General features: G+C 34.4%; 37 protein-coding genes and 1 pseudogene (1 of these 38 running past the window's edge). 13 read left to right on the top strand and 25 right to left on the bottom strand.

Features of this window, described 5'->3' with window-relative positions; genetic code table 11:
* Positions 1-134: 134 nt before the first annotated feature.
* Positions 135-1,136: an OmpA family protein gene (locus J7574_RS16905; protein WP_290971131.1), complete on the top strand. Its 1,002-nt coding sequence runs from the start codon at positions 135-137 to the stop codon at positions 1,134-1,136.
* 97 nt (positions 1,137-1,233) lie between these two features.
* Here the strand turns inward: J7574_RS16905 and J7574_RS16900 are convergent, their stop codons facing one another.
* From J7574_RS16900 to J7574_RS16890, 3 genes are all read right to left on the bottom strand, one after another.
* A complete protein-coding gene (locus J7574_RS16900; protein ID WP_290971128.1) occupies positions 1,234-1,467 on the bottom strand; it encodes a hypothetical protein in 234 nt (77 codons plus the stop codon).
* Positions 1,468-1,902: 435 nt separating this feature from the next.
* Complete coding sequence (locus J7574_RS16895) at positions 1,903-2,079, bottom strand: hypothetical protein (RefSeq protein ID WP_290971125.1); 177 nt, start codon at positions 2,077-2,079, stop codon at positions 1,903-1,905.
* A gap of 533 nt (positions 2,080-2,612) precedes the next feature.
* On the bottom strand, positions 2,613-3,425 hold the full coding sequence (locus J7574_RS16890) for a mechanosensitive ion channel domain-containing protein (protein WP_290971122.1): 813 nt from the start codon (positions 3,423-3,425) through the stop codon (positions 2,613-2,615).
* A gap of 199 nt (positions 3,426-3,624) precedes the next feature.
* Here J7574_RS16890 and J7574_RS16885 point away from each other — a divergent pair, with 199 nt between their 5' ends.
* Positions 3,625-6,534 carry an FAD-binding and (Fe-S)-binding domain-containing protein gene (locus J7574_RS16885; RefSeq protein WP_290971119.1) on the top strand — a complete coding sequence of 970 codons (2,910 nt, stop codon included), beginning with the start codon at positions 3,625-3,627 and terminating at the stop codon, positions 6,532-6,534.
* Between the two features lie 134 nt (positions 6,535-6,668).
* Here J7574_RS16885 and J7574_RS16880 read toward each other — a convergent pair whose 3' ends face one another.
* Positions 6,669-7,829 (bottom strand): Gfo/Idh/MocA family oxidoreductase, encoded by a 1,161-nt coding sequence (locus J7574_RS16880; RefSeq protein ID WP_290971117.1) that lies wholly within the window; start codon positions 7,827-7,829, stop codon positions 6,669-6,671.
* A gap of 426 nt (positions 7,830-8,255) precedes the next feature.
* Here J7574_RS16880 and J7574_RS16875 point away from each other — a divergent pair, with 426 nt between their 5' ends.
* The gene (locus J7574_RS16875) at positions 8,256-10,190 is read left to right on the top strand and encodes an amino acid permease (RefSeq protein ID WP_290971114.1); all 1,935 of its coding nucleotides are present in this window, start codon (positions 8,256-8,258) and stop codon (positions 10,188-10,190) included.
* Between the two features lie 284 nt (positions 10,191-10,474).
* On the top strand, positions 10,475-11,569 hold the full coding sequence (locus tag J7574_RS16870) for a DUF695 domain-containing protein (RefSeq protein ID WP_290971111.1): 1,095 nt from the start codon (positions 10,475-10,477) through the stop codon (positions 11,567-11,569).
* Positions 11,570-11,678: 109 nt separating this feature from the next.
* On the opposite strand, the gene J7574_RS16865 is transcribed toward J7574_RS16870, so the two are convergent.
* The gene (locus J7574_RS16865; protein WP_290971109.1) at positions 11,679-12,905 is read right to left on the bottom strand and encodes an aminotransferase class I/II-fold pyridoxal phosphate-dependent enzyme; all 1,227 of its coding nucleotides are present in this window, start codon (positions 12,903-12,905) and stop codon (positions 11,679-11,681) included.
* Between the two features lie 416 nt (positions 12,906-13,321).
* On the opposite strand from J7574_RS16865, the gene J7574_RS16860 reads away from it, so the two are divergent.
* The 3 genes from J7574_RS16860 (at position 13,322) to J7574_RS16850 (ending at position 16,190) form a co-directional block, all read left to right on the top strand.
* Positions 13,322-13,780 (top strand): Lrp/AsnC family transcriptional regulator, encoded by a 459-nt coding sequence (locus tag J7574_RS16860; RefSeq protein WP_290971106.1) that lies wholly within the window; start codon positions 13,322-13,324, stop codon positions 13,778-13,780.
* A 305-nt stretch (positions 13,781-14,085) separates the two neighbouring features.
* Positions 14,086-15,489, top strand: coding sequence for a dihydrolipoyl dehydrogenase (gene lpdA, locus J7574_RS16855; RefSeq protein ID WP_198856781.1), 1,404 nt, complete (start codon positions 14,086-14,088; stop codon positions 15,487-15,489).
* A 158-nt stretch (positions 15,490-15,647) separates the two neighbouring features.
* The gene (locus J7574_RS16850; protein ID WP_290971101.1) at positions 15,648-16,190 is read left to right on the top strand and encodes a lipocalin family protein; all 543 of its coding nucleotides are present in this window, start codon (positions 15,648-15,650) and stop codon (positions 16,188-16,190) included.
* A gap of 54 nt (positions 16,191-16,244) precedes the next feature.
* On the opposite strand, the gene J7574_RS16845 is transcribed toward J7574_RS16850, so the two are convergent.
* Complete coding sequence (locus tag J7574_RS16845) at positions 16,245-16,619, bottom strand: DoxX family membrane protein (RefSeq protein WP_290971098.1); 375 nt, start codon at positions 16,617-16,619, stop codon at positions 16,245-16,247.
* Positions 16,620-16,918: 299 nt separating this feature from the next.
* On the opposite strand from J7574_RS16845, the gene J7574_RS16840 reads away from it, so the two are divergent.
* The 3 genes from J7574_RS16840 to J7574_RS16830 all read left to right on the top strand — a co-directional run bounded on the left by J7574_RS16840 (position 16,919) and on the right by J7574_RS16830 (position 21,813).
* Positions 16,919-18,205 (top strand): anthranilate synthase component I family protein, encoded by a 1,287-nt coding sequence (locus J7574_RS16840; RefSeq protein WP_290971095.1) that lies wholly within the window; start codon positions 16,919-16,921, stop codon positions 18,203-18,205.
* 216 nt (positions 18,206-18,421) lie between these two features.
* Positions 18,422-19,732, top strand: a complete 1,311-nt coding sequence (gene tilS / locus J7574_RS16835; RefSeq protein WP_290971092.1) for a tRNA lysidine(34) synthetase TilS — start codon at positions 18,422-18,424, stop codon at positions 19,730-19,732.
* Positions 19,732-21,813: a cytochrome c biogenesis protein CcdA gene (locus J7574_RS16830; RefSeq protein WP_290971089.1), complete on the top strand. Its 2,082-nt coding sequence runs from the start codon at positions 19,732-19,734 to the stop codon at positions 21,811-21,813. Before tilS ends, J7574_RS16830 begins: the two co-directional genes overlap by 1 nt.
* 256 nt (positions 21,814-22,069) lie before the next feature.
* Here J7574_RS16830 and J7574_RS16825 read toward each other — a convergent pair whose 3' ends face one another.
* Positions 22,070-23,386, bottom strand: coding sequence for an ammonium transporter (locus J7574_RS16825; protein WP_290971086.1), 1,317 nt, complete (start codon positions 23,384-23,386; stop codon positions 22,070-22,072).
* Between the two features lie 322 nt (positions 23,387-23,708).
* On the opposite strand from J7574_RS16825, the gene J7574_RS16820 reads away from it, so the two are divergent.
* Together J7574_RS16820 and J7574_RS16815 are read left to right on the top strand one after the other, a co-directional pair.
* Positions 23,709-24,683 (top strand): Gfo/Idh/MocA family oxidoreductase, encoded by a 975-nt coding sequence (locus tag J7574_RS16820; RefSeq protein ID WP_290971083.1) that lies wholly within the window; start codon positions 23,709-23,711, stop codon positions 24,681-24,683.
* 79 nt (positions 24,684-24,762) lie between these two features.
* Positions 24,763-26,298: a YifB family Mg chelatase-like AAA ATPase gene (locus J7574_RS16815; RefSeq protein WP_290971080.1), complete on the top strand. Its 1,536-nt coding sequence runs from the start codon at positions 24,763-24,765 to the stop codon at positions 26,296-26,298.
* 68 nt (positions 26,299-26,366) lie between these two features.
* On the opposite strand, the gene J7574_RS16810 is transcribed toward J7574_RS16815, so the two are convergent.
* The 16 genes and pseudogenes from J7574_RS16810 to lysA all read right to left on the bottom strand — a co-directional run bounded on the left by J7574_RS16810 (position 26,367) and on the right by lysA (position 38,468).
* Positions 26,367-27,593 carry an outer membrane beta-barrel protein gene (locus J7574_RS16810; protein WP_290971077.1) on the bottom strand — a complete coding sequence of 409 codons (1,227 nt, stop codon included), beginning with the start codon at positions 27,591-27,593 and terminating at the stop codon, positions 26,367-26,369.
* A 326-nt stretch (positions 27,594-27,919) separates the two neighbouring features.
* The gene (locus J7574_RS16805) at positions 27,920-28,789 is read right to left on the bottom strand and encodes an alpha/beta hydrolase-fold protein (protein WP_290971074.1); all 870 of its coding nucleotides are present in this window, start codon (positions 28,787-28,789) and stop codon (positions 27,920-27,922) included.
* A 19-nt stretch (positions 28,790-28,808) separates the two neighbouring features.
* Positions 28,809-29,180 (bottom strand): hypothetical protein, encoded by a 372-nt coding sequence (locus J7574_RS16800; protein WP_290971072.1) that lies wholly within the window; start codon positions 29,178-29,180, stop codon positions 28,809-28,811.
* Between the two features lie 123 nt (positions 29,181-29,303).
* Entirely contained in the window at positions 29,304-29,807 is a 504-nt protein-coding gene (locus J7574_RS16795) for an SRPBCC domain-containing protein (RefSeq protein ID WP_290971069.1), read from the bottom strand.
* A 51-nt stretch (positions 29,808-29,858) separates the two neighbouring features.
* On the bottom strand, positions 29,859-30,356 hold the full coding sequence (locus J7574_RS16790) for an SRPBCC domain-containing protein (protein ID WP_290971066.1): 498 nt from the start codon (positions 30,354-30,356) through the stop codon (positions 29,859-29,861).
* Positions 30,346-30,672: a helix-turn-helix transcriptional regulator gene (locus J7574_RS16785; protein WP_290971063.1), complete on the bottom strand. Its 327-nt coding sequence runs from the start codon at positions 30,670-30,672 to the stop codon at positions 30,346-30,348. Before J7574_RS16785 ends, J7574_RS16790 begins: the two co-directional genes overlap by 11 nt.
* A 153-nt stretch (positions 30,673-30,825) precedes the next feature.
* Complete coding sequence (locus J7574_RS16780; RefSeq protein ID WP_290971060.1) at positions 30,826-32,013, bottom strand: hypothetical protein; 1,188 nt, start codon at positions 32,011-32,013, stop codon at positions 30,826-30,828.
* 232 nt (positions 32,014-32,245) lie between these two features.
* Positions 32,246-32,692 (bottom strand): DUF2314 domain-containing protein, encoded by a 447-nt coding sequence (locus tag J7574_RS16775; RefSeq protein ID WP_290971057.1) that lies wholly within the window; start codon positions 32,690-32,692, stop codon positions 32,246-32,248.
* Between the two features lie 56 nt (positions 32,693-32,748).
* A complete protein-coding gene (locus J7574_RS16770) occupies positions 32,749-33,222 on the bottom strand; it encodes a DUF1572 domain-containing protein (RefSeq protein ID WP_290971055.1) in 474 nt (157 codons plus the stop codon).
* Between the two features lie 32 nt (positions 33,223-33,254).
* Positions 33,255-33,806, bottom strand: coding sequence for a hypothetical protein (locus J7574_RS16765; protein WP_290971053.1), 552 nt, complete (start codon positions 33,804-33,806; stop codon positions 33,255-33,257).
* Between the two features lie 232 nt (positions 33,807-34,038).
* Positions 34,039-34,404, bottom strand: a complete 366-nt coding sequence (locus tag J7574_RS16760) for a hypothetical protein (RefSeq protein ID WP_290971051.1) — start codon at positions 34,402-34,404, stop codon at positions 34,039-34,041.
* Between the two features lie 111 nt (positions 34,405-34,515).
* A complete protein-coding gene (locus J7574_RS16755) occupies positions 34,516-34,977 on the bottom strand; it encodes a DinB family protein (protein ID WP_290971049.1) in 462 nt (153 codons plus the stop codon).
* Between the two features lie 26 nt (positions 34,978-35,003).
* A complete protein-coding gene (locus tag J7574_RS16750; protein WP_290971047.1) occupies positions 35,004-35,456 on the bottom strand; it encodes a hypothetical protein in 453 nt (150 codons plus the stop codon).
* Between the two features lie 129 nt (positions 35,457-35,585).
* Positions 35,586-36,488, bottom strand: a complete 903-nt coding sequence (locus J7574_RS16745; RefSeq protein WP_290971045.1) for a pentapeptide repeat-containing protein — start codon at positions 36,486-36,488, stop codon at positions 35,586-35,588.
* A gap of 235 nt (positions 36,489-36,723) precedes the next feature.
* A pseudogene (locus tag J7574_RS16740) lies at positions 36,724-36,813 on the bottom strand (transcriptional regulator); the annotation flags it as partial.
* 431 nt (positions 36,814-37,244) lie between these two features.
* Entirely contained in the window at positions 37,245-38,468 is a 1,224-nt protein-coding gene (lysA, locus tag J7574_RS16735; protein ID WP_290971043.1) for a diaminopimelate decarboxylase, read from the bottom strand.
* A gap of 535 nt (positions 38,469-39,003) precedes the next feature.
* Here lysA and J7574_RS16730 point away from each other — a divergent pair.
* Positions 39,004-39,258, top strand: coding sequence for a hypothetical protein (locus J7574_RS16730; RefSeq protein ID WP_290971040.1), 255 nt, complete (start codon positions 39,004-39,006; stop codon positions 39,256-39,258).
* A gap of 27 nt (positions 39,259-39,285) precedes the next feature.
* On the opposite strand, the gene J7574_RS16725 is transcribed toward J7574_RS16730, so the two are convergent.
* On the bottom strand, positions 39,286-40,740 hold the full coding sequence (locus tag J7574_RS16725; RefSeq protein WP_290971037.1) for a glutamate synthase subunit beta: 1,455 nt from the start codon (positions 40,738-40,740) through the stop codon (positions 39,286-39,288).
* Positions 40,741-40,870: 130 nt separating this feature from the next.
* Positions 40,871-43,916 carry the 3' portion of a glutamate synthase large subunit gene (gene gltB, locus J7574_RS16720; protein ID WP_290971034.1) on the bottom strand. Its footprint extends 1,472 nt past the window's final position, so the window shows 3,046 of its 4,518 coding nt (coding positions 1,473-4,518); its start codon lies off the right edge, out of view; it ends in the stop codon at positions 40,871-40,873.

Genomic DNA, 43,916 nt, shown 5'->3' with positions numbered 1-43,916 from the left:
GGGCACGGATTGCAAATCCGCGCTATCGGTTTGAATTAATAAATTAATTGTTAAAAATTAAGTAAGAAAAGGATTAGATGTATATTTTTGAACTCAGCAATAAATTACTAAAATTTAACACAAAAAAATCTTACATGAAAAAGACACTTTTTTTACTTACTAGTATTTTGCTTTTTTTCTCATGCAATAAAAAAGTAAATGAAAATCAAAACGACAAACCTCAAAAAGAACAAACTACTACTGAGGTTGAAAAAAAAGATACCGTTTTAGCAAAAAAGTTTAATATTGAAGATATTCCTTATACAAATACTGATTTGGGTGAATTTCCATTTTTTTCACTTCCAAAAGGCTTAACAAACCAAAACAAACCTTTACAAAAGAATTTTGATGTTTGTTTTTTTCCTGTTAACGGTATTATGACTCCTTTCGAAGGAAAACTTTACAAAATAAATGTTGTTAGTGATGGAAAAGAGGAATTTTCGAAAAGATATTTTGAAAAAAGCTTTGAAGATTATTTAACTTCTGTTGGAGCTGTAAAAATTTATGATGGCGAAATAACTAGTGAAGAATATGACCGATATAACAAAGAAGACCCTAATAAAGGAGGAGAAGGAGATATTGGTTATGCAGATCAGCAAATTAAGTTTTATGTGATTCGAACAAAAGATAAAGGAAACATCTATGTTCAGTTTACAGCTAATAGTGCTTCTGGAAGTTTAAATATTTTACAAGAAGCAAATCTTAAACAGACTATCCAAAAAATTACAGCAGATGACATTGTAAAAGATCTTACTGAAAAAGGAAAATCAATTCTTTATATCAATTTTGAAGTTAATAAAGCAGATTTAACAAAAGATGGAAATATAACAATTGATGAAATAGTTTTAGCTCTTAAAAAAGATCCTTCTTTAAAAATTTCAATTGAAGGGCATACTGATAATACTGGTGATGCTTCAAAAAATAAGAAGCTTTCTATAGATCGTGCCAATTCTGTAATGAATGCATTAACTTTAAAAGGAATCGAAAAATCAAGATTATCGGCAAAAGGGTTTGGTTCTGAACGTCCTTTAGTTCCTAATGATTCTGAAGAGAACAAAGCAAAAAATAGACGTGTAGAATTAGTTAAAGCAAAATAATAAAATAGCTTAAATATAAAACAGAAAGGCTTTTGAATACTAGCTTTTATAAATAAAAACCTCGACTTAAAAAATCGAGGTTTTCTTTTTAAGCTTTTTACTCTACCTCCAAATAAGGATTTAAAGTCTCTGCTAGTTCATTGAGCCAGTAAAAGCTGTCTCTTAATTTGATGATTTCGCTTTGAAATGTTTCATGTTCGCTTAAAACACATAAAGCGAGTGTAAAATTTACTTGTCTTAATGTTTTAGCCATTTCTACAGGATCGATTCTGTCGTTGAAAAAATTAAGAAGTCTGTTTTCGATTTCTTTGGAAACATTGGTAGTACTCATAATCCTAAATTTGAGAATAAAACCCCTTGAAGGTTAATGATTTTAAGAAAAGATCATACCTAACTCCATCAGGGTAAGTTAATATTAGTTTATTCTTTGTGTTTAGGACTGTAAAGATATCAAAAAAATATTATAAGTAAGAAAAATATTATATTTATAGTTTTTCGGATTTGTTTAAAAAATCCTAAATTCTCAAGATATATTTTATTGATTGATTATGATTTGTAAAATATTCTAGACTCATTAAAAAACTTCTTATTCTCGATATTTGACTATCGATAGGATTAGTTTTTCCATACAAATAGTAAGTAGTGTTTTTCCATATAAAAGGATCGCTACTATATTGAAGTGGATAAAGTTTTCTTAGTCTTTCTTTAAAAGGATCAAAATTTACATCAGTAATTAATTCGTCTATTTTTTCTTCTAAAGCTGGTTTTATTTTTCTAATTCTGAAACACTTATTTCAAAATCAGATTCTTTATTTATTCTTTTTAAAATATGTTTTTTTAAATCGTTTTCAATATCTAATTGCATAAAAAACTCATATACAGAGTTTATGTTAGCTGAGAAAATATGTTTGTTATTTAAATTAAAAACTTGATAAAATTTCATTAGACTTTTTCTATTTCAAGCTAATATAAGAAATACTTTGTGATTGGAAATATAACCCCTAGATAGTGCATCATATTTTAAGAAAACATAAATTCAGTTAAATTTCCATGTAGTTTGTCATTTCGACGTAAGGAGAAATCACACTAGAAACTCGACAAAGATGGGTGATTCTCTTTGCGGAATCCCGCGTGAGATTTCTCCTCTCGTCGAAATGACAAGATTGAGGAGATTCGTTGTGGGAATTTTAGGCTTCATAAGCCTTCGACTACGCTCAGGGTGACAACCGTTTTTTTTGGTTTCATAATTTTCTTATGAAACAAAGTGCCCTAGCCCAGATGGAAGCGACATCCTTTTGCGCCGGGGTTCGGCGGAAAAGATATAGCGGACAGCTGGAAATAGCTCCAAATAATAAATTCTAATCTTTAAAATTCCAAAATCGCGAAGCTATTGGTTTTATAAGCCTTCTATTCCGCTCAGGGTCACAATCGAGAGAAAAAAACTCAGAACCTTAGCATCTCAGTACCTTAGAACCTTTATTTAAGCACAAACCCATTTTCTTTCAACTTATTCAAAACAGCAGCAATAATTTTAGAACGGCATTCTGAATTTTCGGTTGTTGATGCGGTTTTAACCCAATAGCGAATATTGAGCTGAATAATACCGCCAGCAATAACATCGGTAATGACGGCGGCGTTTTCGTGGTCTTTTTCGGTTACATTTTCGTCGTTACCGAGAACTTCTTTTACAAGTTCGATGGCGCGGGTGTAATCAGAGCCATATTCGAGTCCGACGGTGAAAGTCTGGAGCAGAAAACCTTCGCTGTTGTAGTTAATGAGTGTATTTTTTATAAGAAGCGCGTTTGGGATATATATGATTTTAGAATCGCTTTTGACTTCGGTATCGCGAAGGTTCAGGTTGATGACTTCGCCTTTTACGCCGTTGCTTTCGATAATGTCGCCAATAGAAAAAGGTCTTTTGAAAGCCAGCAAAATCCCGGCAAGGAAATTTTCGCCGATATCTTTCAGCGCAAAACCAATTACAAAAGCCGAGATTCCCGCGCCCGCAAGCATACTTTGCGCAACACCTTCGAGACCAATAATTCGGAACATAAACAAGATTCCGATAATGATTAAAACCGATTTAATTAAACGGGCAATAAAAATGGCAAGCAAGCGATCGTGCATTTTTGCTTTTAGTCGGTTTCCGGCAAAAATACCCACACGACTCGCGATAAACCATGAAACGAGAATGACCAAAATAGCCAGAATAAATTTTGGCGTAAGGTCGACAAGGCTATTATAATAGCTTTCGAGGTGGTTGATAACGTCTTGAAAGAAATTTTCCATAATAATTAGGCGTAAAAAAGTAAAATTTTAAAATTACTTTTTTAGTAAGTGGAATGCATTACAGGATTCGCTCCAAATTTTATAAAATATGACGGAGTTGTTAGATAAATTCCCAAAATAGAATCGTTTTGCCCTGCGATATTTTTATCTTTGTGGTCTGAGTTTTTTCAGGAAATATTTTTATAAAAAGCACATTTACATGTTGACCCAATCTCATTTAGAGCAATTAGCCGCTAGTCTCGAAGGCACACTTTTATTCGATGAGCTTCACAAAACGCTTTATTCTACAGATGCTTCGGTGTACCGAATTAAACCTAATGCGGTAGCAATTCCTAAAACGACTGAAGATATTGCCAAGCTGATCCAATTTGCGGCAGAACATAAGCTGTCGATTACGCCAAGAACTGCAGGAACTTCGTTGGCAGGACAAGCAGTTGGAGATGGATTGGTGGTTGATGTGTCGAAGCATTTTACAAAAATCATTTCTTACAATGCCGAAAAGAAAACCGTAACGGTTCAGCCAGGCGTAATTCGCGATGAGCTGAATTTATTCTTAAAGCCTCATGGCGTTTTTTTCGCTCCGATTACTTCAACTTCAAACCGAGCGATGATTGGCGGTATGGTGGGAAATAACTCTTCGGGAACAACTTCGATTCGATACGGCGTGACGCGTGATAAAATTGCGGAGGTAAAAGCACTTTTAAGCGACGGTTCTGAAGTCGTTTTTAAAGACCTGACTTCGGCTGAATTTATCGAAAAAACAAAAGGCGATTCTTTAGAAAATAAAATATACAAAACGATTTATGATGAGCTTTCGATAAAAGAAGCTCAAGAAGAAATCGTAAAAGAGTTTCCGAAACCAGAAATTCATAGAAGAAATACAGGTTATGCGGTTGATATTTTGCTAAAATCGGAATTATTTGGAGGAAGCGAACTAACCATAAATCTAGGAAAACTGCTTTGCGGAAGTGAAGGAACTTTGGCTTTTACAACCGAAGTTACTTTGAAGGTTGACGATTTGCCTCCGCCTCATAGCATTATGGTTGTTGGACATTATCATACGATTCAGGAATCTTTGGAATCGGTTGTGGTGGCGATGAAACATCATTTGTACACTTGCGAAATGATCGACGATACGATTTTGGATTGTACGAAAACCAATCGTGAACACATTAAAAACCGTTTCTTTTTAGTTGGAGAACCAAAAGCGATTATGCTGTTTGAAGTGGCGTCGCATACCTTAGAAGATGCCGAAAAACAAGCTGATGCTTTGATTGCCGATTTAGAGAAAAACAATTTTGGTTACGCTCGAGTAAAAATCTACGGAAATGATATTGACAAAGCCAACGAACTGAGAAAAGCAGGTCTTGGACTTTTAGGAAGTATTGTTGGCGATGATAAAGCAGCCGATTCTATTGAAGATACTGCGGTTGAATTGAGCGATTTGCCAAATTATATTGCAGAGTTTTCGGCGATGATGTTGCGTCACGGGCAAGAAGCGATTTATTACGCGCATGCTGGTGCGGGAGAATTGCACCTTCGTCCGGTTTTGAATTTGAAGAAAACATCCGATTTAAAATTGTTCAGAACCATTGCGACAGAGGTAGCGCATTTGGTGAAAAAATATAGAGGTTCGTTAAGCGGGGAACACGGTGACGGAATTGTGCGCGGAGAGTTTATTCCGTTTATGATTGGCGACAAAAATTACGAATTGCTGAAAAGAATCAAATTGGCATTTGATCCTAATTCGGTTTTGAATATTGGGAAGATTGTAAATGCTTTGAAAATGGACGAGAATCATCGTGTCGTTTCGGGAAGGGTTGAACCAGATATTAAAACTTTTCAGGATTTCTCAGATAGTTTAGGGATTTTGCGTGCTGCCGAAAAATGCAACGGTTCTGGCGATTGCCGAAAACTGCCGTCAGGCGGAGGTGCAATGTGTCCGAGTTATCGTGCGACTCGAAACGAAAAGGAAACTACTCGTGCGAGAGCAAACGCTTTGCGAGAATATTTAACGTATTCTGAAAAAGAAAATAAATTCGACCAAAAAGAATTATACGAAGTTTTTGAATTGTGTGTAAGCTGTAAAGCCTGTGCAAGCGAGTGCCCGAGTAATGTGGACGTTGCGACTTTAAAAGCGGAGTTTTTATACCAATATCAAAAAGCAAACGGATTTACAACCCGAAATAAGATTTTTGCCAACAATGCCAAATTGAACAAAATGGGAAGCAAATTTCCAGCGATTACGAATTTTATTTCGAATCAGTCTTTGGTCAAAAAAACGATGGGAATTGCACCTGAAAGACAAGTTCCGTTATTGGCGAAAAAGACTTTTAGAAAATGGCATACTAATAATAAACCATCACAAACAGATTTCCCGAATGGAAGATTGTATTTGTTTGTAGACGAATTCACGAATTATTATGACGTGAATATAGGAATCGATGCTTTCGAATTATTGACGAAATTAGGTTATCAGGTTTTAATTGTCGATCATGAAGAAAGCGGAAGAACCTATCTTTCAAAAGGCTTTCTAGAAGAAGCAAAAAAAATAGCCAATCATAACGTAAATGTTTTTAAAGATTTGGTCTTGGCAAATGCACCTTTAGTTGGAATTGAACCTTCGGCGATTTTGACTTTTAGAGATGAATATCTTCGTTTAGCCGATGACAAAGAAGCAGCTGAGAAATTATCCCGAAACGCTTTTACAATCGAAGAATTCTTCAAAAAAGAAATCATAGATGGTAAAATCACAGCCGATTCTTTTTCAGAAGAAACTAAAGAGATTAAAATCCACGGACATTGCCACCAGAAATCGTTAAGTTCGGTTGAAGCAACTTTCGCCATGCTGAATCTTCCTAAAAATAATACGGTTACGATTTACAATTCGGGCTGTTGCGGAATGGCAGGTTCTTTTGGTTATGAAAAAGAACATTACCAAGTGAGCATGCAAATGGGCGAGGACACTTTATTTCCAAAAGTTCGTAATACAGCTGAGAATGTAAAAATCGCCGCTGCGGGAACTAGCTGTCGTCATCAAATTTATGATGGAACAAGTCGCGAGGCACAACATCCGGTAAGTATTTTGAGAAGCTGTTTGAAAAGTTAGCCACAAATTACACGAATTACACAAATTATACTTTGCGCTGATTTCACAAATTAAAAATTTGAGTAATTCGTTAGTTCATCATTCGAAAAATATTTTGCGCCAAAAAAATAATTCGTGAATTCGTGGCGAAAAAACTATTTCAGGCTAACTTTTTTCCCTGTTTCAGCAGCTTTATAAATAGCATTAATGATTCTGACATCTTTAATTCCTTCATCACCTGTAATGTGATTTGGGAGTTTCTGGTTGGCTAAAATCACTTTGCAAATCTCATCCATTTGAGTTTGCTGCTGATTTATAACAGGAAAATTAAATGGTTTTCCGTCAGATCGTTTACCTACAAAGGGTCCGTAACTCACAGCAGGACTCATTTCGAAGAAACCTTCATCCGCAGCAGCGTGAAATCTATCAATGCCAAAACCATAAGAACTGCAGCAATTAGCAATGGCGCCGCTTGGAAATTCCATTTGCCAAGTGATATTTTCTTCCACTTGTGTAAATCTATTTTTGTTGTTTATGGTTCCAAATTGAGCTGTTACCGCAATTGGTTCTTCGCCCAAAACATAACGCGAAACCTGAATGCAATAAACGCCTAAATTGATTAGCGAACCGCCACCTGCAAACTTTTTAGTCAGTCTCCATTCGTTACGAGCGTCTAAATCGACAGGTTTATTAACGTCATGAATATCATAAGTGCTGTAACCTAGAGAAGCTTCTATATATCGAACTTGCCCTAAAACTTTTTCTTGTCCCAATCGTTTTACTTCTAAATGATTCGGCTCGTAATGCAAGCGATAACCCATTGCCAGTTGTACATTATTATCGTTGCAAGCTTTAATCATTTCTTCGCAATCTTCAACCGTAATGGCCATTGGTTTTTCAACAATAACATGTTTTCCTGCTTTTGCAGCGCGAACGGTGAATTCTTTATGAAGTGAGTTTGGAGTTACAACATACACCAGATCAATATCTTTGTTTTTTACGATTGAATCGAAATTTTCATAGTTGTAAATATTTTTCTCTGGAATGTTATACTTCTTTTTCCAAGTTTCGGCTTTAGAAGGCGTTCCTGTAACGATTCCGGCAAGCTGGCAATATTCAGAAACCTGAAGTCCTTCAGCTAATAATGAAGCGTAGTTTCCTAAACCGCATAAGGCAATATTTAATTTTTTTCCGGTGTAAGGTTGATGTAACTTTTCTGTTTCAGTGATAAAAGACGGAAGTGTAGTCATGACAACTGAAGCCCCAACACCAAGTCCAAATTTATTTACAAAAGAACGTCTCGTGATTTTTTCCATAAAAATGATTCTTTAAATTAAATACTACTTGTATTAGTAAGCTCATTTTGAGAAATGTTACATTTGTCTTTTAAAGCCACAGATTAAAAGGATTAAAAAGATTTTTTATTTCACGCAGATTTAAAAGTGATTTAAGCTGATTCCTGCAGATTTAAATTTAAAAAATCTGCGTAATCTTTCGCCATAATCAAAATCTGCATTATCTGCCAAATCTGCGTGAGAAAATTTACACATAAAGATTTTAGAAAATAATTCGAGGGATTAGTGGCGAAAAAAACTTAGTGTCTTAGCGTCTTCGTGGCAAGAAAAAAAATCACAGAAAAACAAAATCGTTTTATATATTTGAAATCAGGATATTTTTTGCATTATTTGCAAAATAAAACCAGAACGACTGAATTAAATCAATTTATAATAGCAAAAACATATATGGCATTTTCAAGTTTATTCCGAAAAAAAACAGTGCAGGATATTCTGAAACAGGTTGCAAAGAATGAGGCAGATGGACATGAGGCATTAGGAAAACACCTTACAACCAAAGATTTAACTGCTTTCGGAATTGCTGCAATTGTGGGTGCGGGAATTTTCAGCACCATCGGAAAAGCGAGTGCAGATGGAGGGCCAGCCGTAATATTTTTGTTTCTTTTTACCGCTCTTGCTTGTAGTTTTGCTGCTTTTGCTTACGCCGAATTTGCATCAATGGTTCCCGTTTCTGGAAGTGCCTACACGTACTCTTATGTGGCTTTTGGAGAAATTATTGCTTGGATTATCGGTTGGGCTTTAATTATGGAATATGCCGTCGGAAACATTACTGTCGCCATATCGTGGAGTGATTATTTTACGGGACTTCTCCAGAGTGGCGGAATACATTTACCGCAATGGATTCAAATGGATTACCTAACCGCTTCAAACGGTTTTAAAGATGCCGAAGCTTTAATGCGAGGCGGAAAATCATTCGAAAATTTAAGTATTGCGTTACAACAGGCTCACACAGCTTGGACAACCGCACCAACAATAGGATCGTTTCACTTTGTGACCGATTTACCTGCTTTATTCATTATTATCTTGATTACCGCTTTGGTTTACAGAGGAATGAAAGAATCTCGTAATGCAAGTAACTTAATGGTTGTGATAAAACTTTGTGTGGTGCTTTTGGTAATTGCAGTTGGTGTTTTCTATGTAGACACAACCAATTGGGATCCGTTTGCGCCTAATGGAGTTAGCGGGGTTTTAAAAGGAGTGTCAGCTGTTTTCTTTGCTTATATTGGTTTTGACGCTATTTCTACAACAGCAGAAGAATGTAAAAATCCGCAACGTGATTTACCACGCGGAATGATGTGGGCAATTATCATCTGTACGATTTTATACATTGCCATAGCCTTGGTTTTAACGGGAATGGTAAAATATCACGAGCTAAATGTTGGAGATCCTCTTGCATTTGTTTTCGATAAATTAGACTTAAAGTGGATGTCAGGTATTATTGCCGTGAGTGCGGTAGTTGCAATGGCAAGCGTTTTATTGGTTTTCCAGATGGGTCAGCCTCGTATCTGGATGAGTATGAGCCGCGACGGATTATTGCCAAAGAAATTCTCAACTGTTCACCCAAGATTTAAAACACCTTCATTTGCAACGATTGTAACAGGATTTGTAGTAGCAGTTCCAGCATTATTTTTAAACTTGACAATGGTAACCGATTTATGCAGTATCGGGACTTTATTCGCCTTTGTATTGGTTTGCGCTGGTGTTTTGGTATTGCAAAACAAACCTGAAATTCCAAGAGGAAAATTCAAAACGCCTTACATCAATTCAAAATATATTTTACCGCTTTTAATTATTGCTGGTTTGTACTATGCCTTTGCTTTCAATAATAAGGCAACAATGGCATTTATAAATAATGAGCCACAGATTTACGATGCGACTTCAATTATAACGTCATTAGATAAATCAGAATCAGAGCAAGTTTTTAAATATTTAGAAAGCATCGAGGTAAACAATAAAACTGCTGAAACCTCAGATTTAGAGCATTTATTAGGGCAATACCAAGATGACGAAGCGAAATATGCTGAAGTTGTAAAAGGTCTTCCAATTGCGGATTCTGCTAAATATGAATCAGGTTTTGGTTTATTCAAACACAAAATTCCAATGTGGATATTTTTATTCGTTTTGGTTGGATTAGCAGTTTGGGCTTTTAGAAAAAATCTTTCTTTGATTCCGCTTTTAGGATTAATCTGCTGTTTGTACATGATGGCCGAATTAAGCGTTTGGAACTGGATTTATTTTACCGTTTGGTTAATAATCGGACTGCTGATTTACTTTGGCTACAGCCGAAAAAATAGTAAATTGAATACTGAAGTTATAAGTTAAAAGTAAAATGATATAAGCAAAAGCCGTTTTGAGAAATTCTTAAAACGGCTTTTTTATTTCAAGCAGATTTAAAGAGATTTGAGCAGATAATTTATACGTTAAAATAATCTAGTTAATCTGCTGTAATGTTTTTAAATCTGCGTGAAATAATTTTTATGAACTTAACTCATTCTAGCTGAGAGCGTTTTAAATTGTTCTAATTTTTATACAAATATTCTTAAGTTTTGAAGGGGCTTTTCGTTAAGTTTGTTTCTCACAAAATTTTAAATTTATTTTTTTACTACATGAGTTTTCTTGATAAAATATTGGGCAAAAAAGAAGCTTCAATAGAGTCTTATAATGATTTCTGGAATTGGTTTTTGGCAAATGAAAAAGCGTTTTTTAAAACCGTTCAAAATGGACAAAATATATATCAAGATTTTTTTGATAAATTGGCACCAAAACTGGATGAAATTCACGAAGGAATCTATTTCCTTACAGGAATGTTCGATGATCAAACTGCCGAATTAGTTCTAACACCAGATGGAGCAATCCGAAACATTTACGTAATTGAAGAATTAGTGAATACTGCTCCTGAAATTAACGGTTGGAAATTTACAGCGCTAAAACCTGCTTCAGATATTAATAATGTTAGTATTACTTATCAGGATTTTGAGTTCAGTAAAGAAAACTTAAAATTTTATCCCCGCATTCACGAAAATTATCCAGACGAAATAGATTTGGTAATTGTTTACGATCATTTTATCGAACATAAAAAATCGAATGTAAGCAACGGCGTATATATTTTTCTTGATAATTACTTAGGAGAATTACATTCGGTTACTTTGATTGATAATCTAGTCGTTGTAGGTCCAGAAGAAGTTTCTGAAGAATTAATTTCGATTGAAAAATTAAAAGATTATTTAATTTGGAGAGAAAAAGAATTTGTTGAAAAATACGAAGGAACCCGACATAACTCAGAAAACGATGGTTATGCTAATTTTGAAGGAAAAAAAGAGGATGGTTCAGTTGTTTTGGCTTTAATTAATACCACTATTTTAGAATGGGATAAAAAAGCATCGCATCCGTGGGTTTTTATAATTGCAATTCCTTTTGATGATTGCGATAACGGCGGATTGCCAGATGAAAAAACATATAAGCTGCTAGATGAAATTGAAGAAGAAATTATCTGTAGTTTACCAGATTCAGAAGGTTATTTAAACATAGGAAGAGAAACAGCAGCTAATAAAAGAGAAATCTTTTTTACCTGCAAAGACTTCCGAAAACCTTCTAAAATAGCTGACGAATTAATTAAAAAATACAGCGGTGTTTTTGAAATAAGCTACGACATTTACAAAGACAAATACTGGCAATCGTTTAGACATTTTGAGGCTAAATAGATAATAAAATCCGTTCTGAATACTTCAGAACGGATTTTTAATTTAAAAAAAAATCCGCTTAGAGAAAATCTCCAGCGGATTTAAACAATCTAAAAAAAATGGTGCAAATTTATTTATAGAGTGATGTTTCCTTTTTTAAGACTCCAAGCTCTTCCATACAAGCTTTCATCATTTCGTAAGTGCGCTGAATGTCGTTGTCTAAACCTATAGAAAAACGAATCAAACCATCAGTCAATCCCATTTCTTTCTGTTCTTCTAACGGAATTTCACTAGAAGTCGAAGTTCCAGGCGCACTGAATAAAGTTTTATAAAATCCTAAACTTACGGCAAGATACCCTAGATTTCGGTCTTGCATCAATTCCATTAATTCATTAGCTTTTTCTAAAGATCCAACATCAATGGTCAGCATACCTCCAAAACCATATTCAGGATTAATCATTGTTTTATACAATTCATGACTCGGGTGACTTTTCAGTCCAGGATAAACCGTTTTTAAACCGTCCCTCTCAAATTGATCTGCTAGAAAATGCGCATTATGGCTGTGCTGTTTAATTCTAATATGAAGCGTTCTTAGGTTTTTCATCACGCTGGCAGAACGCAAACTGTCCATTGTTGGCCCTAAAAGCATGCTTGCGCCAGTGTTTACATTTTTAAGCGAATTAATAAATTCTTTCGAAGCACACGTTACACCACCAACGGTATCACTGCTTCCGTTAATGTATTTCGTCAAACTGTGAATTACAATATCAGCCCCCAATTTTGCAGGAGAAACCGATAGTGGCGAAAACGTGTTGTCTACAACTAATTTCAAATTGTGTTTTTTAGCAATTGCTGCCAAACCGCGAATATCTGCCACTTCCAACAACGGATTGCTTACCGTTTCGCAATACAAAACTTTAGTTTTAGAAGTAATAGTAGCTTCTACAACATCCAGTTTAGTAATGTCTACAAAAGTGGTTTCAATACCAAAACGAGGTGTAAAATTCTTCAAAAAAGCATAAGTTCCGCCGTAAATGGTTCGGCTTGAAACAATATGGTCACCCGCACCGCATAATTGCAAAAGTGTAGGTGTAATAGCGCCCATTCCTGAAGCCGAAACATTTGCCGTTTCTGTTCCTTCCATAGCCGCTAAAGCTTGGTCCAGATACAAATTACTTGGCGAAGAATGGCGTGAGTACAAATAGCAGCCTTCCATATTACCTTCAAAAGTATCGAACATCGTTTTTGCCGATAAAAAAGTATAAGTAGAAGAATCAGAAATCGACGGATTCACACCGCCAAATTCTCCAAAGTATTGCAAATCCTGAATTTTATCTGCTGGATTAAAGTCTTTCATTTTTATGTCATTGCGAGGAACGAAGCAATCGCCCTCTGATTAGTATTGAGTTTTGTTTTGTTTTGTTTTGTTTTGTTTCAGGTTTCAAGTTTCAGGTTTCAAGTTTCAGGTTGCTGGAACTTGAAAGTTGAAACAATTTTTAGGAGCTATTTCCTGCTATCCGTTTCAATCTTTTATGCCGAACCCCGGCACAAAAGGATTTCCACTTCTATCAGGGCTAGGGCATTCGTTTTCAAAAGAAATTCAAGTCAAAGAAAAGTTTAATTAGAAAAAATGTCAACAACTATTTAATTTTATAGATTTTAAAACTACTAAAGTGTTTTTTATTTGATTTTTAATCTAAATTTGTAAAAGAAAACGTATTTCAATAGATTTTCTTTCATCTATCAACAATCAACCAAAAACAATCAACCAAAATGATTCTCGACGAAATAGACAAAAAACTCCTCGTTTTGCTTCAAACCGACAGCAAAAAGACCAATAAAGAATTGTCTTTAAAACTTAATTTGTCCGTAACAGCAGTTTACGAACGAATCAAAAAACTAGAGCGTGAAGGCATCATAAAAAACTACGCAGCATTGGTCGATAAATCTAAAATCGAAAAAGGATTTGCAGTTTTCTGCCATTTAAAACTCATTCAGCACACCAAAGAATTCCTAACTAAATTCGAGAGCGAAGTCATCAAACTAAATGAAGTTTTAGAATGCCATCACGTGAGCGGTGATTACGATTATATCCTAAAAGTTTTGGTAAAAGATATGGAAGCGTATCGGGAATTTTTAGTAACCAAACTTACTTCACTGCAACATATCGGGAGCACACAAAGTATGTTTATGATTAGCGAAGTGAAGAACTCTACGGTGATTTCGTTTTAAGATGCTAAGATGCTAAGTTTTTTAATTTAGCAAAGACACAGAGTCGCGAAGTTTTTTTTGAATTTTGCATATTTTGAATTACCTCCAGCTAAAGCAGGAGGCAATCCAAAATACCTTATGACTTAGCGCCTTTGCGAGCAAAATTTCGCCTCTATAAAATAAAACTTTGCGAACCTTGCGTAAATCTTAGCGACCTTTGGGGTTAAACTTCTCAGCAAAATTTCACGTAAAAAACATTAAAATTTAAACTTTAAACAGAACTTTATTCCTTAATTTTGTATCGCTTAAAATAAAAAAGATAAACTATGAGTTCATTTGACGTAGTCATTATAGGTTCAGGTCCTGGCGGATATGTATCAGCAATTCGTTGCGCACAATTAGGTTTCAAAACTGCTATTGTAGAAAAATATAATTCATTAGGAGGAACTTGCCTTAACGTAGGTTGTATTCCTTCAAAAGCATTATTATCATCTTCTCACCACTATTCAGAAATTGCTCATTTTGCAGATCACGGAATCGAAGTTTCTGGTGATGTAAAAATCAATTTAGAGAAAATGATCGCGCGCAAGCAAGCTGTTGTAGATCAAACCGTAGGTGGAATCAACTACTTAATGGATAAAAATAAAATCACTGTTTTCAATGGTTTAGGTTCTTTCGTAGACGCAACTCATATTGCTGTTGCAAAAGCTGACGGAACTTCAGAAACTATCGAAGCAAAATATACTGTAATTGCTACAGGATCAAAACCATCCTCTTTGCCATTTATTAAAATTGATAAAGAAAGAATCATCACTTCTACTGAAGCTTTGGCTTTAAAAGAAGTTCCAAAACACTTAGTTATTATTGGTGGTGGAGTTATCGGAATCGAGCTTGGACAAGTTTACCTTCGTTTGGGAGCTCAGGTTTCTGTAGTAGAATTCATGGACAGAATCATTCCAGGAATGGACGGAGCGCTTTCTAAAGAATTAACTAAAGTGTTGAAAAAACAAGGAATGAAATTCTACGTTTCTCACAAAGTAAAATCAGTTGAAAGAAACGGTGATGCTGTTGTAGTTCAAGCTGAAAACGCAAAAGGAGAAACTATTACTCTTGAAGGAGATTATTCATTAGTATCTGTTGGTCGTCGTCCTTACACAGACGGATTAAATGCTGACAAAGCTGGAGTGAAAATTTCTGAAAGAGGACAAGTTGAAGTAAACGATCATTTGCAAACTAGTACTCCAAATATCTATGCAATTGGTGACGTTGTTCGTGGAGCAATGTTGGCACACAAAGCGGAAGAAGAAGGAGTAATGGTTGCTGAAATCTTAGCAGGCCAAAAACCACATATCGATTATAACTTAATTCCTGGTGTAGTATACACTTGGCCAGAAGTTGCGGCAGTTGGACAAACTGAAGAGCAATTGAAAGCGGCTGGAGTTAAATACAAATCAGGAAGTTTCCCATTTAAAGCTTTAGGACGTGCGAGAGCAAGTGCTGATTTAGACGGATTCGTAAAAATCTTGGCTGATGAGAAAACAGATGAGGTTTTAGGTGTTCACATGATTGGTGCTCGTACAGCAGATTTAATTGCTGAAGCGGTTACTGCAATGGAATTCAAAGCTTCTGCTGAAGATATTTCAAGAATGAGCCATGCGCACCCAACTTTCGCGGAAGCGGTAAAAGAAGCAGCATTAGCAGCTACAGAAAATAGAGCTTTACACGTATAATTTACGTTCTAAGATATTTGAAACCGTCTCGTTAAAAAACGAGACGGTTTTTTTATGCGATATTTTTAAGCTTCATATAATATAATAATCAAAAATAATTTTGTAAATTAGATGTGTATTTCTGATGCTATCTTTATGATTATTAAAAAGATAGTGTTATGAAAGGTAAATATATAGCTCCGATTCTAATTGGAGCAGGAATTGGAATCGCATTGTACTCCTGTGGAGGCGGAATTCCAAAAAATGCACAAGCTGTAACAAACTTTGACAGCAATAAATATCTCGGAAAATGGTACGAAATTGCCAGATTAGATTACAAATGGGAAAGAGATTTGAACAATGTAACAGCCGAGTATTCTTTAAATGAAGACAAAACAATAAAAGTAGATAATAAGGGCTATAATGTCAAAAAAGACAAGTGGGAACAAAGTGTCGGGAAAGCTAGATTTGTCAAAAAGGACAACATTGGTATGCTGAAAGTCTCATTTTTTGGTCCTTTTTATTCTGGTTACAACGTCGTAGCAATCGATCCAGATTATAAATACGCACTTGTAGCTGGAGAAAGTTTAAAATACATGTGGATACTTTCTAGAGAAAAAACAATGCCAGAAAGTATCAAAGCAGATTTTCTTATCAAAGCTCAGGATATTGGATACAATGTAACCGATTTGGTTTGGGTAAAACATGATAAAGCAAATTAAACAAAAGCCCGTCAGTTTTTTTAAACTAACGGGCTTTTTGTTTTTAAAAATGATTTATGCTGTAAAAACACTTTTGTAGTTATCCCAGTATCTGTAGATCAAAAATAAATTTCCTATAAATAGAAGCGCTGCGATTGGCAGACCATCGGGAGTTAGAAAATAATTGATAAACAAAATATTTACCGTAATCGGTAAGATCAAGATGTTTGCTAAAGTTACATAACGCCCAGTTACAAATGCAATTCCACTCAGTAATTCGATAGATTTTGCCAATGGCATTAAATACGTCGAAGCCATTAAGCCTACATTAAATGCTTTGAAATTTCCTGTAGTTTCAGGTTCTGGCATTAGGTGGAAAAAATAACTGATAGAGGCAAAAAGCAGCAAAAGGCCAATTAAAACGCGGACAATAATTGTGGCAATTTTCATAATACTTAGGATCTTTTAAGGTTAAAAAATATAATTAAGTTATTGGAAAAGATGCATTTTAAAAGCTCAAACGAGAATCGCAAATTATTTTTTTTGAGGTTCTTTTTTAAGGATTTTACAATCAAATTAATACTGTTTTAGGATTAATCTAATTGTATATCAAATATAACGAATTTTTTCTTATAAAAAGAATGTCTTTTTAACAGTTTTACAATCTAAGTCAAAACATTTGATTATTTTTTTAGCTTTCCTCTAATGACAGAATTTTGTCGTAATTTTGATCCTTAAAATTACCATTTTTGAGAGTTTCCATTCATAAAAATATTGCCAATCCGAAACTGTTCAAGGAGCAGCTTTTAAGTTGGGCGCAACAATTTCGCGAAGTCGTTTTTTTAGACAGCAATTCTTATCCGCAACAGTATTCCAGCTTTGACTGCATATTGGCAGTAGATGCTTTTACATCTTTAAAAACAGACTATTACAATGCTTTTGAAGATTTAAAACAATATCAGCAAAATACAAAAGATTGGCTTTTTGGTTATCTTTCTTACGATTTAAAAAATGATATTGAAAAACTTCAATCTAATAATTTTGACGGATTACATTTTCCCGATTTGTTTTTCTTTCAACCTAAAAAGATTTTTATTTTAAAAGGAAACGAACTTGAAGTTCAATATTTAATGCTCTGTGATGATGAGCTTGAAGAGGACTTTGAAGAAATCGAAAAAACGCAAACTGAAGCATTTGTCACACTGGACGGAGTCGAAGTGAAGCAGCGTATTCCTAAAGAATTGTATGTTCAAAAAGTAAATAAAATGCTCGAACATATTCATATTGGAGATATGTACGAAGCAAATTTCTGCATGGAATTTTATGCTGAAAATGCTGTTATCAATCCGTTAGAAAAATTTCAGAAGCTGAATGAGATTTCGCAACCGCCTTTTTCAGTTTTCTTTAAAAATTACAAACACTACTTGCTTTCTGCCTCACCAGAACGCTATCTGAAAAAAGAAGGAGATAAGATTATTTCGCAACCCATAAAAGGAACTTCCAAACGTTTTGAAGATGAAATAGAAGACGAAAAATCAAAAAGTATTCTAGCTTCAGATGCGAAAGAACGTGCAGAAAATATCATGATAACCGATTTGGTTCGAAATGATTTATCGCACACCGCACAAAAAGGTTCGGTGGTGGTTGAAGAACTTTGCGGAATCTATTCGTTTTTGCAAGTTCACCAGATGATTTCTACCATAACTTCAAGATTAGATCCGCAATATTCTGCTGTAGATGTTTTAAAAACAACTTTTCCGATGGGAAGTATGACTGGTGCGCCAAAAATTTCTGTAATGGAAATTGTAGAGAATCTAGAAGAAACTAAAAGAGGATTGTACAGCGGTGCAGTTGGGTATTTTACGCCTGAAGGTGATTTTGATTTTAATGTCGTTATCAGAAGTATTTTGTACAACCAAGAAAATAAATATGTTTCTTTTTCGGTAGGAAGTGCCATTACATCGCAATCTATCCCAGAAAAAGAATACGAAGAATGCTTACTGAAAGCAAAAGCAATGCACGAAGTTTTGCAGTAAAAAATGTCGCCACGAATTGCACGAATTTGCACGAATTTTTTCCTCAATTCGACAAAAAAATATAGCCACAGATTAAAATGATTAAAAAATCTGTGAGAATCTTTTTAATCTGTGGCAAAAAAATAATTTGTGCAAATTCGTGCAATTCGTGGCAGAAAAACAATGCTTAACATTTCATTTAAAAATAGATCGAAATTAATTTTTTACTTTTATCGGATGTTTTCAAAATTTCAAAATCATATCATAACGCGATTTCCTTTTTTAGCCGAAAAAAAGCTTTTTCTGGCTGTAAGCGGCGGGTTGGATAGTATGGTTTTGCTGCATTTGTTAAATAAATTGCCTTATGAAATTGCAGTTTTGCATTGCAATTTTCAACTTCGTGGATTAGAAAGTTTTGGAGATCAAGAATTTATTCAAAACTATTGCGATCAGAACAATATTCCGATTTTTACCACTCATTTTGACACCGAAGCTTTCGCTAAAGATTATAAACTTTCGACTCAAGTTGCGGCAAGAGAACTTCGTTACAGCTGGTTTTATGAACTTTTGGAAGAAGAAAACTTCGACTATATTCTGACGGCGCATCATGCCGATGATAATTTAGAAACTTTCATTATCAATTTAACTCGCGGGACAGGATTAGAAGGTTTAACTGGAATCCCGGAACAAAACGACAAAATCATTCGTCCGCTTTTGCCTTTTTCAAGAGAAGAAATTTTGAAATATGCAAAAGACAATAAAATAGAATGGAGAGAAGACAGCAGCAATGCTTCGACTAAATATCTGCGAAATAAAATCCGCCATAATTTGGTTCCGATTTTAAAAGAAATGAATCCTAATTTTCTAGATGCTTTTCAGAAAACGCAGTCCTTTCTTCAAGAATCAAAAGAAATGGTAGAAGATGCCTCGATTATGGTGTATCAGCAAGTGGCGAAAGAAGCAGGCGATGATATTCATTTCGATTTAAATCAGCTAAAAAAACTTCCAAATTACAAATCGTATCTGTACCAATGGCTGAACGAATTTGGCTTTTCGGCATGGAATGATATTTACGATCTTGTTGAAGGGCAATCGGGCAAACAAGTTCTTTCAGAGGAATTTAGATTGCTAAAAAACAGAGAAACGCTTATTTTAAGTCCGTTTTCTGAAATGTCAGAAAATGAGGAATATGAAATTAATGAAAACGATACAGAAGTTAATTTTCCCTTAAAAATGAGTCTTTGTAACGTAGGTCACACAACATTCGGTTCAAATAAGGTTATATTTGTTGATTCCGATAAAATCCGTTTTCCTTTGATTTTACGTAAATGGAAGGACGGAGATGTTTTTCAGCCTTTTGGAATGAGAGGGAAATCAAAAAAAGTCAGCAAACTTTTTAAAGACGAAAAATTATCATTGATCGAAAAAGAAAAAACTTGGATTTTATGTTCTGAAAATGAAATAGTCTGGGTTGTTGGAATAAGACAGGACGAACGTTTTAAAATAGAGAAAACCACAAATCAAATACTAAAAATAGAATTACAATAATGAACTTTACTCAAAATCTTCAGACAAGTTTGTCGAAAAATGTTTGGACTAAAACCATTTTACTTTTCTTGTTTTTCTTTGCTTTTGCAAAAGGGAACTCGCAAATATTAGAGCCGGTAAAATGGACTTCTAAAATTGAGAAAAAAGGAAACAATGCCGTTTTAATTTTTGATGCTGTAATCGAAAAAGACTGGCACATGTATTCGCAGTTTACACCAGACGGCGGACCTTTGGCATTAGAAATCACTTTTAAAAACCAAAAAGGAAATTACGAACTGGTTGGAAAAGCCAAAGAAGGCAAGACCAGAACGGCTTTCAATGATGTTTTCGGTGTAGATGAAACTTTTTTTGAAGGAAAAGCGCATATCGAACAAGAAATAAAAATCATAAACCCAAACTTAAAAACAGTCGATGTAGATTTTGATTTTCAGGTTTGTAAAGAAGTTTGTATCAATTCGAGCAAGAAATTCTCGATTGCAGTTCCGTCAACTTTTAAAATGGACGAAGTTCCAGTTGTAACAGAAGACAAGGCTGATGAGACAAAAGTAGTAGGATTGGCTGTTGATACCGTTAAAAAAGAAGCTGCAGTTCAGCCAAAAGTTGAAAAGACAGCAGAAACTACTAAAGAAGAAATTCCTGCGCCAGCGCCTGCAAGAAGTTTGTGGTCGATCTTTTTTATTGCCTTTTTATCAGGATTTGCAGCGTTATTGACACCGTGCGTTTTCCCAATGATTCCGATGACGGTAAGTTTCTTTACGAAACAAAGTAAAAGCCGTGCAAAAGGAATTAGAAATGCCATTATCTACGGATTTTCTATTATTGCTATTTATGTAATTTTAGGACTTATCGTAACTAAAATATTTGGTGCAGATGCATTAAACGCTTTATCGACAGATGTTTGGTTTAACTTGATTTTCTTCGTTATCTTAATAGTTTTTGCTACTTCATTTTTGGGAGCTTTCGAGATTATGCTTCCAAATTCATGGGCTAACAAAGCCGATCAGCAAGCAGATAAAGGCGGTTTAATCGGAATATTATTCATGGCTTTGGCTTTGGCAATTGTATCGTTCTCTTGTACAGGACCAATTGTTGGAACATTGTTGGTTGAAGCTGCTTCAAATGGCGGAATTGCTCCAATTGTTGGAATGTTAGGATTCTCATTAGCATTAGCGCTTCCGTTTATGTTGTTTGCGATGTTCCCAGGCTGGTTGAATTCTTTGCCAAAATCTGGAGGCTGGCTAAATACCGTAAAAGTAGTTTTAGGATTTTTAGAATTGGCATTAGCATTCAAATTCTTATCAAATGCCGACTTAGTTTTACAATTGCATTTCTTAGAAAGAGAAGTTTTTATCGCAATCTGGATCGCTATTTTTGGAGCTTTGACTTTGTATTTATTCGGAAAAATTACATTGCCTCACGATAGTCCAACACACCATATTTCTGTTGGAAGATTGTATTTAGGATTATTAACTTTTGTATTTACAATGTACTTAATTCCTGGACTTTGGGGAGCACCTTTAAAATTAATCAGCGCATTCCCGCCACCTCCTCAATATAGCGAAAGTCCGTTTGGAGTAGGAGGTTCAGGTAACGGAACAGTTTCTTCAGAATCTATAAAAGGACTTCCGGAAGGAGCTGAATTAGGTCCGCACGGAATTATGGTTTTTCATGATTACAAAGATGGATTGGCTTATGCAAAAGAAATCAACAAACCAATCATGTTAGATTTTACAGGTTATGCTTGCGTAAATTGCAGAAAAATGGAAAACAATGTTTGGTCTGAGCCAACTATTTTGCCTATTCTTAAAAACGATGTGGTTTTGATTTCGCTTTATGTTGATGATAAACGCGAATTGCCAAAAGAAGAACAATTTACAACTGCTGCAGGAGATAAAATCATTACAGTAGGGGATAAATGGACTGATTTTATGATCTCAAAATATAAAACCAATACACAGCCTTTATATGTTATTACAGATTTGGAAGGAAAGAATATGAATGCTTCTAAACCTACAATAAGTTACGTAAGTGCTGATGAATATTTGCAATGGCTGAAAGAAGGAATTGCTAATTTCAAATAAGATTTTACAATTAAGAACAGATAATTACGATGTTCTAAAAATTAATATTTTCTTGGGGGTTGAAATTAATTCAAAGAAAAGCGCTCTAAAATTACTTAGAGCGCTTTTTATATATGGACAAGAAATGTTTTCAGTAGATTTTCTCTTTAGAAATTTAAGCGAATATTTAAGAAGCTCATTCAAACAAAAAGCACTCTAAGTCAAATTTAGAGTGCTTTTTTTATTAAATCAAGTAATGTGATAAAGGGCAAATATCTTATAAGAATTCTCCGTGTTGAGAAATGTCTAATCCTAATTCTTCTTTTTCTTCAGTAACTCTTAGAGGAGTAATTTTATTTACGATGAAGAATAAAACGTAAGAACCTACAAAGGCAAAGATTGAAACAGCAACTAAAGCTGTTAATTGGTTGATGAATAATGTTGGAGTTCCGAAGATTAAACCTTGGTTGTCTCCAACTGCAGGATTGATTGCTTTAGAGGCGAAAACACCAGTTAATAACATTCCTACCATACCACCAACACCGTGACAAGCAAATACATCAAGAGCATCGTCGATTTTTCCTTTAGGGAATTTACTAACTACAACGTTACTTACAATTGCAGAGAATAAACCGATGAAAATTGCGTGAGGGATGCTTACATATCCAGCAGCAGGAGTAATAGCAACAAGACCTACAACAGCTCCGATACAAGCTCCAAGAGCAGATAATTTGTGTCCTAAAATTTTATCAAGGAAAACCCAAGCCATAGCAGCAGCGGCAGCAGCAACAGTAGTTGTTCCTAAAGCTTGAGCAGCAAGACCATTTGCTCCTAAAGCAGATCCAGCGTTGAAACCGAACCATCCGAACCAAAGTAAACCTGTTCCTAATAATACATAAGTAATTCTAGCAGGATTTACTTTTTGAACTTTTCTTTTTCCTAAGAAAATAGCTCCAGCCAAAGCAGCCCATCCAGCGCTCATATGCACTACTGTTCCTCCGGCGAAGTCCAGAACTCCCATTTTGAAGAAAACTCCATCAGGGTGCCATGTCATATGAGCAAGAGGAGCATATATTAAAATAATGAATAAAACCATGAATAATAAATAAGCCCAGAAACGGATACGTTCTGCAAAAGCACCTGTAATTAACGCAGGAGTAATGATGGCGAATTTTGCCTGAAATAATGCGAATAAAATAAATGGAATGGTTGGTGCAAGGCTCCACGCTGTATTAGTGCCAACTCCTGCAAAGAACAAATTCTCAGAAGGATTTCCGATAAATCCTCCAATTGTTGGTCCAAAAGCCAATCCAAAAGCAACAACGGTCCATAGAATAGTAACAATTACCATTGCCATAAAACTTTGAAGCATAGTGCTGATTACGTTTTTCTTACCTACCATACCTCCATAGAAAAATCCTAATCCAGGTGTCATTAGCAATACAAAAGCAGTTGCAACGATCATCCAGGCAGTATCTCCAGTATCAAACTTTACAGCTTCTGCAGGAATTGGGTTGTCTGCAATAATAAAGTTTGAGATAAAGCTTAGTACCAAAATCGTGATAAGAATCACACTTAAAATAATTTTTCGCATAGTTATTTAGTTTTTAGTTTTAAAATTTTTTATAAAAGTATAAAATCATTTAATACCCCCTAAAAAAATAGGGTTGTTTGCTTGATTTTTATTAAATTTAAAATTTAACCCCTTTCATTTTGTATGAATTTCTTAAAACAAACTTAAAATTTACAATTTGACAACATTTTTTTTTCACTTACCATCATTTTTGATAATTTTTGGGGTAATTGATTGCTATTTTTTGTAGGATAATAGATATTTGTTGTTTAAAAAACGTCTGTAGATTGTTGTAAAGAATGTTTTTTAATCTTTTTAACAATTTTGATGCTTATAATATAATATGGGAAATAGAAGAATTAAGTGGGGAATAGTTGGACTTGGAAATATTGCAAGTCAGTTTGCAACTGATTTAATATTGATTGAAAATGCTGAATTGACGGCAGTTGCATCTAGAGATTTTTCTAAAGCCGAGCTGTTTGGAGGAAAATTTAATGCTTTAAGAATGTATAATTCTTATGATTTACTTTTTGAAGATCATGAAGTAGAAATTGTATATATCGCAACTCCTCATAATTCACATGCCGAATTATCTATAAAAGCATTAGAAAGTGGCAAACATGTTTTATGCGAAAAACCAATGGCGTTATCACACAAGGATGCCGAAAGGATAATTGAAGCTTCAAAAAAACACAATAAATTTTTTATGGAAGCTTTTTGGACACGATTCATACCGTCAGTTCAAGATGTTTTGCAGAAAATAAATAAAGGAGCAATTGGCAACATAAATTATATAAAAGCCGATTTTGCCTTTCACGGAAGTGAAACAGAAAACAAAAGACTTTTTGATAAGGAACTTGGTGGCGGAGCATTATTTGACATTGGTGTTTATTCATTGTTTTTGTCTTATATACTATTAGGATATCCGAAAGAGATTTTAGCAAAAGCCATTAAACATAAAAATGATATTGATTTGAAGACTTCGATGATTTTGCAATACGAGTCGGCGCAATCGGTTTTGCACGCTTCTATAGTTTCAGAATCTGATATGAAAGCTGTGATTTCTGGAACGGAAGGAAGAATAGAATTAAACACACCGTGGTTTGTTGCCGATGGTTATTCTTTATTTAAGAACGAAGAAAAAGAAGCAACGTTTACTTTGCCAATACTTGGAAAAGGATATTCTCATGAAATTATCGAGTGCCAAAATTGTATTTTGAATGATGAAATTGAAAGTAAACTTTGGTCACATCAGAATTGTTTGGATTTGAGTAGAATAGTGGAGGAAGTTAAAACTCAGATTGGGCTTTCCTTTTAAAATTTTTTAAATTGTAATAAAATATTTACATTTTAATATTTTTTCATTAGTTTTAAAAACAATTAATGAAGAGATAATTATGTTAGTAAAAGTTTACGGAAGTGCCGTTTTTGGAGTTGAGGCCACAACGATTACTGTTGAGGTTCATATGGATAAAGGAATTGGTTATCATTTAGTTGGACTTCCAGATAATGCCATAAAAGAAAGCAGTTTTAGAATCGCAGCCGCTTTAAAGAATAACGGATTCAGTTTTCCAGGAAAAAAAATCACCGTTAATATGGCGCCTGCCGATCTTAGAAAAGAAGGTTCTTCTTATGATCTGACTTTAGCCATGGGAATTCTGGTCGGTTCAGATCAGATTAAAGCTCCTGAAATTGAACGTTATATAATCATGGGCGAACTTTCTCTTGATGGAAGTCTGCAGCCCATTCGCGGAGCATTGCCAATTGCTATAAAAGCTAAAGAAGAAGGCTATAAAGGTTTTTTTCTTCCGATTCAAAATGTAAAAGAAGCGGCGATCGTTTCAGGTTTGGATGTTTACGGAGTTTCAAATCTAAAAGAAATCATCGATTTTTTTTCAGGCAAAGGAACGCTACAACCAACTGTTATCGATACAAGAGCAGAATTCTACAAAACGTTAGATTTTCCAGAACATGATTTTTCAGACGTACGCGGACAAGAAAGCATTAAACGCTGTATGGAAATCGCGGCAGCCGGTGGACATAACATTATTTTAATTGGTCCGCCTGGAGCGGGAAAAACAATGTTGGCCAAACGAGTGCCGAGTATTTTGCCGCCCATGACTTTGCGTGAAGCTTTGGAAACTACTAAAATTCATAGCGTTGCAGGAAAACTGAAAGAAGTCGGATTAATGAATCAGAGGCCATTTAGGAGTCCGCATCATACTATTTCGAATGTGGCACTTGTTGGTGGAGGAAGTTATCCGCAGCCTGGCGAAATTTCGATGGCGCATAATGGTGTTTTGTTTTTGGATGAATTGCCAGAATTTAAACGAGATGTTTTAGAAGTAATGCGTCAGCCTTTGGAAGATCGAGAAGTGACGATTTCGCGCGCTAAGTTTACAATTACCTATCCTTCGTCTTTTATGCTTGTGGCGAGTATGAACCCAAGTCCAAGCGGATTTTTTAACGATCCGAGTATGCCGAATACTTCTTCACCACACGAAATGCAGCGTTATATGAGTAAAATTTCGGGCCCGTTGTTGGATAGAATCGATATTCATATTGAAGTAACGCCCGTTCCATTCGAAAAATTATCAGACGAACGAAAAGCAGAAAGCAGTGTAGAAATTCGCAAACGTGTTACAGCGGCGAGAGAAATTCAAACCAAACGATTTGAAAGTGTAGAAAACGTTCACTACAACGCCCAAATGAGCAGTAAACTCATTCGAGAATATTGTGTTTTGGATGAACCTTCAAAAGAATTATTAAAAACCGCAATGGAACGTTTGAATCTTTCTGCCAGAGCCTACGATAGAATTTTGAAAGTTTCGAGAACCATCGCCGATTTGGATCATTCCGAAAATATTGTTTCTTCTCATATTGCCGAAGCGATTCAATATCGAAGTTTGGATAGAGAAGGGTGGCTTGGGTAATATCTTATTCCTTAAGTTATATATGCTAACTGAGAATTTTATCAGTTAGCATATATAATTAAGATAAATTAGAAGAAAGAATATCCAATAATTAAAGAAGTGGTTTGGTAAGTCGAACGCCAGTCTGGATTATCGGCCAATATACCTCTAGGGGTCTGATATCTTATCTCTGTACTAAATTTATCCAAAAATTTACATCCTAAACCAAAACCGAAATTAATACCTGACTTTACCTCCAATTTATTTAGTTCAGATCCATCTTTTCTTGCGATGTTGACTTTAGAGTTATTACTAAAATCTACAACAAGAGATCCGTTGGCAAATATTTGGATATTTTTATTAATGAAGAAATAACGTCTAACGCCAATTGGCAATTCAATCGACTTGTAATCTATTTTACCTGTCAGAGTGCCGCCAACAACTTGAGAACTTTGTATTGTTTGTTCTCCTTTGTAATATTGGTACGTGGGTTCTACAATAATAGACCATCTATTTTTATTAAAGGGCAAAATAAATTCGGCTTCAATTCCTAAACTAAAGCTTGATTTTCCGCCAAAATCAAAACCAATTCCTTCAAAAACAGAGTTGTCTATAGATAAAGAACTATTATTATATCTAGGTCTAAGTGTAAGATTGAATAAGTCTTTATTTTCTTTTACTTCCGGATCAACAAATTCAGAATTTACACATTTATTATATTTTGTAAAAATGCGCATAAGAGCATTTTTAGTATAGCTTAATGTCTCGTATTCATTTTGTTGAATATTGTCACATTTCAAGTCAAGATAAAGTTGTTCTCTGAAATAGTTGTTTTTAGCAATTTGGTCATCATTTACAAAGTAAGTTTTGTAAACAAGCTGCTTTATTTCAGGACCATTTATTTTGTAAAAGAAACGTCTTACAGTTCCGTCATCAAACAAATACAAAGAAGCATTTCCTTCCATAAGTACCTGTAGAAATAGATTTTCTTCTCGAAAAATAGGATTTTTATCTTTAGTCATATTTTGCAAGTTTTTTGTAGATCGATCTATATTTACAATTGATCGTATAAATTTATTTCGACCAGAAACTCCAAATTCTTTTACAGTCTTAATATCTGCATCTATAATTGGTGAGCCATCAGAAAGACGGTATCTGAAATTGGTTGGAGTGTTTTTCCAATCTATATTTTCAATTAAGCATTCTGTTTTTTGATTGTTCTCTGAGATAATATATCCTTTTTCGAAAGCTATTTGAGAATAATTTTTAATAGTAAAGAGTAAAGTTAAAGCAATAAATAAAATTTGTTTTTTCATTAAATTAAATAGGTTATTAGATTTGTTTTATTTTGATTTAGTATTTAAAGGGATTATTTTTTATAATTGAGATTAAAAATAGTTGGGTTTAGCGTAGATTATTTTGATTGTTTTTTTTTGATTTTTTTGAGCCAAATATACTGTGATACGAACCTACAATCTTTACGGGAAACCGTAATTTTTGTTTATTTTTTTATAAAACCTATTTAATGCTTTTTACTATTTTACTATTCTTTGATTTATAATTGATTACTATTTTTTTTATGCGGAAAAATATAAAAAGAGCGTCTTCTTTTATGGTTTTTTGAATAAACAAATCGATTTTTTTATCCCTTACTTTTAGAATAAAAAAACTTAAAAGAATTAGCAACAGCGGTATGCAGAATCGATCCGTGGTTTTCTTCGGGGAAATAATCGAAATAGATTTTTACGTTTTTACTTTTGGACTCTTTTAGTTTTTCGGCTAATAAATTGGCATCAACTTCCATAACACGCGGAATTTCTGTTGGAGTCAATCCTTCTTTTCCAACAGCAATATAAATTTCAGTTTGCTGATTGAAATTTTCTTTTAGCATTTCAGAATCTAAATCTAGCAATGAGCCATTATTCCACCACAAACTAGGGCTTACAATAACGTACTTATTAAAAAGGAACGGTTTTTTTAGCAGTATTTCAGTTCCTAATAAACCGCCTAAAGATTGTCCAATAATGGTTTTAAATTCGTTGGTTTTATATTTTTTATCAATAAAAGGCTGTAATTCTTTTTCGATAAAAGCTATAAATTGATCAGAATGTCCCGTTGTCGGAAAACGAGTTTTATCTTTTTCAAGAGTGGTTGGAAAGGTAAAATCTCTTTTTCGGTCAACTGTAGCAATTCCGACCACAATTGATTTCGGAACTTGATTGATCCATTCAAAGCTATTAAACTGCACCAATCCAGAAATGTGAATAAAATCTTCATCAGCAGAACCATCCAATAAATAGATTACAGGATATTTTGTGGCTTCAGCAGGATTGTAACCTTCAGGAAGATAGATATTAAGAATTCGTGTTTCGTTTAATTCTTTCGATTGGATTTCGTCAATAACACCTAATACAAAAGGTTTAGAGGTTTCTGTGATTTTAGTTTTGTTTTTTTGGCTGAATACTAAACTGGAGGATAGAAGTAAAAAAGCTAGAGAAAGAAGTTTGTTCATTATTTATTATTGAAAATGTTTATTTAAAGTCATTAGGTTTTACTTCTTGTGCGGGTTTATAATAACTATTTCTGTTTGTAGTAACAATTAAAACGCCCGGTTCTCCTGACTTTCCGTAAATATTAATGCCAGTTTGTTTTTGAAGAGCAATAATTTTGGCAATTTCAATTTTTGAAAGTGCAAGTCTTTCTTTTTCTAAATCCTCATAACGATGCGTAATTCCATCAACAACTACCATTGGATGGTCTGTAATTTTTCCTGCTTTGGCAAGATTTGCAATAGAGTCCGATAAATATAATTTGTCTTTTCCTTCGTCTGAAAGTTCATATCTATTTTGGGAGAAAACGGCAACTGAAATGAATAAAAAAAGCGCAGTAAAGAATTTCATCATTTTATTTTGTGTTTACGGTTAAAAAAAATAACTTTTTGTAGTAAAAATTGATTTTAGAACCGAAAATTACAAAAAAATCCTGCAATTATGCAGGATTTAACATTTTGAATTCTATTTCAGGTTTTATTTTTCTTCTCCAGCAAAAATAGCATCCAAACCTTCCATTGCAATCGTAAAGCCTTCTTTGAATCCCATTTGGATAATCATTTCTAAATCTGACAATTTCTCGTGTTTGATTACAATATCAACAAAAGTAGAACCGTCTTTTTCAGAGAAGGTAACATTCCAATCAGATCTCGGAAACTCTTTGTTTAAATTTCCTTCGCTATCCGAAAAGGCGTCCAGCCATTTTACATTTGTTGTCGGATTTATTGAGGTATAATCGGCTATTGCCCAATGTTCTTCGCCTTCTGGACCAACCATGGCGTAAAGTCTTCTTCCGCCTTCTTTAAATTCCATGCTTTTTGTTTGGGATTTCCACGGAGCTGGCGCCCACCACAAATCCAGAATTTGAGGTTCTGTCCACGCAGACCAAACTTGTGGCAAAGAAGCATTAAATTCGCGTTTTACATTTACAGTATTATTTTCTTTATTTACAGTAAAATTCATTAAAAGATTTGATTTCATTTTCTTAAGATTTTAAAGTTTGTTAAATAGTTAATTCAATTAAAGCAGCTTTTATTTCTCCGCTAAGATTTTATCCAAACCTTGCATTGCAGAAGTAAAACCTTCTTTAAAGCCCATTTCAATTATTTTTTGCAGTTCTTCAAAACTGTCTCTTTTGATCATAATATCAACAATTGTCGAAGTGCCTTGTTCAGAAAAAGAAATATCCCAGTACGAACTTCCAAATTCAGAATTTGGATTTCCTTCTCCGTCAGAAAAAGTGGCTGAATGCTTAAAGTTGGTTTTAGGAGAAATCGAAGAATATTCAAAATAACTCCAGCGTTCAGTACCGTCTGGACCAACCATAGCGTAAAGTCTTCTTCCGCCTTCTTTAAATTCCATGATTTTGGTTTTAGATACAAACGGAGCCGGCGCCCACCATAAATCTAGAATTTCAGGTTTTGTCCACGCAGACCACACATTAGACAATGGCGCGTCGAATTCGCGTTTTACATTTACCGTTTTATTTTCCTTGTCTACAGAAAAATTCATTAATAAATCAGTTTTCATTTTCTTTAGCTTTTAAGTTTAGTAATACTTGATCCAATTGACTAAAACGCTGTTCCCAAATTGCTTTAAACTGCTCCAGCCATTGATCAACTTCTTTCATTTTTTCAATTTTGAGCTGATAATAAATCTCTCTGCCCAATTTCTTTTCTTCCAATAAATCACATTCATTTAAGATTTTAATGTGTTTAGAGACGGCCTGTCTTGTAGTTTGAAACTGCTCTGCAATTGCATTTGGTGTTAATGCAGTAGAGGAAATCAAAACTAATATTGCTCTTCTAGTCGGATCGGCAATAGCTTGAAAAATATCTCTTTTCATCTTTTTGAATATAAATTCGCAACTAATCAGTTGCAAATATACGCAACTTTTTGGTTGCGCAATTCAAAAATGTGATTTTTTTTCCAGAAAAAGAATTTAAACAAAAAAGGACGCATTTTTGATGCGTCCTTTCGTTATAATTATATTGTAGAATTATCTTGTAAATTTATTTTTTACAATGATGTCTTTAAGCTTGGCTTTTAGGTCTTCTCCTGTATCAAAAACCATTTGTTCGTTGTTCGGAAAAGGAACAGCTCGCCTGTCAAAATACGATAGATAATTATCATCGCAAGCCCCTCTATTTCCTTTATATGTTGAATAAATATTCTCAAAAACATACTCACTGCTTATCGGGAAAGTCTGTACAAGCTGATTGGTTTTTAAATCTATGTAATCTACTTTTGCTGTTACGAGGCAAGATTTAAATTGTCTAAATTCGTATACCGTCGCGGTAAGCGTTCTGTAATTATCTACTTTTATCTCTTTGCCCAAACTATCTTTTACAGGTCTTCCGCGGCTGTCCAAAAGCGTTTTTACACCATCTTTTACCTGTCTTTCCTTTACAAATTCTTTCTCTTTAATCTGCTCTGGCGAAATAGCGATCTGTTTGAAACTAAGAATTAAACTATAATCATACTTTACATTTTTTTGTCTTTCGCTATGATAAACCGTCCATTTATCATTTAAGCCGTAAGTTTTAAAATCCAGCAAATCTTCCTGAAGCATTTTCGGAATCACCATATTTGTTTCGTTTTTTGCATAAACATCTACGAAATCAGTTCCTTTAAAAAGGGCATCATCCATCAATTTTTTAGCGTCTTTATAACCTGGATTAATATTTTCCAAATAAGCAAAATCGTCGTATGCTTTTCTGAAATCCATTTTGTTTTTCGATTTCAAAAGAGCAGAAGCGTTTTCGTACAAATATTTAGAAAGAGCATTTTTACTGTTTACAAGCTCGGTAGAATAATTATCAAAAGGAAAATAAGCATTTTTTCCCTGTTTCAATAAAGACAACGGAAGAAGCGGTCTGATTTTTTCTTGACGGTTATTCAGCTGTAAATACGTATTGTAAATACGCTCTGCATTGGCAGGATTATTCTCTTTGTTCAGCATTTCCAAATCGCGAAGATCGCGGTCTTTGGCTTTTGCAAAAGCTTCTTCTAGTAAATAAACGTAATCTTGTTTGCCTTTAGAATCTTTTTTGGTACGAAGCGCTTCGACCGAGCGATCAATTGCACCGTCATAATTTCCGTCGCTAAGCATTGATTGTGTTGTCTTTACCCCACAAGAAGAGAAGGCTAAAAACAATATAGAAAATAGAAAAGTAATTTTTTGCATAGTCTGTTTTTTGAAGGTGTAAATATATCTTTTTTAACATTCAACAACTATGCCTTTTTTTAATTTATTTAAGGAGCAGAAAAAGCGATTTTCATAAGAAGCACCTGTCCCGCTTTCGCCTTTATCTCTGCGAGGATATCGGCTCTATCGGGGCTAGATTAGAAGTTTTGTTTTTTATAGGAAATATGAAAATTAGGGGTAAATTCTTCTGCTTTTAAGTTTAGAAACGAATTTAATCTATCAGCATACCACTTTCTTCATCAAATGCTTTTCGTTCTTCTTCGCTCATTCGGTCTCTTAAAACTCGTATGGTATAACCTCCATAAAGCTTTCCATTTATAAGATACATCCAATCACTAATTTTAGAAGTTTCAATATCGATTTTGTCTCCTGCTTTATATTCTGTAATGTATTCAGGATCACTGTTTAAAATTCCAGAATAATTTCCGTCTTTATACTTAATTTCTCCAATCCACATATGTTCTATGCCTTCCGAATTAGAAAACTTAACTTTTAAAGAATGGCTATCAGCATTAGCATTAGACAATCCTTTATTGAATTGATCTAGTGTTTCGTTTGCTTCTAAAATTGCCGCATTCATTTCTGCATCTTCACTTTCTACGTTGTAAATTGTTGGTTCGCCTTCTCTTTCTATTTTATTAGAATCTTTACAGCTCATTAGACAAAGAAAGCTTATTAAGAGTAAAAAGTTTGTTTTTATTATTGTATGGTGTATTAAGTGGTAGTTGTTAATTGTTTTTTAAGCAAGACAACCTGTCCTAAATGATAATAGCTATGCTCAATCATAGCTTCGATATTTCTTTTATAAGTTCCGTATTTTATATCTACAAATACATCATCGAGTTTTTCGTCGGACATTTGTTCTACTAAAGAAGCAAATTCTTCGGCGTCATTCCAAAATTGAGTTAGAAAAGCGTTCCACTGTTCTTGAGATTGAATGGGCGGAAAATCAAAACTAAATTTATCTTTTATTTCCAAAGATCCATCTTTAAAAACCTGATTGATTCCGACGATGTAATAATGAATATGCTGTGCCAGAGCCGCAATTGTATTTAAATTCTGAATGGGAGTAACAGCAATTTTCCAATCTAGATTTTCGAGCTGATCTTTAAAATTGGTATTGGCAATCCAAGTTCCGTTTAAAATAACTTCTCTAAAACGATTTGCAATTTCGGTTGTACTTTTCATATTCAATAATTTAAGAGTTTATATTTATGAACTCATTCCTGCTGAATCCACTCGTATTTTCCGTTTTTTAGATAAATAATTCCGCCTCCACAGCTTTCTTCCGCATGAATAAAAAAACCATCATCTGGAAGTTTTATTTTATCTTCTTCTTTAACTTCTTCTTCGCCCATAATTTCACCGTCATCGTTTACATTGTTCCAGACAATTTCTCCTTTTGGTGCTTTCTCAAATTTCCCGACCCAGTCCATTTCGTCAAATCCTTGACCTAAAACATTTTTTCCAAAACCTAGATAATCTGTTCTTTTTCCATTTCCGAAAGTGATTTTTAGACCGCTTTTACCATTTTTTGTACTTCTGAAAATTTCTACTATTTCGTCTAAATTATCTCCATCCAAATCACACAAAATTCTGTTGATTTTATGTTTGGTCGAAAGTACAGTTGTATCTGCTTTTTGCGTTTTTGGTTCTTTCTTTTCAGTTACTTCCAAAGAATCTTTCGGATTAATTTTAGGAATTTCTGTTTTTGTTTCTTTTTTACAAGAAATAGTAAGTACAGATAAAAGGAGTAGAGTTCTTATTTTCATATTAGGCTTAGATAAAATTTTAAAGCGCTAATATAAAAAATTACGTACGAAAATATATAGCTTTATGAATTATTGAATGGCATACTTTAAATCATTTTATGAATTGCCTCCAGCTTTAGTTGGAGGTATACTATTGATATTAAAAAAGGCTTTAGCCCAAAAAACGATTTGGCTACAGCCCTTTTTGAGACTTTATATAAAACTCCAGCTAAAGCTGGAGGCAATTGAAATATTATTTTTGTTTTCTAATTTTTACCTGATACACAATCTCCCAAAAAATAATAGAGAAAACAGCATTGGCAAAAATGGCAGTTTTAACTTGATACGGATCATAATTGACAAACAGATGCAAATTGGTAAATTGTAAAGCCAAAAACATGGCTAAAGCAGCAATTCCAATAGCACAAAGTGCATTAAGCAAAGGTTTCCATTTCAGTGCTGTAAAGGCATAAATAAGGTTCAAAATACCGAAACCAGCTCCTAAAGTTACAAACGGATCACCTTTAAATTTTTCGTTTAATTCAAGTAGTAAATGTGTAGAAGTAAGATATAAAAAGAAGAGAATGGAATAAATTAGAATTCGTATTTGTGGTTTCATTTTGATATTTTTATGATGATTTTTTTATACGCGAAAATACTATTAAATGATGAATGCCAGATGAAGTATATGAACTTCATAGAATTAAGATTAACAAACTTTTTTGATTATTTAGGAAAGTGTACTTTTGAATTTTTCAATTTGCCTTCTATGACGTAAGACATGTACAATTGCATGTTCCATCATTTGTTCAATATCATAAACTTGTCCCCAAGAAGTTGTTATTTTCTTCTCGTTGTTGCATTCTTCCAATTGATTATCGCTAAAATTTTCAAGCATATTTTCAGTGAAAATAAAAAATGCAGTTAGATCATTTTGATATTCGGAAACAGTCTTTCTATATACAAGATCTGGAATGTTATTTTGCTCTCCCAACAATTTTTGAATGTACAAAGCATAAGCATATCCTGAACGAACTACATGCGCGAGTATCGATTGAACTGATACATCATTGATTGTTGCTGTAATTGCTGTGTCATTAAAAGATGAGATTGTTTTACTTAAATCTAAAATCGCTCTTTCGTATTCATCAAGTATAGCGCCAATAGCTCCTTGTCTGTATGTTTTGGTCATGTTTTGCAGCGTTATCTAAGTTTATTTTATGGCAAAAGCGTTTCTATTTTGGTTTCCGATTTTTCTTTTAGCGGACTATCTGCCTTTAAACTCCAAATGATTAGAAATTTTCCTTTTACAACATATTCTTCCGGATGCTCATCCGTTGGCTCACCTGCTTTACCCCAAAGCAAACCTTGCAGGAAGCGATCGCCTTTAAAAACGTGATCGAATTCAAAATACATAATGGAACCACGATCTGCTTTGCTTTTAAAACTCTGAATAGCTTTACTTTTTATGGTTCCAACAATGTTACTGTAGGTTTCAATATCATTATAAAAACTACAAGCTTGCGGCGTAATGCAAATATTTCCGTCGCTTACCATATAACCACCTTTCGGGATTTCTTTTGGTTTTAGTTTTAAATCAGCAATGGTTTGGCTAAATGAATTAGTTGCAAATAATAGGAATAGTGTAAATAGGAAAATTGTAGGTTTCATTTATTTTGGGGTTTGATTTGGTATGCTAAAATAGAATTTTTATTTGAGTCTGTTAAACTTGATTTTGATGAAGAATAGAAAGATTTATAAATAAGCTTGCGTGAACGTGAAATTCACGCAAACATAGATTTATGTTAACAAAGTTAGTCCAGTTAAATCAGCTTTTCCGTTTTTAAGAAATTCATAAGTTATGCGGTCAGCCTGACAGTCAATAAATTGAATGCCTTTTAGCTTTTTGGATTTAAAAAAAGTATTTGTAATTGTTGCGTTTTTAAAAGTGACTTTTGAAAAAGAGCAGTTTTCAAAAGAACATTCTTCTATTGTGCCATTAAATACCACATCAGAAATATGAGATAATTTAAATGCTGAGAGGTTCCAAACGGCATTTTCTAGGACACATCTTTTAAGTTCAGATGTCCTTAATTCGACCCCTGAAAAATTTGCCTTTGAAAAATTACAGTTTTTAATTTCACTAGAAGAGAATTCTGCATCAATCAGTAAACATTCAATAAACTGATTTTTGTCTAAGTTAGAAGTCTGAATTTTACTGTTTCTTAAATCTGAATTTGAAAAATCGCAACCTAGAATGTTGTTGGATTTAAGTATTAAGTTCGACAAATCGGAACCAATTAGTTTACAATTCTTCATATTTGAAGTACTGAATTTGTCCTTAAGATTACTTAGCCCGGAAAAGTCTGCATCAACCCAGTTTCCAGAGGACATATTCCAATTTAAACCTAAATTAGTTTTAGGTTTTGTTGTTGGAGTTTCCGCAAATTCGTTTTTTGGAGCTTCAAATTGGCTTTCTGAAATATTAGATTTGAACGTTTCGGAAAAATAGTTTAAGTCTACACCGAGAATTTCTGCAATCCGGTTTAATGTAGAAATGTCCGGCATTGATTCGCCTCTTTCCCATTTTCCAACTGCTTGTGAACTAATTGATACTTGTTGTGCAAGACCTGCTTGCGAAAGGTTGTTTTTCTTCCTAGCTGCAGCAATTTTATCGCCTATTGATTTTGAATTTAGCATCATAATTAATTTTTTTAGTTTGATACTGCAAAGCTATATTTTCTCATTGCCTGTTTACAAATAAAGTCAGCTACCAATAGTTGTAATTACGCTACTTATAGTTGTTATTGACAACCAGTGGTGGCTTTTGATCATTTTGTTAAACTCAATTTCTTTTAACTGATTATTTTTCTGTTACAAAAAAAGCACAAAATCATAAGATAGTTGTGCTTTTGCAAAATTTTTATTTTTGAAGGAATTATTTTCCTTTTAGTAATTTTTCTAAATATTCGTTTTTGTCTTTTTCAGCTTGAACCAAACGTTCGTAAAGTTCTACAACTTTATCAAGTGATTTCTACCGAATATGTCTTAGTTGTTGTGCTCATATTTCAAAGGTAATTTTTTTGAATGAAATACTGTCGTTATTTTTTGAATAACAAATATATGTTTTTTCAGACAGGAATTAATCTTTTGACTTTTAGAATTTAATTTAGACAAAAGTTTAAAGTTCCAATTATCTCCAATCTTGTCATTTCGACGTAAGGACAAATCTTAATAAGTAACTCCGTAATAAAAAGCCAATCTTTGTAGAGTTTCTAGTGAGGTTGCTTCGTTCCTCGCAATGACAAACTTTGTGGTTACTTTGCGTGGGCTTCGACTTCGCTCAGCCTGACAAAGTGTAGCAAACAATCTAAAAATCTAAAATCAGAAATCTACAATAAAAAAATCCCGCCTCAATTAAGAAACGGGACTAAAGTGATATTCTCTTTTTTTCTATTGTTAAACCGTAGCTGCAATTTGTTCTGGCAACGGAATTTGATTTTTAAGTAAATCTTCGAATGTTTCAGCTTGACGAATTAAGATTCCTTGACCGTTCATCCATAGCACTTCTGCTGGTTTGTATCTTGAGTTGTAGTTCGAAGACATTGAGAAGCAATATGCTCCAGCATTTCTGAACTCTAAAATGTCTCCTTCAGTAATTTCAGCGATTCTACGGTTGTTTGCAAAAGTATCCGTTTCGCAAATGTATCCTACAACAGAGTAAAAACGCTCTTTTCCCTTCGGGTTAGAAATGTTTTCGATATGGTGTGAAGATCCGTAAAACATCGGGCGAATTAAGTGGTTGAAACCACTATCGATTCCTGCAAAAACGGTAGAAGTAGTTTGTTTTACTACGTTTACTTTTACTAAGAAATGACCCGCTTCGCTCACCAAGAATTTTCCTGGTTCGAAAATCAGCGTTAAATCTCTTCCGTATTCTGTACAGAAAGCATTGAATCTTTTAGATAATTTTTTACCTAATTCTTCGATGTCAGTTTCGATATCGTCTTTTTTGTAAGGCACTTTGAATCCGCTTCCGAAATCTAAGAATTGTAAATCTTTGAAATGTTTAGCTGTATCAAACAAGATTTCAGCAGCATACAAGAATACTTCGATATCTAAAATATCAGATCCTGTGTGCATATGAATTCCGATAATGCTCATTTTTGTGTTCTCTACAATTCGCAAAATATGCGGAATTTGATGAACAGAAATACCGAATTTACTATCGATATGTCCAACAGAAATATTAGCATTTCCACCCGCCATTACGTGAGGATTGATACGAATACACACTGGAATATGTGGATGTTTTGTTCCGAATTGCTCCAGAATAGATAAATTGTCGATATTGATTTGTACACCCATTGCAGCAACTTCTTCGATTTCTTCTAAAGAAACTCCGTTTGGTGTAAAGAAAATCTTGTCAGGATCATAGCCAGCATGAAGCCCTAACTGGACTTCCTGAATCGATACAGTATCTAAGCCAGACCCCATGTTCTTTAATAACTGAAGAATTGCAATGTTAGACAATGCCTTCATGGCATAATTAACTCTTAAGTTTTCTACCTTAGAGAAAGCTTTAGTTAATCTGTTGTATTGAGATTGGATTTTTTCAGCATCGTAAACATACAATGGACTTCCAAATTGGTCTGCTAACTGCAGTAAATCTTTTGCTTGCATTTTTCAAATTATTTTGAGCAAAGTTATTACACTTTTGATTAACAGCAAATAAAATACAGAAAAATAACAAATTATAACAAATTGTTTTATTTTAAACAAAAAGTTCTCGTTTTTCTAATTTTGTAACTCTTTTTAAGATGCTAAGGTTCTGAGACGCTAAGTTACTAAGTTTTTTTTCGCCACGAATTGATTTTTTTTTGCCACGACTGGAGCGATAGCGAACAGGCGAAGCAATTCACGAATTTTTGTAATTCATCAAAAATGCTGCTGAATTTTTTTCGCCACGAATTCACGAATTTTCTCTAATTCGAAAACGCTGCTGATTTTTTCGCCACGAGTTCACGAATTTCTCTAATTCAAAAATGCTGCTGAAATTGTTTCGCCACTGATTACACAGATATGGATTATTTTTTTTTCGCCATGACCCGAGCGATAGTGAACAGGCGAAGCAATTCACGAATTGCATTAATTTATTATTGGAAACGTATAAAAATTTTTTCGAAAATATTGTTGAGCATAGCCCACGGTTTCAACCGTGGGAAACGCATTGTTGAATATCGTTGAGGATTTGCATTGTGTCCCCACGGTTGAAACCGTGGGCTATGTTTTAGATAGAATGAGAAAAATAAAAATTAGAAAAATTCGTGAATTTGTGGCAAAAAAAAATATAAAAAAAACAAAACCCCTGAATGAAAATTCAGGGGTTTGCCAAATAGTATGTGTTGATGTTTTTATAGTTTTAATTTTTAGCTCTAAAGATCAAGCATATAAGAAGACCTTAGTCGCTTAGAATCTTAGCATCTTAGAACCTTAAAAATTACAAGCTAGGAAGATCTCCTTTTCCTTTAGTAGGCAAGTTTGTAGATCCCATTAGGAATAAATCTACTTCTCTTGCTGCTTCGCGACCTTCTGAAATAGCCCATACAATTAATGATTGTCCTCTTCTCATATCACCAGCAGTGAAAATGTGAGGAACGTTTGTCTGATAGTTGTGCGCTTTATAGTTGCTTCTCATATCAGTTTCGATGCCTAACTGCTCGCTTAATGTTTTCTCTGGACCTGTAAATCCAAGAGCCAATAAAGCCAAGTCGCAAGGCCAGATTTTTTCAGAACCTTCTTTTTCAATAAGTTCTGGTCTTTGACCTGGAGTCATTTTCCATTGCACTTCAACCGTTTTCAATCCAGTTAATTCGCCTTTTTCGTTAGAGATGAATTCTTTCGTATTGATTAACCAGTTTCTGTCACAACCTTCTTCGTGAGAAGAAGATGTTTTCAACTGCAACGGCCAGAAAGGCCATGGAGTTGTTTCGCTTCTTCCAACAGGAGGTTTTGGTAAAATCTCAAAGTTAGTTACCGATTTCGCTCCATGTCTGTTAGAAGTTCCAATACAGTCAGAACCTGTATCTCCACCACCAATAACGATTACATCTTTGCCAGTAGCTTTAACTTGGTCTGGAATAGATTCTCCGTATAAAACTTTAGTTTGTTGTGTTAAGAAATCCATTGCTTGAACAACGCCTTTGCTTTCGATTCCTTTAGTTGGCAAGCTTCTTCTTTCAGTTGCTCCTCCGCATAAAACGATAGAATCAAATGCGTTTAATTCTTCAACGCTGAAGTTAACGCCAACGTTTACATTTGTTTTGAAAGTGATTCCTTCTGCTTCTAGAATAGCTACACGACGGTCGATAATTCCTTTTTCTAATTTGAAGTTTGGAATTCCGTAACGTAATAAACCTCCAATTGCATTGTCTCTTTCAAAAACAGTAACCGTGTGACCCGCTCTGTTTAATTGCTGAGCAGCTGCAAGACCCGCAGGTCCAGAACCAATAACTGCAACTGTTTTTCCAGTTCTAGATTTTGGTGGCTGTGGTTTAATCCATCCTTCAGCAAAACCTCTTTCTACGATGCTTTTTTCGATGTTTTCGATAGAAACTGGATCTTTGATGATTCCTAATACACATGATTTCTCACATGGAGCAGGGCATAAACGACCTGTAAATTCTGGGAAGTTGTTTGTAGACTGCAAAATCTCTAATGCACTCTGCCATTCTTCCTGATGCACCATGTCGTTGAAGTCAGGAATTAAATTTCCTAACGGACATCCACTGTGGCAAAAAGGAATGCCACAGTCCATACATCTTGATCCTTGTTCTTTTAATTTATCTTTTGGTACCGGAATAGTAAATTCGTTGTAGTTCGAAACGCGTTCTGCAACTGCTAAATTACTTTCGTCGGCTCTATTGTATTCTTTAAATCCGCCTATTTTACCCATGACATTTTTAATTAAATTCCAATTTCTAAAATTCTAAATTCCAATCCTTGCACTTCGTTTAGGAGTATTTCCATTGACATTGATATTGTCATTGTAATTGAAATTGATTTTTTGATTTTTGAAATTGATTTTATCCCGCTATTAATTCTTCTATTTGTTTTTCTTCTGCAATTCTTTGTAATGCTTTTTTGTAATCTGTTGGCATTACTTTTACGAAGTGCTTTTGTTGATTTTCCCAGTCTGCTAAAATTCTTTTTGCTAATGGACTGCTGGTGTACAACGAATGGTTTTTGATCAGTTTTCTTAGTTTAGTAACATCCTCTTCTTCCATTGGATCGAATGCAACCATTTCCATGTTACATACTGTCGAATCGAATTTCTTTTTCGGATCGTAAACATAAGCTACACCACCGCTCATACCAGCCGCGAAGTTTCTTCCTGTTTTTCCTAAAACTACTACCGTACCACCTGTCATGTACTCGCATCCGTGATCTCCAATTCCTTCTACAACAGCTGTTGCTCCAGAGTTTCTCACACAGAAACGTTCTCCTGCGATACCATTAATATAAGCCTCTCCGGTAATAGCTCCGTAAAGGGCAACGTTTCCGATAATGATGTTGTCTTCAGGATTGAAAGTCGCAGTAGGAGGTACTTTTACAATTAGTTTTCCTCCAGAAAGACCTTTTCCTAAGTAATCATTACAGTTTCCGTGAATTTTAAATGACAATCCGTTTGTTGCAAATGCACCAAAACTTTGTCCGGCAGAACCTTCAAAATCAACTAAAATAGTGTCATCTGGTAATCCTTGTGCGCCATAAATTTTTGAGATTTCGTTACTCAAAATCGCACCTACAGAACGGTCTGTATTTTTAATTTTGAAGGTAACTCTCGTTTTCTCTTTTCTATAGATAGATGGAATTGCTTCTTTGATGATGTCAAAATCTAATACATTTTCAAGAGCGTGATCTTGGGTTGTTGTATTATGATTTGGAACTGTTTTCGCTTTTTCCGGTTTGTATAGAATAGTTGATAAGTCTAAACCATTCGCTTTATAGTGTTTAATCGCTTTGTCTACGTTTAATTTTTGAGACTGACCTACCATTTCTTTTAAAGTTCTGAAACCTAACTGAGCCATGATCTCTCTTAACTCTTCAGCAATAAAATACATGAAGTTGATTACGTGTTCTGGAGTTCCTTTGAAATTTTTTCTCAATTCTGGATCCTGAGTTGCAATACCAACTGGACAAGTATTTAAGTGACAAGCTCTCATCATGATACATCCAGAAGCTACAAGCGGAGCAGTAGCAAATCCGAATTCTTCAGCACCTAATAAAGCGGCAATCGCAACGTCACGTCCTGTTTTCAATTGTCCGTCACATTCTAAAACCACACGGCTTCTTAAGTCGTTCAAGATTAAAGTCTGTTGTGCTTCAGCTAAACCAAGCTCCCATGGAATACCTGTGTGCTGTAATGAAGTTAATGGTGCAGCACCTGTTCCTCCATCATAACCAGAGATTAAGATAACATCAGCTTTTGCTTTTGCAACACCGGCAGCGATTGTTCCAACTCCAACTTCAGAAACTAGTTTTACGTTGATACGAGCTTCACGGTTTGCATTTTTCAAATCATAAATCAACTGAGATAAATCCTCAATAGAGTAGATATCGTGGTGAGGCGGAGGCGAAATCAAACCTACATAAGGAGTAGAATTTCTAGTTTCGGCGATCCAAGGCACTACTTTTTCTCCAGGCAACTGTCCACCTTCTCCAGGTTTTGCTCCTTGAGCCATTTTGATTTGGATTTCTCTAGCGTTTGTCAAATAGTTGATCGAAACACCAAAACGTCCAGAAGCTACTTGTTTAATTGCACTGTTTCTAGAATCTCCGTTAAGTTCTTTCTGGAAACGTCTTGGATCTTCTCCACCTTCTCCAGAGTTACTTTTTCCTCCAATTCTGTTCATTGCAATTGCTAAGTTCTCGTGCGCTTCTTGGCTGATAGAACCATAAGACATTGCTCCGGTTTTGAATTTCTTAACGATTTCTGTCCAAGGTTCTACTTCGTCGATAGAAATTGGATCTAAATTGTTGAATTCAAACAAACCTCTAATTGTCATTAAGTTTGAGCTTTGCTCGTTTACCGCATTAGCATATTCTTTATAGCTTTCTGGGCTGTTTAAACGAACTGCTTGCTGTAATTTAGAAATCGTAGTTGGGTTAAACATGTGTTTCTCTCCACCACGTCTCCATCTGTAAATACCTCCAATTTCAAGAGGAAGCAAACTTGCCACTTTTGAATTTGGGAAAGCTTTTTGGAAACGTTTCTTCACTTCTTTTTCTACTTCCATTAAACCAATTCCTTCAATTCTAGAAGGTGTGTAAGGGAAATATTTAGAGGTAAATGTTTTGTTTAATCCTAAAATCTCGAAAATTTGAGCAGCTCTGTACGAATGTAAAGTAGAGATACCAATTTTGTTCATGATTTTTACGATTCCTTTTGCGATTGCTTTGTTATAGTTTACAACTGCGTAATCTGCTTTTACTTTTGTAATGAAACCTTTTTCAACTTGATCGTGAATGATTTCGTTTACCATGTAAGGGTTGATCGCACTTGCGCCATATCCAAACAATAAAGCAAAATGATGAGGTTCGCGTGGTTCAGCAGATTCTATGATGATTCCAAATTTAGAACGAACTTGTAAAATGTTTAATGAGTGGTGAATGTAAGAACAAGCCAATAACATAGGAATTGGAGCCAATTCTTCGCTAACACCTCTATCCGATAAGATAATGATGTTGCATCCTTCATTAACTGCTTTAAAAGTTGCCTGAACACATTTTTCAAGAGCACGCTCTAAACCGTTAACTCCTTTTTCTATTTTATATAAAGTAGAAATGGTAGCCGATTTGAAATCTGCGTGATCGATATTTCTAATTTTATCCAAATCCTCATTAGAAATAACCGGATTCTGGATTTTTAATTTTTTACATTGTTTAGATTCGATTTCGAAAATATTGAAATCTCCTCCAATTGCCAAACTGATATCTGTAATGATTTCTTCACGAATACCATCCAACGGTGGGTTGGTAACCTGAGCAAACAATTGTTTGAAGTAATTGTACAACAATTGAGGCTGGTCTGATAAAACAGCCAAAGGCGTATCGTTACCCATAGAACTG

This window comes from Flavobacterium sp., assembly GCF_017744675.1.
Taxonomy (GTDB): Bacteria; Bacteroidota; Bacteroidia; order Flavobacteriales; family Flavobacteriaceae; genus Flavobacterium.
Note: the sequence above shows the minus strand (reverse complement) of the source record. Positions and strands in the feature narration are given on the sequence as shown.

What these genes read in the sequence shown, in the direction of transcription:
- tilS (WP_290971092.1), top strand. Translation starts at nt 18,422, where the DNA reads ATGTTTTCAAAATTTCAAAATCATATCATAACGCGATTTCCTTTTTTA.
- J7574_RS16810 (WP_290971077.1), bottom strand. Translation starts at nt 27,593, where the DNA reads ATGAAAAAACAAATTTTATTTATTGCTTTAACTTTACTCTTTACTATT.
- J7574_RS16900 (WP_290971128.1), bottom strand. Translation starts at nt 1,467, where the DNA reads ATGAGTACTACCAATGTTTCCAAAGAAATCGAAAACAGACTTCTTAAT.
- lpdA (WP_198856781.1), top strand. Translation starts at nt 14,086, where the DNA reads ATGAGTTCATTTGACGTAGTCATTATAGGTTCAGGTCCTGGCGGATAT.
- J7574_RS16770 (WP_290971055.1), bottom strand. Translation starts at nt 33,222, where the DNA reads ATGAAAAGTACAACCGAAATTGCAAATCGTTTTAGAGAAGTTATTTTA.
- J7574_RS16800 (WP_290971072.1), bottom strand. Translation starts at nt 29,180, where the DNA reads ATGATGAAATTCTTTACTGCGCTTTTTTTATTCATTTCAGTTGCCGTT.
- J7574_RS16795 (WP_290971069.1), bottom strand. Translation starts at nt 29,807, where the DNA reads ATGAAATCAAATCTTTTAATGAATTTTACTGTAAATAAAGAAAATAAT.
- J7574_RS16845 (WP_290971098.1), bottom strand. Translation starts at nt 16,619, where the DNA reads ATGAAAATTGCCACAATTATTGTCCGCGTTTTAATTGGCCTTTTGCTG.
- J7574_RS16765 (WP_290971053.1), bottom strand. Translation starts at nt 33,806, where the DNA reads ATGAAAATAAGAACTCTACTCCTTTTATCTGTACTTACTATTTCTTGT.
- J7574_RS16745 (WP_290971045.1), bottom strand. Translation starts at nt 36,488, where the DNA reads ATGATGCTAAATTCAAAATCAATAGGCGATAAAATTGCTGCAGCTAGG.
- J7574_RS16755 (WP_290971049.1), bottom strand. Translation starts at nt 34,977, where the DNA reads ATGACCAAAACATACAGACAAGGAGCTATTGGCGCTATACTTGATGAA.
- J7574_RS16825 (WP_290971086.1), bottom strand. Translation starts at nt 23,386, where the DNA reads ATGCGAAAAATTATTTTAAGTGTGATTCTTATCACGATTTTGGTACTA.
- J7574_RS16885 (WP_290971119.1), top strand. Translation starts at nt 3,625, where the DNA reads ATGTTGACCCAATCTCATTTAGAGCAATTAGCCGCTAGTCTCGAAGGC.
- J7574_RS16815 (WP_290971080.1), top strand. Translation starts at nt 24,763, where the DNA reads ATGTTAGTAAAAGTTTACGGAAGTGCCGTTTTTGGAGTTGAGGCCACA.
- J7574_RS16790 (WP_290971066.1), bottom strand. Translation starts at nt 30,356, where the DNA reads ATGAAAACTGATTTATTAATGAATTTTTCTGTAGACAAGGAAAATAAA.
- J7574_RS16895 (WP_290971125.1), bottom strand. Translation starts at nt 2,079, where the DNA reads ATGAAATTTTATCAAGTTTTTAATTTAAATAACAAACATATTTTCTCA.
- lysA (WP_290971043.1), bottom strand. Translation starts at nt 38,468, where the DNA reads ATGCAAGCAAAAGATTTACTGCAGTTAGCAGACCAATTTGGAAGTCCA.
- J7574_RS16850 (WP_290971101.1), top strand. Translation starts at nt 15,648, where the DNA reads ATGAAAGGTAAATATATAGCTCCGATTCTAATTGGAGCAGGAATTGGA.
- J7574_RS16760 (WP_290971051.1), bottom strand. Translation starts at nt 34,404, where the DNA reads ATGAAACCACAAATACGAATTCTAATTTATTCCATTCTCTTCTTTTTA.
- J7574_RS16875 (WP_290971114.1), top strand. Translation starts at nt 8,256, where the DNA reads ATGGCATTTTCAAGTTTATTCCGAAAAAAAACAGTGCAGGATATTCTG.
- J7574_RS16785 (WP_290971063.1), bottom strand. Translation starts at nt 30,672, where the DNA reads ATGAAAAGAGATATTTTTCAAGCTATTGCCGATCCGACTAGAAGAGCA.
- J7574_RS16865 (WP_290971109.1), bottom strand. Translation starts at nt 12,905, where the DNA reads ATGAAAGACTTTAATCCAGCAGATAAAATTCAGGATTTGCAATACTTT.
- J7574_RS16890 (WP_290971122.1), bottom strand. Translation starts at nt 3,425, where the DNA reads ATGGAAAATTTCTTTCAAGACGTTATCAACCACCTCGAAAGCTATTAT.
- J7574_RS16870 (WP_290971111.1), top strand. Translation starts at nt 10,475, where the DNA reads ATGAGTTTTCTTGATAAAATATTGGGCAAAAAAGAAGCTTCAATAGAG.
- J7574_RS16830 (WP_290971089.1), top strand. Translation starts at nt 19,732, where the DNA reads ATGAACTTTACTCAAAATCTTCAGACAAGTTTGTCGAAAAATGTTTGG.
- J7574_RS16880 (WP_290971117.1), bottom strand. Translation starts at nt 7,829, where the DNA reads ATGGAAAAAATCACGAGACGTTCTTTTGTAAATAAATTTGGACTTGGT.
- J7574_RS16725 (WP_290971037.1), bottom strand. Translation starts at nt 40,740, where the DNA reads ATGGGTAAAATAGGCGGATTTAAAGAATACAATAGAGCCGACGAAAGT.
- J7574_RS16775 (WP_290971057.1), bottom strand. Translation starts at nt 32,692, where the DNA reads ATGAGCTGTAAAGATTCTAATAAAATAGAAAGAGAAGGCGAACCAACA.
- J7574_RS16805 (WP_290971074.1), bottom strand. Translation starts at nt 28,789, where the DNA reads ATGAACAAACTTCTTTCTCTAGCTTTTTTACTTCTATCCTCCAGTTTA.
- J7574_RS16905 (WP_290971131.1), top strand. Translation starts at nt 135, where the DNA reads ATGAAAAAGACACTTTTTTTACTTACTAGTATTTTGCTTTTTTTCTCA.
- J7574_RS16750 (WP_290971047.1), bottom strand. Translation starts at nt 35,456, where the DNA reads ATGAAACCTACAATTTTCCTATTTACACTATTCCTATTATTTGCAACT.
- J7574_RS16820 (WP_290971083.1), top strand. Translation starts at nt 23,709, where the DNA reads ATGGGAAATAGAAGAATTAAGTGGGGAATAGTTGGACTTGGAAATATT.
- J7574_RS16780 (WP_290971060.1), bottom strand. Translation starts at nt 32,013, where the DNA reads ATGCAAAAAATTACTTTTCTATTTTCTATATTGTTTTTAGCCTTCTCT.
- J7574_RS16860 (WP_290971106.1), top strand. Translation starts at nt 13,322, where the DNA reads ATGATTCTCGACGAAATAGACAAAAAACTCCTCGTTTTGCTTCAAACC.